The organism is Blastococcus sp. SYSU DS0552 (assembly GCF_054050815.1).
The window spans coordinates 224,480-281,716 of the sequence record NZ_JBJHAB010000001.1 but is presented as its reverse complement, the minus strand read 5'-3'; the positions used below and the strand labels follow the sequence as shown (position 1 = coordinate 281,716).

The 57,237-nt window shown below is 72.9% G+C and carries 47 protein-coding genes, 1 tRNA gene and 2 pseudogenes (2 of these 50 only partly in view); 24 read left to right on the top strand and 26 right to left on the bottom strand.

The window, feature by feature from the left end:
* Both ACI8AG_RS01340 and ACI8AG_RS01335 read right to left on the bottom strand, forming a co-directional pair.
* Positions 1-413 carry the 5' portion of an SDR family oxidoreductase gene (locus ACI8AG_RS01340; protein ID WP_456595624.1) on the bottom strand. 391 nt of this gene lie to the left of the window's left edge, so 413 of the gene's 804 nt are visible here — the first part of the coding sequence; the start codon lies at positions 411-413; its stop codon lies beyond the left edge, outside the window.
* A gap of 12 nt (positions 414-425) precedes the next feature.
* Positions 426-1,751 carry a M20/M25/M40 family metallo-hydrolase gene (locus ACI8AG_RS01335; RefSeq protein WP_456595623.1) on the bottom strand — a complete coding sequence of 442 codons (1,326 nt, stop codon included), beginning with the start codon at positions 1,749-1,751 and terminating at the stop codon, positions 426-428.
* A 96-nt stretch (positions 1,752-1,847) separates the two neighbouring features.
* Between ACI8AG_RS01335 and ACI8AG_RS01330 the strand changes: the two genes are divergently transcribed.
* The 6 genes from ACI8AG_RS01330 (at position 1,848) to ACI8AG_RS01305 (ending at position 9,403) form a co-directional block, all read left to right on the top strand.
* A complete protein-coding gene (locus ACI8AG_RS01330) occupies positions 1,848-2,876 on the top strand; it encodes a diguanylate cyclase (RefSeq protein WP_456595727.1) in 1,029 nt (342 codons plus the stop codon).
* A gap of 68 nt (positions 2,877-2,944) precedes the next feature.
* A tRNA-Leu gene (locus ACI8AG_RS01325) sits at positions 2,945-3,029 on the top strand.
* A gap of 218 nt (positions 3,030-3,247) precedes the next feature.
* A complete protein-coding gene (locus ACI8AG_RS01320; protein ID WP_456595622.1) occupies positions 3,248-4,054 on the top strand; it encodes a hypothetical protein in 807 nt (268 codons plus the stop codon).
* 61 nt (positions 4,055-4,115) lie between these two features.
* Positions 4,116-7,010, top strand: a complete 2,895-nt coding sequence (locus ACI8AG_RS01315; RefSeq protein ID WP_456595621.1) for a SpoIIE family protein phosphatase — start codon at positions 4,116-4,118, stop codon at positions 7,008-7,010.
* Positions 7,011-7,878: 868 nt separating this feature from the next.
* Entirely contained in the window at positions 7,879-8,490 is a 612-nt protein-coding gene (locus tag ACI8AG_RS01310) for a Rho termination factor N-terminal domain-containing protein (protein ID WP_456595620.1), read from the top strand.
* Positions 8,491-8,497: 7 nt separating this feature from the next.
* Entirely contained in the window at positions 8,498-9,403 is a 906-nt protein-coding gene (locus tag ACI8AG_RS01305; protein ID WP_456595619.1) for a glycosyltransferase family 2 protein, read from the top strand.
* Positions 9,404-9,517: 114 nt separating this feature from the next.
* Here ACI8AG_RS01305 and ACI8AG_RS01300 read toward each other — a convergent pair whose 3' ends face one another.
* The 3 genes from ACI8AG_RS01300 to ACI8AG_RS01290 form a co-directional block, all read right to left on the bottom strand.
* On the bottom strand, positions 9,518-9,769 hold the full coding sequence (locus ACI8AG_RS01300) for a hypothetical protein (RefSeq protein WP_456595618.1): 252 nt from the start codon (positions 9,767-9,769) through the stop codon (positions 9,518-9,520).
* Between the two features lie 253 nt (positions 9,770-10,022).
* On the bottom strand, positions 10,023-11,036 hold the full coding sequence (ku, locus tag ACI8AG_RS01295) for a non-homologous end joining protein Ku (RefSeq protein WP_456595617.1): 1,014 nt from the start codon (positions 11,034-11,036) through the stop codon (positions 10,023-10,025).
* A 96-nt stretch (positions 11,037-11,132) separates the two neighbouring features.
* Complete coding sequence (locus tag ACI8AG_RS01290) at positions 11,133-12,065, bottom strand: hypothetical protein (RefSeq protein WP_456595616.1); 933 nt, start codon at positions 12,063-12,065, stop codon at positions 11,133-11,135.
* Between the two features lie 300 nt (positions 12,066-12,365).
* Between ACI8AG_RS01290 and ACI8AG_RS01285 the strand changes: the two genes are divergently transcribed.
* Positions 12,366-13,199 (top strand): glycosyltransferase family 2 protein, encoded by an 834-nt coding sequence (locus ACI8AG_RS01285; RefSeq protein ID WP_456595615.1) that lies wholly within the window; start codon positions 12,366-12,368, stop codon positions 13,197-13,199.
* A gap of 29 nt (positions 13,200-13,228) precedes the next feature.
* Here the strand turns inward: ACI8AG_RS01285 and ACI8AG_RS01280 are convergent, their stop codons facing one another.
* The 3 genes and pseudogenes from ACI8AG_RS01280 to ACI8AG_RS01270 form a co-directional block, all read right to left on the bottom strand.
* Positions 13,229-13,429, bottom strand: a complete 201-nt coding sequence (locus ACI8AG_RS01280) for a hypothetical protein (RefSeq protein WP_456595614.1) — start codon at positions 13,427-13,429, stop codon at positions 13,229-13,231.
* 229 nt (positions 13,430-13,658) lie between these two features.
* Positions 13,659-14,368 (bottom strand): annotated as a pseudogene (locus tag ACI8AG_RS01275) (TIGR02587 family membrane protein).
* A 381-nt stretch (positions 14,369-14,749) separates the two neighbouring features.
* Complete coding sequence (locus ACI8AG_RS01270) at positions 14,750-14,986, bottom strand: hypothetical protein (protein ID WP_456595733.1); 237 nt, start codon at positions 14,984-14,986, stop codon at positions 14,750-14,752.
* Positions 14,987-15,582: 596 nt separating this feature from the next.
* Between ACI8AG_RS01270 and ACI8AG_RS01265 the strand changes: the two genes are divergently transcribed.
* The 3 genes from ACI8AG_RS01265 to ACI8AG_RS01255 are packed head-to-tail and all read left to right on the top strand — an operon-like array spanning position 15,583 to position 19,069.
* On the top strand, positions 15,583-17,925 hold the full coding sequence (locus ACI8AG_RS01265) for a molybdopterin oxidoreductase family protein (RefSeq protein ID WP_456595613.1): 2,343 nt from the start codon (positions 15,583-15,585) through the stop codon (positions 17,923-17,925).
* A complete protein-coding gene (locus ACI8AG_RS01260) occupies positions 17,922-18,404 on the top strand; it encodes a hypothetical protein (protein ID WP_456595612.1) in 483 nt (160 codons plus the stop codon). Before ACI8AG_RS01265 ends, ACI8AG_RS01260 begins: the two co-directional genes overlap by 4 nt.
* On the top strand, positions 18,404-19,069 hold the full coding sequence (locus tag ACI8AG_RS01255) for a hypothetical protein (protein ID WP_456595611.1): 666 nt from the start codon (positions 18,404-18,406) through the stop codon (positions 19,067-19,069). The genes ACI8AG_RS01260 and ACI8AG_RS01255 overlap by 1 nt, the downstream gene beginning before the upstream one ends.
* 349 nt (positions 19,070-19,418) lie before the next feature.
* On the opposite strand, the gene ACI8AG_RS01250 is transcribed toward ACI8AG_RS01255, so the two are convergent.
* Positions 19,419-20,141 carry a GAF and ANTAR domain-containing protein gene (locus ACI8AG_RS01250; RefSeq protein ID WP_456595610.1) on the bottom strand — a complete coding sequence of 241 codons (723 nt, stop codon included), beginning with the start codon at positions 20,139-20,141 and terminating at the stop codon, positions 19,419-19,421.
* A 225-nt stretch (positions 20,142-20,366) separates the two neighbouring features.
* Here ACI8AG_RS01250 and ACI8AG_RS01245 point away from each other — a divergent pair, with 225 nt between their 5' ends.
* Entirely contained in the window at positions 20,367-20,555 is a 189-nt protein-coding gene (locus ACI8AG_RS01245) for a hypothetical protein (RefSeq protein ID WP_456595609.1), read from the top strand.
* 54 nt (positions 20,556-20,609) lie between these two features.
* Here ACI8AG_RS01245 and ACI8AG_RS01240 read toward each other — a convergent pair whose 3' ends face one another.
* Positions 20,610-20,987 carry an STAS domain-containing protein gene (locus ACI8AG_RS01240; RefSeq protein ID WP_456595608.1) on the bottom strand — a complete coding sequence of 126 codons (378 nt, stop codon included), beginning with the start codon at positions 20,985-20,987 and terminating at the stop codon, positions 20,610-20,612.
* A gap of 275 nt (positions 20,988-21,262) precedes the next feature.
* Between ACI8AG_RS01240 and ACI8AG_RS01235 the strand changes: the two genes are divergently transcribed.
* The 3 genes and pseudogenes from ACI8AG_RS01235 to ACI8AG_RS01225 form a co-directional block, all read left to right on the top strand.
* The gene (locus tag ACI8AG_RS01235) at positions 21,263-22,192 is read left to right on the top strand and encodes a DUF389 domain-containing protein (RefSeq protein WP_456595607.1); all 930 of its coding nucleotides are present in this window, start codon (positions 21,263-21,265) and stop codon (positions 22,190-22,192) included.
* A 173-nt stretch (positions 22,193-22,365) separates the two neighbouring features.
* Positions 22,366-24,009, top strand: a complete 1,644-nt coding sequence (locus tag ACI8AG_RS01230; protein WP_456595606.1) for a RecQ family ATP-dependent DNA helicase — start codon at positions 22,366-22,368, stop codon at positions 24,007-24,009.
* A 220-nt stretch (positions 24,010-24,229) separates the two neighbouring features.
* Positions 24,230-24,703 (top strand): annotated as a pseudogene (locus ACI8AG_RS01225) (hypothetical protein); the annotation flags it as partial.
* Between the two features lie 78 nt (positions 24,704-24,781).
* Here the strand turns inward: ACI8AG_RS01225 and ACI8AG_RS01220 are convergent.
* Complete coding sequence (locus ACI8AG_RS01220; protein WP_456595605.1) at positions 24,782-25,573, bottom strand: MFS transporter; 792 nt, start codon at positions 25,571-25,573, stop codon at positions 24,782-24,784.
* Between the two features lie 718 nt (positions 25,574-26,291).
* Between ACI8AG_RS01220 and ACI8AG_RS01215 the strand changes: the two genes are divergently transcribed.
* Positions 26,292-26,954 carry a maleylpyruvate isomerase family mycothiol-dependent enzyme gene (locus ACI8AG_RS01215; RefSeq protein WP_456595604.1) on the top strand — a complete coding sequence of 221 codons (663 nt, stop codon included), beginning with the start codon at positions 26,292-26,294 and terminating at the stop codon, positions 26,952-26,954.
* Between the two features lie 1,210 nt (positions 26,955-28,164).
* Entirely contained in the window at positions 28,165-29,460 is a 1,296-nt protein-coding gene (locus ACI8AG_RS01210; RefSeq protein ID WP_456595603.1) for an acyl-CoA dehydrogenase family protein, read from the top strand.
* Positions 29,461-29,544: 84 nt separating this feature from the next.
* On the opposite strand, the gene ACI8AG_RS01205 is transcribed toward ACI8AG_RS01210, so the two are convergent.
* The 5 genes from ACI8AG_RS01205 to ACI8AG_RS01185 form a co-directional block, all read right to left on the bottom strand.
* Positions 29,545-29,859, bottom strand: a complete 315-nt coding sequence (locus tag ACI8AG_RS01205; RefSeq protein WP_456587909.1) for an MGMT family protein — start codon at positions 29,857-29,859, stop codon at positions 29,545-29,547.
* A gap of 113 nt (positions 29,860-29,972) precedes the next feature.
* Positions 29,973-31,124 carry a hypothetical protein gene (locus tag ACI8AG_RS01200; protein WP_456595602.1) on the bottom strand — a complete coding sequence of 384 codons (1,152 nt, stop codon included), beginning with the start codon at positions 31,122-31,124 and terminating at the stop codon, positions 29,973-29,975.
* Positions 31,125-31,327: 203 nt separating this feature from the next.
* On the bottom strand, positions 31,328-32,302 hold the full coding sequence (locus ACI8AG_RS01195; protein ID WP_456595601.1) for an oxidoreductase: 975 nt from the start codon (positions 32,300-32,302) through the stop codon (positions 31,328-31,330).
* Between the two features lie 85 nt (positions 32,303-32,387).
* On the bottom strand, positions 32,388-33,137 hold the full coding sequence (locus ACI8AG_RS01190) for an alpha/beta fold hydrolase (RefSeq protein ID WP_456595600.1): 750 nt from the start codon (positions 33,135-33,137) through the stop codon (positions 32,388-32,390).
* 118 nt (positions 33,138-33,255) lie between these two features.
* Positions 33,256-34,218, bottom strand: a complete 963-nt coding sequence (locus tag ACI8AG_RS01185; RefSeq protein ID WP_456595599.1) for an alpha/beta hydrolase — start codon at positions 34,216-34,218, stop codon at positions 33,256-33,258.
* Positions 34,219-34,447: 229 nt separating this feature from the next.
* On the opposite strand from ACI8AG_RS01185, the gene ACI8AG_RS01180 reads away from it, so the two are divergent.
* On the top strand, positions 34,448-37,207 hold the full coding sequence (locus ACI8AG_RS01180; protein ID WP_456595598.1) for a LuxR C-terminal-related transcriptional regulator: 2,760 nt from the start codon (positions 34,448-34,450) through the stop codon (positions 37,205-37,207).
* On the opposite strand, the gene ACI8AG_RS01175 is transcribed toward ACI8AG_RS01180, so the two are convergent.
* From ACI8AG_RS01175 to ACI8AG_RS01135, 9 genes are all read right to left on the bottom strand, one after another.
* On the bottom strand, positions 37,200-37,919 hold the full coding sequence (locus ACI8AG_RS01175) for a hypothetical protein (protein ID WP_456595597.1): 720 nt from the start codon (positions 37,917-37,919) through the stop codon (positions 37,200-37,202). The genes ACI8AG_RS01180 and ACI8AG_RS01175 overlap by 8 nt on opposite strands.
* A 264-nt stretch (positions 37,920-38,183) precedes the next feature.
* The gene (locus ACI8AG_RS01170) at positions 38,184-40,940 is read right to left on the bottom strand and encodes a helix-turn-helix transcriptional regulator (protein ID WP_456595596.1); all 2,757 of its coding nucleotides are present in this window, start codon (positions 40,938-40,940) and stop codon (positions 38,184-38,186) included.
* A 206-nt stretch (positions 40,941-41,146) separates the two neighbouring features.
* Complete coding sequence (locus ACI8AG_RS01165; RefSeq protein ID WP_456595595.1) at positions 41,147-41,500, bottom strand: nuclear transport factor 2 family protein; 354 nt, start codon at positions 41,498-41,500, stop codon at positions 41,147-41,149.
* 350 nt (positions 41,501-41,850) lie between these two features.
* Positions 41,851-42,810 carry a VanZ family protein gene (locus ACI8AG_RS01160; RefSeq protein ID WP_456595726.1) on the bottom strand — a complete coding sequence of 320 codons (960 nt, stop codon included), beginning with the start codon at positions 42,808-42,810 and terminating at the stop codon, positions 41,851-41,853.
* A gap of 488 nt (positions 42,811-43,298) precedes the next feature.
* Entirely contained in the window at positions 43,299-43,949 is a 651-nt protein-coding gene (locus tag ACI8AG_RS01155; protein ID WP_456595594.1) for a trimeric intracellular cation channel family protein, read from the bottom strand.
* Positions 43,950-44,054: 105 nt separating this feature from the next.
* The gene (locus ACI8AG_RS01150; RefSeq protein ID WP_456595593.1) at positions 44,055-44,804 is read right to left on the bottom strand and encodes an alpha/beta fold hydrolase; all 750 of its coding nucleotides are present in this window, start codon (positions 44,802-44,804) and stop codon (positions 44,055-44,057) included.
* Positions 44,801-45,124: an ATP-binding protein gene (locus ACI8AG_RS01145; protein WP_456595725.1), complete on the bottom strand. Its 324-nt coding sequence runs from the start codon at positions 45,122-45,124 to the stop codon at positions 44,801-44,803. Before ACI8AG_RS01145 ends, ACI8AG_RS01150 begins: the two co-directional genes overlap by 4 nt.
* A gap of 151 nt (positions 45,125-45,275) precedes the next feature.
* A complete protein-coding gene (locus ACI8AG_RS01140; RefSeq protein ID WP_456595592.1) occupies positions 45,276-45,464 on the bottom strand; it encodes a hypothetical protein in 189 nt (62 codons plus the stop codon).
* A 412-nt stretch (positions 45,465-45,876) separates the two neighbouring features.
* Positions 45,877-46,230 (bottom strand): nuclear transport factor 2 family protein, encoded by a 354-nt coding sequence (locus ACI8AG_RS01135; RefSeq protein ID WP_456595591.1) that lies wholly within the window; start codon positions 46,228-46,230, stop codon positions 45,877-45,879.
* 78 nt (positions 46,231-46,308) lie between these two features.
* Here ACI8AG_RS01135 and ACI8AG_RS01130 point away from each other — a divergent pair, with 78 nt between their 5' ends.
* Together ACI8AG_RS01130 and ACI8AG_RS01125 are read left to right on the top strand one after the other, a co-directional pair.
* Entirely contained in the window at positions 46,309-47,106 is a 798-nt protein-coding gene (locus ACI8AG_RS01130; RefSeq protein WP_456595590.1) for a MerR family transcriptional regulator, read from the top strand.
* 88 nt (positions 47,107-47,194) lie between these two features.
* Entirely contained in the window at positions 47,195-49,762 is a 2,568-nt protein-coding gene (locus tag ACI8AG_RS01125; RefSeq protein ID WP_456595589.1) for an ATP-binding protein, read from the top strand.
* A 132-nt stretch (positions 49,763-49,894) separates the two neighbouring features.
* On the opposite strand, the gene ACI8AG_RS01120 is transcribed toward ACI8AG_RS01125, so the two are convergent.
* Positions 49,895-50,419: a hypothetical protein gene (locus tag ACI8AG_RS01120; protein ID WP_456595588.1), complete on the bottom strand. Its 525-nt coding sequence runs from the start codon at positions 50,417-50,419 to the stop codon at positions 49,895-49,897.
* A gap of 170 nt (positions 50,420-50,589) precedes the next feature.
* Here ACI8AG_RS01120 and ACI8AG_RS01115 point away from each other — a divergent pair, with 170 nt between their 5' ends.
* The 5 genes from ACI8AG_RS01115 to ACI8AG_RS01095 all read left to right on the top strand — a co-directional run.
* Complete coding sequence (locus tag ACI8AG_RS01115; protein ID WP_456595587.1) at positions 50,590-51,195, top strand: TetR/AcrR family transcriptional regulator; 606 nt, start codon at positions 50,590-50,592, stop codon at positions 51,193-51,195.
* Positions 51,196-51,200: 5 nt separating this feature from the next.
* Positions 51,201-53,396, top strand: a complete 2,196-nt coding sequence (locus tag ACI8AG_RS01110) for an MMPL family transporter (protein ID WP_456595586.1) — start codon at positions 51,201-51,203, stop codon at positions 53,394-53,396.
* 447 nt (positions 53,397-53,843) lie between these two features.
* Entirely contained in the window at positions 53,844-54,962 is a 1,119-nt protein-coding gene (locus tag ACI8AG_RS01105) for a ScyD/ScyE family protein (protein ID WP_456595585.1), read from the top strand.
* A 388-nt stretch (positions 54,963-55,350) separates the two neighbouring features.
* On the top strand, positions 55,351-56,418 hold the full coding sequence (locus ACI8AG_RS01100; RefSeq protein WP_456595584.1) for a 3-oxoacyl-ACP synthase III: 1,068 nt from the start codon (positions 55,351-55,353) through the stop codon (positions 56,416-56,418).
* On the top strand, positions 56,415-57,237 hold the 5' portion of the coding sequence (locus ACI8AG_RS01095) for an alpha/beta fold hydrolase (RefSeq protein WP_456595583.1). Its footprint extends 1,787 nt past the window's final position; the window shows 823 of its 2,610 coding nt (coding positions 1-823); its start codon is at positions 56,415-56,417; its stop codon lies beyond the right edge, outside the window. The genes ACI8AG_RS01100 and ACI8AG_RS01095 overlap by 4 nt, the downstream gene beginning before the upstream one ends.

The window sequence follows — 57,237 nt, the reverse complement described above, 5'->3', positions numbered from 1 at the left end:
GTGACCACCATGGCGCCGCCCCCGGCGCGCTTGATCGCCGGGCGGGCCGCGGCCACGCCGTAGACGACGCCGAACAGGTCGACGTCGACCACCCGCATGAACTCGTCGAGGTCGAGGACGTCGTCGCTCTTGGCCGCGGAGATGCCGGCGTTGAGGTAGGCGGCGTCCAGCCGGCCGTGGTCGGCCTCGATCCGGGCGACGAGCTCCTCGTTGGCCGCGCGGTCGGTGACGTCGAGGACGGCGAACTCGCACCCGAGGTCGGCCGCGACCTGGCGGTTGCGCTCGCTGCCGAGGTCGGCGAGGACGACGGTGACCTCGCGCTCGCGCAGCTTGGTGGCGAGGGCGCGGCCGAAGCCGCCGGTCCCTCCGGTGATGAGGGCGACGGAACCGGGGCGGGGTGTGGGAGAGGTCACCCCCGCATCACATCATGCGTTGCGCAGGAAGCGGTCGAGCACCCGGACGCCGAACCGGAGGGACTCGACCGGCACCCGCTCGTCGATGCCGTGGAACAGCGAGGCGAAGTCCAGGTCGGCCGGCAGCCGCAGCGGGGAGAACCCGAAGCAGCGCATGCCCAGGCGCTGGAAGCTCTTGGCGTCGGTGCCGCCGCTCATGGTGAACGGCACCGGCCGGGCGCCGTCGTCCTCCGCCTTGAGCGCCGCGATCATCTGGTCGACCAGCGGGCCGTCGAACGTCGTCTCCACCGCCTGGTCGTGCACCAGCCACTCGCGCTGCACCCCTTCACCGATCAGCGCGGCGAGCTGGCGCTCGAACTCCTCCTCCTGCCCGTAGAGGAAGCGGCCGTCCACGGTGGCGCTCGCCGTCCCGGGGATGACGTTGGCCTTGTAGCCGGCGTCGAGCATCGTGGGGTTGGCGGTGTTGCGCAGCGCGGCGCCGATCATCCGGCTGATGCTGCCGAGCCGGGCCAGCGCGAGCTTGGGCTCGGCGAGGTCGACCTCGATGCCGTAGGCGTCCTCGACCGCGGCGATGAACTGGCGCATCGGCGGGGTGAGGGTGATCGGGAACCGGTGGGCGCCGACGCGGGCGACCGCCTCGCACAGCCGGGTGACGGCGTTGTCCTCGTGCAGCATCGAGCCGTGGCCTGGCTTCCCCGCGGCGGTCAGCCGCATCCACGCCAGGCCCTTCTCGGCGGTCTGCACCAGGTAGAGGCGCAGGTCGTCGTGGACGGTGATGCTGAAGCCGCCGACCTCGCTGATCGCCTCGGTGCACCCCTCGAACAGGTCGGGGTGCTCGTCGACCAGGAAGTGCGCGCCGAGCTTCCCGCCGGCCTCCTCGTCGGCGACGAAGGCGAGCACGATGTCGCGCGGCGGCTGGACGCCGGTGCGCGCCCAGTCACGCACCAGCGCCAGCACCATGGCGTCCATGTCCTTCATGTCGACCGCGCCGCGGCCCCAGATGTAGCCGTCCCGCTCCTCGCCGGAGAACGGGTGCACGCTCCACTCGGCGGGGTCGGCGGGCACGACGTCGAGGTGGCCGTGCACGAGCAGGGCCGGGCGGCTGCGGTCGGCGCCCGGGATGCGGGCGACCAGGCTGGCCCGGCCCCGCTCGGACTCGTGGATGACGCTGCTGATCCCGACCTCGTCGAGCTTGCCGGCGACCCACTCGGCGGCGGTCCGCTCCCCCGCGCTGGTCGACGTGCTGCCGGTGTTGGTGGTGTCGATCCGGATAAGGTCGCTGAGCAGCTCGGCCACCTCGGCCTGGGCGCCGGCCAGCGGGGCGGGGGTGTCGGCCATGGCCGCGATCGTGCCACCTCGACGGTGCTCACCCGAGCGAGTGATGCGGTACTCCACCGTCCGAATCCCCGGGTCGATGGATCGGCCGTGAGGACGATGCGCCCTTTCGGCGCCCGTGAACCCCGAGCCGCCGCCGCCAACGGCTCGGTCCTGCTGGTGGTCAGCGCGGCGGTCCTGTTCGTCCTGCCGGTGTTGTACGAATCGGACGGCGGCGCCGCGGCGCAGGTCGTGCACTGGGTGGGCCTGGCCGCATTGCTGGGCGCGGCGGCGGCGTGCCGGGCGCTGCCGCCGGAGCGCATCGACCGGGCGAACGGCTTCCTCGCGCTGGCCCTGGCCGGCGTGGCGCTCACCGGCTCGCTGAACCTGCTGACGTCGGACACGACAGCCGGCGCCCAGGCGTTCTACGCGTTCCCGGTGCTCTGGACGGCCGTCCACCTGCGGACCCCGGCGGTGGTGCTGGTGACCGCGAGCGCGCTGGCCGCCGAGCTGCTCACCCTGCTGGTGCTGCTGTCCCCCGCTGCCGCGCTGGCCGACTTCTTCTTCTTCGGCGCCCTGCTGGTCGCCATGGCCACGCTCCTCGTGCGGGCCAACCGCACCCAGGAAGTGCTGGTCGACGCCCTGCAGCGCCAGCTCACCGTCGACGCCCTGACCGGGCTGGCGACCCGGCGCGCCTTCGACGAGGCGCTCGAGCGGTCGCTCAGCCGGTCGGTGCCCCGGGGGACGGCCCTGGTGCTGATCGACGTCGACTGCTTCAAGGCGATCAACGACAACCACGGCCACCCGGTCGGCGACGACGTCCTGGTGCACCTCGCCGCTGTGCTGCGCGGTCACATCCGCATCCACGACGCCGTGCTGTCCCGGCTGGGCGGGGACGAGCTCGCCGTCCTGCTCCCGGGCTGCGATCGCGCCGTCGCCGCGCGGCGCGCCCAGGAGCTGCTGCACGCAGTCCGGTCCGAGCCGCTGGTGCTCACCGACGGCACCGAGCTGCCGCTGTCGATCAGCCTCGGGGTGGCCCACGTGCCGCAGCACTCCCGGGACCGACGGGGGCTCTACACCGCGGCCGACGCGGCCCTCTACGACGCGAAGCGGGCCGGACGCGACCGGGTTGCGCTGGCCGCCGTCTGAACCGCGACCGGGCCGCCGGGGGGTGCGTGATCCGGTCCCTGCGGTCAGGTAGTCTTCTCCACGCACTCGTCCGGGTGGCGGAATGGCAGACGCGCTAGCTTGAGGTGCTAGTGCCCTTTATCGGGCGTGGGGGTTCAAGTCCCCCCTCGGACACTCAGAAGTGGGCTGCTGCCCACCTTCCGGGCCTGAATCAGGTCCCTCTCGATCCACACACGGCCACCGTCCCGGGCGACCCGGGCACGGCGACCATCCCGCCGGACCCGGCCGAGCGCCGTTCCGATCCCCCGGCCGACCGCGTCACCGACGCCGCCGTCGTCCGGCAGCTGCTGGCCGCTACTGCCCAAGCCGGGTCACCCCGGACGGGTCGGTCCATGCCGAACCCCGCTCCCCCGGCCCACCCGGCCGCCCGCCGGCGCGCCGCCGAGACCTTCCCCCGTCCTGGCACCCGCTCCGCCCCGCGCCCCGGGACCGGTGGTGGCACGAGCACGAGCACGTCGCCGGTCGCCGGGCGGCAGCCCTCCCCCGCCCTGACCGGTGTGCCGTCCTCGTGGACGGGCCTCGGGCCGCTGCTTGAACGCGTGGGCGAGCGGGCACCCGCCGATGCACTCACCCTGGCCGCCGTCACCTCCGGCACCGGCCGGGCCGACGGCCGTCCCCAGGTCGACCTGTCGGGCATCTGGGCTCAGGCGGCCGACATGGCCACCGCCCGTAGCACCAGCGTGACGCGCACCCTGGACGTCAAGGGTCGGCTGCAGCTGCCGGTCGACGCCGATGCCCCCACCAGGCTCCCCGCCGGGCGTGACGGCGCACTGGTCACCGTGTACCTGCCCGGCAGCACCGAGCAGCCGCGTCCCAACTACGCCACCAACGCCCTCCCCCTAGACGCTCGCGGCCGGCTCACCGTCACCGCCGGCGAGCGCCGGGAGGCCGGCATCCCCGATGGCGCCGACGTCCTCGCGGTCCTCGATCCCGACCGCCGCACCGTCACCCTCACCGCGGCCAGCCGCGTCGACGCGGGCGTCACCGACCTGCTCGACGGTCTCCGGCGCCCCGCCGCGGCCGCCTTCGGTGACACCGCCCGCCCCGAAGACGAGGCCGTCATCCCGCAGGCGAGCAAGGCGGATGCCGGCACCGGCACCGGCACCGGCACCGGCGGGCGACTGCGCATCGTCGGCTGACCGGCACCTTCCCGGGTGCCCGCGGCCCGACCGGTGCCGCCGCAACGGATGGATACCTCCGATGACCACCGTCCCCGCCGCGCACGACGGCGAGCCGACCGACGACCCCGCCAACCGGCCGGAGGCGGACCGGCAGCCCAAAGGCAGCAAGAAGGCCAAGAAGACCAAGGTCGTCGACGCGGCCACCGCCACCCGCGAGGCGATGCGCCTCAGCCTCATCGGGGAGGGCTTCGACCCCGACATCGTCGAGGCCATGCTCCCGCCGGCGGACGTGTCGAAGAAGGCCTACACCGTCCGGCAGGCCGTCGCCGACGCCGTGACGGCCATGCGCCAAGACATGCCGCGTAGCAAGAAGACCTGGGCGCCCTATCTGCAGCTGCTCGTCGACAGGCTGCCCGGCATGTGCCCCTGCCCGTGCCCGGGCCGCGGTGCTCGCCGACGCACGCGAAGAGTCGCCGTAAAGCGTGGCGGCACGACCGCTGGCGCAGGTTCGCGATCCGCTGCACGGCGGCCTCGTGGCGGCGGCCCTGCACCCGCGCCCTGTGCTTGCCCCGAGTCACCGGAGATCTCCAGCCGGCGGTTGTTGCATCTCGCCCAGCCGGACCGAATGCCCGCTATCCTGGTGCAACTCATTCCCCGGGACGTCGGCGCCATGTCCCTGCCGCCGGGGGGACACGTGACTGGCTCGCTGCCTCCGGGCACGGCGCTGCCACCGCGCTCGGATCCGGCGTTCGAGCGGTTCGCCCGCCTGGTCCGCCGGCAGCTGACCGCCCCGGTCGCGCTGGTCACGCTGGTGTCGGCCGACGAGCAGGTGTTCCCCGGCGCGGTGGGGCTGCCCGAGCCGTGGCGGTCGACCCGCAGGACGCCGCTTAGTCACTCGTTCTGCCAGCACGTGGTGCGGTCGGCGGCTCCGCTGGTCATCACCGATGCCCGCACCGACCCGCTGGTCGCCGACAACCTGGCTATCCCGGATCTGCACGTCGTCGCCTACGCCGGCGTTCCGCTCACCGACGGCGACGGCGTCGTGGTCGGCTCGCTGTGCGCCATCGACAGCCGGCCGCGGACCTGGTCGGACGATGACCTGGCGGTGCTGACCGATCTGGCCGGAGCCTGCAGCTCGGAGCTGTGGCTACGGGCGGCCCAGCAGCGCGCCGATGACGCCGTCGCCCAGGCGCAGGAGTCCGCGAAGCGGGCTCAGCGGCTAGTGGTGCAGCAGGCGATCGACCGCTCCCGGTGGGCGCTGGCGCTGGACGCGGGAAAGGTCGGCACCTTCGACCTGGACCTGGCCACCGGCGCGCTGACCGTCGACGACCGCCTGCTGGAGCTGTCGGGGATGGACCGGGACACCTTCACCGGCCGCCCGGAGGACGTCTACGTCCACATGCACCCCGACGACGTCGCCGATGTCCGCGCTCGCGTCCAACACGCCGTCGACACCGGTGGGATCTACGACGCCGAGTACCGCATCGTGCTCGCCGACGGCTCCCACCGGTGGGTCGCCGCCCGCGGGCAGGTGCTCGGTGGCGCCGACGGCGCCACCGGACACCTCGTCGGCGTGGTGCACGACACCACCGACCGCGCCCTGACGCAGCAGCAGACCCAGCGCGCCGCCGCCCGGGAGCGGCTGCTCAGCCGGATCACCGAGGAGCTCAGCGGCACCCTGGACGCCGACGAGGCCGCCCACCGCCTGGCCCGGCTGATGCTGCCCGCGGTCGCCGACTGGTGCATCGTCACCCTCGTCGACGACGACCAGGCCACCGGCTCCCACCGCGGCCTGCGCCCGGCCGCCGCGGAGCACGTCGACCCGGCGATGCGGCCGGTCCTCGACGGCTACGCGCAGGCGGGGCTGGGCGCGCTGGGCGACGAGGCGATCGTCGTCCGGGCCATGCGTACCGGGCGGCTGCAGTTGGTCGGTGCCGACGCCACCGCGCACGCGCTGACGATGCTGACACCTGGCCCGACGCACGAGGCCATCCGGGCGCTGGCACCCGAAGCCATGACCGTCCTTCCGCTGCCCGGGCGCACCGGCCCGGTCGGGCTGATGACCCTGGCCGACGGTGCCGACCGTGGCCGGTTCACTCCCGAGGACCTCAACACCGCCCGGCACATCGCCGGCCGCGCCGGCCTGGTCCTGGACAACGCCCGACTGTTCCGGCATCAGCGCGACCTGGCCGAAGGCTTCCAGAGGTCCTTGCTGACCCCGCCGCCGGAACCGGATCACCTGCAGATCGTGGTCCGGTACGTGCCCGCGGCGCAGGCCGCGCAGGTCGGCGGGGACTGGTACGACGCGTTCATGCAGCCCAGCGGCGCGACGCTGCTGGTCATCGGTGACGTCGTCGGCCACGACGTGCAGGCCGCCGCGGCGATGGGACAGATCCGCAGCATCGTGCGCACCCTCGGCGCGCTGGACCACGACGGGCCGGCCGCGGTGCTGAGGCAGGTGGAGCAGGTGATGGAGACCCTGCAGACGCCGATCCTGGCGACCACGGTCGTCGCCCGGCTGGAGCAGACCGACGAAGAACGCGCCGACGGGCTGACCCGGCTCCGCTGGTCGAACGCCGGGCACCCGCCGCCAATGGCGGTCACCATCGACGGCTCGATCACTGCACTCACCACCGCCCACACCGATCTGCTGCTCGGGGTGGATGCCACAGCCACGCGCCGCGAGTCCCAGGTGCACCTGAGCCGCGACACGGTCGTGGTCTTCTACACCGACGGGCTGGTCGAGCGCCGCGGCTCCGACCTCGATGCCGGCACGGCCCGGCTGCAGGACACCTTGGCCGAGCTCGCCGGCCGGGACCTGGACCAGTTGTGCGACGAACTGCTGGACCGGATGCTGCCCGACGCGCCCGACGACGACGTCGCTCTGGTCGCCGTGCGGTTGCACCCGCAGGACCGGCCGCGCCCGGCGGAGGCCGGTCCCGAGCGGGTGCCACCGAACGTGCCAGCCGACTGACCCCTGGCGTCCCTGCCGCGGAAAGGCCGAAGGGAACTGGTGCGTCGTGCGCAGGTGGCCCGTTCACCGGCGGCTCCCCTCGCCGGCGAACCGGCCGTTCCAAGGACGCCGTCTCAGCTGGTCGCTTTCACCGGCGAGCCGGTCACAACGTCGCCGGGAGCAGGTGACGCTCCAGTGGCCGAGCTGGCGATCGCACCCGCCCGGAGACATCAGTGCCGTACCCACCCCGCCCGCAGCTGCACCCGCTGCCCGAGTTCGCCGGCACCGCGAACCCCGACCGGACCCGTCGGTGCAGGCGCGGGTCGAAGGTTCATCGTCGAGCACTATCTGGACCCCGCGGAGAACGTGGCGGTGGTGCAGGTCGCCGACCAGGTCACCAGGGACGCCGAGTTCGGCGGCGCGCGCGAGCCGGGGGGTCGCGCCCGATCGTTGGTGGGGTGCCGGTCGAGGCCCCGGGCGCCGGTCGCCCCGCGGGCTTGGCAGCGCGACCCGGATCGGCCGCCTGCCCGTTGGGCCGCGCATCCAACGGCGGCACCGGCTCAGGGCAGTGTTCGCCGTTCGGCGCCGGTGAGCCACTCGAGCACGACGATGCTGGCGTCATCCTGCAGCTGGTCGGCCTGGCGGTCCAGCACGCCGACTCCGCGTACTCGCTGACCGGCAGCTCCGCACGTGCTGGCGCATCGCCGGGGCCCCGACGGCGCTACAGCCACCCGGCGCCAACCGTGCGTGGGCTCGCTGGCGAGGGGTACGGCGACCCCTAGCCCGACGACCGATCTGGTGGCACCTGCGTTGGCTGCAGTCGAAAGACCGAAGCCGAACGACGAAACGGGCCGATCACCGAGCATGCGATTCGGATGAGGAGAAAACCGTGACCAACGAGACGCCGAACACTCCCGGGCTCAGTGAGACCGAACTGCGCGAGATGAAGGTCGGTGACTTGCGCGAGAAGGCCAAAGACGCCGAGGTCGAGGGGACCTCCTCGATGAAGAAGGAAGAACTGGTCAGTGCCATCTCGGATGCCTACCGCACAAGGATGAGTGTGGAAGGCGGCGCCAAGGATGACAGCGGGCAGAGTCACGCAGGCGAGCCGGGTGACCGCGGGCCCGAGGGCGGCCACCTGCGCATCGGCGACCAGACGTCACGCTCGCTGCAGTACTCGCAGGAGGTCACCTCGCTGGACGAGGACCCCGAGCGCGCGGGGCGCAGCTTGGCCACAACGAGCCACGAAGTGATCCGGAAGTGGGCCGAGAGCCGCGGCGGTGTCCCGGCCACCGTCGAGGGCACCGAGCACGGCGACCATCTCGGCGTCCTGCGCTTCGACTTCGGCGGCGACTCGGACAACCTGCGCCACGTGAGCTGGGACGAGTGGTTCGACACCTTCGACGCCCGCAAGCTGAACTTCCTGTACCAGGAGGAGCGCAAGGACGGGAACCAGAGCAACTTCTTCCGGCTGGAGAGCCCGGACCGCGAGGACGCCTGAGCCCCGGGTGAGCTCCTCCGCTAACGGCCCGTCCGGCATCAGCGTCGTCATTGCCACCCGTGACCGGCGGGAGTCGCTGCTGCGGACCCTCGCCTGGCTGGACTCCCCGGGCAGTCCACCGATCACTGTGGTGGACAACGGGTCGACCGATGGCTCACCGGCTGCGGTGCGGACCGCCCACCCTCGAGTGACGGTCCGTCGACTCGGCGAGAACCGGGGGGCCGTGGCAAGGAACGTGGGGATTGCCGCGGCCGCCACCCCCTACGTCGTGTTCAGCGACGACGACTCCTGGTGGGCCCCGGGTGCCCTAGAACGCGCCGCCGAAGTTCCCGACGCCCACCCGGGAGTGGCGGTGCTCGTCGGGCGGGTGCGGCTGGCCGCCGACGGCTCCGACGACGCGGTGTCGTCGAAGATGGCGCGCGCACCGATCGGGCACCGGTTGCGAGCGCCCGGCCCGGACGTGCTGGGGTTCTCCGCCTGTGCCGCCGTCGTCCGACGGGACGCCTTCCTCGCCGTCGGCGGTTCTCCCCGCTTCTCTTCTTCGGCGGGGAGGAGACGCTGCTCGCTCTCGGCCTCGCCGCCGCGGGCTGGGATCAGGTCAACTCCGGGAAGTCGTCGCGTGCCACGACCCGACCGGTCCAGCCACGGTGTCCCCCGGCCGGTGGGCGCTCCAGACCCGCAACGACCTGCTCGTCGACTGGCAACGTCGATGGCTCCGCACCGCCGCCGCGGGCACCGCCCGGCTCCCGCTGCGGGCACTGTGCGATCCGTCGGCGCGGTCGGCCCTCGCGGGCCTCGTGCGCCGGTTGCCGGCGGCGTTGTGGGGTCGGCGTCCGGTGCCCCGGGAGGTGGCGGACCGGTTCGCGGCCGCGCACCGTCCCCTCCCCGGCTCAGCTCCTCAACTGCTGGGTGAACCAGTCTCGAGCCGCTGCGTCGCCCGCCCTCCCGAGCGAGGCGGCGGCGGACACCGCGCCGGACAGCTCTCCGGACAGGCACCGGCCCAGGGCGGCGTCCAGCGCGGCGGCGCTCAGCTCCTCCCCCGGGAGGACGACCGGCCAGCCCAGTGCCCGGGCCTGGGCCGCTCCCGGTCGGACGCCGCCGTGCCCTCGATGGCGAAGTCCGTCCGGGCGACGTCCGGAGCGTCCCGCTCCCAGACCTGGTGAAAAAGGCCACGGCCGATCTCGTCGACGACGGAGACGTTGACCGCCCACCGCACCGAACCCTCGAAAGCCGTGCACAGCTCGTGCAGCAGGGGCTCGTCGCTGATCGGGCCGCTCACGAACACGGGGTGCGTGTAGTCGGTGGGGTCGGCCTCCCGTCAGTCCACCCCGCTGCCCAGGTAGGGCGCCTCCGCGACGTCGAACGGAACGCCAAGGTCGGTCAGTCAGCCGACGACGGTGTCGGCACCCAGCTCGTCGCCGATGGTGGCGACGACCTCGTCGAAGCTGAACCATCCGGCTACGAGGACACGCATGCGCCCCACCCTCGCAGGCGGACGCGTCGACGGCAGACGGAGGGGCGGCCGGCACAGGTCAGGAAGCCTTCTTCCCGGACTCCCGAGCCTCCTGCACGGCGTCGGCGAGTTCGTCTCGGGTCATCTTCGACCGGCCGGCGACATCCAGCTCCTGGGCCATGTCGTAGAGGTCCTTCTTCGACATGGCCGCCAGGCTCTCGTCCGGACGCCCCCCGGCCTTGTCGCCGCCGGACCCCCGGCGTGCCCGGCGCGTGGTCAGCTTCCCCGCGTCCGTGGCGTTCCCCGGCCGGTGGTCCTTGGCCTTCGCCACGCTGGCCCGCAGGGCCTCCATCAGATCGAGGACGTCCGCCTCGGTCTCGGGCTCCCCTTCCGTGACCACCTCGTCGCCTCGGCGCTTGGCCTCGATCAGCTCGTTCACGCGGTCCCGGTAGGTGTCCCGGTAGTTGCGCGGATCCCACTCGCTGGTCATCGAATCGATCAGCGACACCGCCATCTCGAGGTCGTGCGACTTGAAGGAGTGGTGGACCGGTAGCTGCTCGATCTCCTCCACCGGGTCGCGGACCTCGTCGGCGAAGAACATCGTCTCCAGGGTGAGCACCTCGCCCTGGGGCCGGATGGCGGCCAGGTACTGCTTGGACCGCATGACGAACGTGGCGACCCCCACCCGCCCGGCCCGCTCCATCGCTTGCAGGAGGAGCGCGTAGGCCCGCTGGGCCTGGTCGTCCTGCGGAGCCAGGTAGTACGTCTTCTGGTAGTAGATCGGGTCGATCTCGGCGACGTCCACGAAGTCGGAGATGTCGATCACCCGGGACCTCCCCGGCTCTATCTCCTCCAGCTCCTCCGGGGTGACGATGACGTACCGGCCGTCGCCGATGTCCTCGCCTTTGACGATGTCGTCGTAGTCGACCTCTTCGCCGGTGTCCTCGTTGATCCGCCGGTAGCGGATCCGGGACGACGTCCCCCGCTCGAACTGGTTGAAGTGGACGGTCTTGTCCTCGGTGGCGGAGTACAGGCCCACCGGCACGTTGACCAGACCGAAGGTCAGGGCTCCTGTCCAGATGGCTCGCGCCACTGCTACCGCCTCCTCGATCGGCCTGCAGCCGCCCTACCCGCGCGCCCCTGCGTCATGCCCGTCGGGTGGTCACGGACCGCGGCTGGGGCGAGCAGGTCACCCCTTGCCGCCCCCGGTCGAGGCCTTCTCCAGTCGATCCACACGTGCGCGGGCACGATCGCGCACCTCGCCCGCGCGGTGGGCGCTGCGCTCGGCGGCATCCCGCCGCCGCTGACCCTTGCGCAGCTCCGCGGTCAACTCACCGGATTCCTTCTCGGCCCGGCGCAGCTCTTCCTCGAGGTCACCGATCCGTGCACGCAGCTCGTCCCGCCGGGTACCGAGGCGGTCCAGCGCGCCCCGCTCCCTCTCGGCGTCGGACTCGGCTTCCGCCGCGGCGGTCTCGGCGTCCGCCAGCTCGTCCCGGGCACCGGCCAACTGCTGCTGCGCAGCCCGTCGCCGCTGGTCGTACCTCGAAGTCCGGCCATCGGTGGTTGGCTCGTCCCCGGCGACCGTAGCGTCATCTTCTCCCGACGGGACGGTGGCGACCGACCCGCGCACGTCCGTCATGCCGACCCCGGAGTACGACAGCGGCGAGGTCAGCCAACCCGACAACGTCGCCCGACCGGCGCTCTCGTCAGCGACCGCCGCTCGGAGCGTGTCTTGGATCTGACCGGCCACCGCGTCGCTCACCGGCCGACCCAGCTCCTGCGCCAGGGAGCGGGCCTGCCTGGTCAGGGCCATCACCACTTGCCGGCGTTGCCGGGTCAGCTCCTTCAGCTGCTCACCTTCCAGATCTCGTTGCGCCTCACGGAGGCCGGACCCCAGGGCCACGAGCTGGCGGAGCTCGTCGGGCTGCTGACGCACCAGCATGTTCACCACCCACGCTGCGGTCGACGGCTTCCGCAGCTTGCCGATGGCCTTCGCCAGTTCCCGCGCCCCATCGGCGCGAGCCTCTTTCCGGCGTGCGTCGCGAGCGGCGATGAACTCATCAGGCGGCAACCCGTACAGCTCGTCCGCGACGTCCGAGAGCCTCACCGTGCCCCGCAGCATCCGGTCGAAGCTGGGACTCCGGCCTCGCTGGGGCGGGGCGGGGGCGCATCGGTCTGGTGCGGCTTCTGCATTTCTCGGTCCTCCCGCCACGGGTTCTGAGCGCGCTCCGCCAGGCAGCCGTGGGAAGGGCGGCCCCTGTCGCGGTGAGGCGGGCCACCATGGCTGCCACCGCAGTATGGAGGGGCTGCCATGGAAACCGTCTGACCTGGCACTACTGACGTCCACCCGGTGAAGTAGGACAAGATCGCTCCCGTGATCTCGCCACCAACGTCGGATCGGCCATCCCAAACCGAGGGCGAGGTGACGGTCGTCGTCATCACGCGGAATCGACGTGCCGATGTGCTGGCGACACTGTCACGTCACGAAGCGCCGGTGATCCTGGTGGACAACGCGTCGACCGACGGCACGGTCGAGGCGGTGAGGGCCGCGCACCCCGAGGTCTCCGTGCTGCCGCTGGATCGGAACGAGGGCGCTCGAGCACGAACCTTGGGCGCCGCACATGCCGACACGCCCTTCGTCGCATTCGCCGACGACGATTCCTGGTGGGCCCCCGGTGACCTGGCCCGCGCGGTCATGATCATGCGGGCGCACCCGCGGCTCGCCCTGCTGAACGCGCGCATCGCCGTCGGTCCGCAGGAGCGGCTCGACACCGTCTGCGACGAGATGTCGGCCAGCCCTCTCGGCACGCTGCCGGACCTACCCGGACCCTCCCTGCTCGGTTTCGTCGCCTGCGCAGCACTGGTCCGAACCGAGGCGTTCGAGGCTGTGGGTGGCTTCGACCCCGTCATCCGGTTCCCCGGCGAGGAGGAGCGGGTCGCACTGGACCTGGCTGCCGCCGGCTGGGGCATGTCCTACGTCGACGAGGTCACCGTCCACCACCACCCCTCACCACGCCGCGAAACGCCAAAGCGGAGGCAGGCGGGCATCTGGCGCAGCCGGTTGCTCACCGCACTCATGCGGCTCCCGGTGGCCGATGTCGCCCGACTGGCGCTCCGCGCTACGCGGGCCGGCCGGCCCGGGCAGGAAGGCCTGATCCGTGCGCTGCCGCGGGTCCCGGCTGCGCTGTTGCGCCGGCGACCACTCCCATCCAGCGTGCTCGCGGACCTGCGGCTACTCCTCCGCGATGGCGCATAGCCACGGGCCCTGCAGCTTCGGCGACTGCTTCAGGCGACCTCGTAGCCCTCGGGACCGACCGTGAGCTCGCCATCGCGTGGGTCGTTCGAAAAGACGAGCACCGCCTCCCGTCGGCTCTCCGGCGGGACGTACGCGATCGTTGCCGAGGCTTGCTCGACCTGACGCCCGTCCCGGCTCAGCTGACCGCCGAGTTGCACCGTCTCTGCCGTGGTCCGGCCGTCGTTGCGCACCCGGAGGTGCACCTCGTAGCCGGAACCTGCCTGCTCGACCGTGGTGATGTCGACGGCCAGCTCGGGGCGCCGCTCTCTCGGACGGCGACGGCCTGGTAGCCCAAGAAGGCGATCAGCAGCACGACCAGCAGTCCACCCAGCCCGCCCATGGCGTACCCGGCCGCTGACGTGCCACCGGAGCCCTGGCCCTGGGAGTTCTCGTCGGATCCGGACACGGGGGTTCCTCTCATCACAGGATGAGCCGGGCCGCCGCGGCGCCCAGGCTCGCGGGGAGGGCCAGGACCACCGTCTCAGTGACCACCATCAGCAGCCCGGTGTCCTCGAAGCGGCCCAGCGTCCACAGAAGGTAGGCCGAGACGCAGTGCGCCAGCGCGTACCCGACGGTCGTGAAGGTGGCGAAGGCCTTGATCGGCCCTTCGTCCTCCTCCTGCCCGCCGAAGCCGACCCCGTAGACGAACGCGTGCATCAGCGCCAGGCTGATGGCGACGAGGACCAGCGTGTGCCAAGAGGGCATCTTCGCCGCGAGCAGCACGGTCTCCTCCGTCGGGCCAGGTTCACGGCGAAGACCACCGCCCCGGCCACCATCAGGAACAGCTCGCGGCCGTACCCGGGCTTGCTCGGGGAGGCGCTGCTCTTCCCGAGTTGGGCGCGGGCGTAGGAGGCACCGACCGCGCCCGGCAGCAGTGCCAGTCCGAGGATCGACGTCGCGTCGCGCCAATTCCGCAGCCAGTCCAGCACGTCGAGGGCTGTGAGGATGACCGCAGCAGCGACGGCGGCAGCCAGGAAGGCCACCCCCGCGTCCACCAGGCCAGGGCGCCACCCGGACGCCCCCGAACCTCCCAGGTGGCGGGAGAGGCCGATGACCAGCAGGACGGTCCCGACCGCGAGTGCGGCCAGGCGGTAGCGGTCGACAGCCAGACCCAGCCGCCACACCTCCATCGTCATGAGGACCGGCATGGCGAACAGCAGCGCCCCGCCGACGGCCCGGCCGAACCCCTTGATCAGTTGGCGCGCTTCGACTGCTGCGGCATCGCGCTCCAGTCACGTCAGGTCACGCAGGGTCCGCACGGGTGAGGAAGTTGGTCGGTTTGACAAGTCCTCCGACCAGCGTCCAGACACCCCTGGCAGGAGCGAGACGCTACCGAGAGGTCCGGGATCCGGTTGGGGACGCCCGCCGGGCAGGTCGGAAGAGGGGCAGTCGCGCCCGATCAGCCGCTGCAGTCCTGACGGACCAGAGGCGAGCGACCGGCGTCGCTCAATGGGGCGGGGACACAGAAGCGAGCCGGTGGGCCGAGAATCCACGGACGTCTGCCGCAGAGCTCAGTGGGATTCGGGTGAGGGTCGGCGTCCGGCCAGGCCGACAGCCTGCCACCCGCGCAGCGGCCCGCCGACAGCTTCCGCGGCCCACTCGTGCAACCGATGAGTGAGCGGGCGTGACCGCCACTGCCCGAGGTCGACCCTCTCGCTGCTGGTGACGTCCTCGTCGAACTGGTCGTCCAGCACATGCACGACGGCCGGGTCTGCGATCACGAGAGATACCCGCTCGTCCAGCGCCATCGACCGAACATCGAGGTTGGCGTTCCGCCCCTGGCAACAGCGCCGTCAACGGTGATGACGTTCGAGTGCATGAAGCTGGATTGGTACTGCCAGATCTCGGTGCCCGCGGCCGGAACGCATCGTAGTCCCGCTCGCCAACAGTGCTCTCCGGCTCCGACCTGACGGCTCCGGCTCCGATGCGGCCTCGTCTGGGGCCTCCACATCGAGGGCGCAGTAGCGCCGAGATGGCGTCATGGAGCAGGTGCGGCTGCGCGGTCCAACCGTCCGACCAACTTCGATCGACCGGGGACGAGGTACGTATGCGGGAGGGCGTTGGCCCGGGACGGACGGCGGGGGTGGATCGCGGGACGGCTGGCGCCGGGGCTGCCCCGTCATCCCTGTGGGGCCCCTCCCACCGAGAAAGCCTTGCTCCGCCTGCGGGCCGCCCCAGGGACAGCAACACTCGGCAGGCATCCATCCCCGTCTCCAGGAGGACTGCCGTGCCGAGGGTCGACCGCATTGCCGAACCGTGGGGCAGCCGCACCCCGTATGGCCCAGGGGAGACCTGGCCGACCCGCGTGGACTCGTACCTGGCCGACGGGCTCACAGAGGCAGACGTGGACCGCTGGGTGCAGTCGGCGACGATCCGGCACTCCAACGGCGACGGCCTCGACATCGCCGTCAAGGACGAGCGGATCGTGGGTGTCCGTGGCCGTGAGGTCGACCGCGTCAATCACGGCCGGCTCGGCCCCAAGGACCTCTTCGGCTGGCAGGCGAACAACTCGCCCGATCGGCTCACGAAGCCGCTGATCCGCAAGCGGGGCAAACTCGTCGAGACCGACTGGGACACCGCGATGAACGCGGTGGTCGGTCGCGCCAAGGAGCTGCTCGAGGAGCAGGGACCCAGCGCGATCAGCTTCTACACCACCGGGCAGCTGTTCCTCGAGGAGTACTACACCCTCGGGCTGATCGCCCACGGCGGCATCGGCACCAACCACGTCGACGGCAACACCCGCCTGTGCACCGCCACCGCCGCGGCAGCGCTGAAGGAAACCTTCGCCTGCGACGGCCAGCCGGGCAGCTACACCGACATCGATCACGCCGACGTCATCGCGCTCTACGGCCACAACATGGCCGAGACCCAGACCGTGCTCTGGAGCCGCGTCCTCGACCGGCTGGCCGGGCCGAACCCGCCGAAGGTCATCTGCGTCGACCCGCGGGAAACGCCGGTCGCCCGCGCGGCCACCGTGCACCTGGCGCCCCGGCCGGGCACCAACGTGATGCTGATGAACGCGCTGATCCACGAGCTCATCGCGAACGACTGGATCGACCGGGCGTACATCGAGGCGCACAGCGTCGGCTTCCCGGAGCTGGAGAAGCAAACCGCGAGCTACACGCCCGAGGTGGCGGCGGAGGTGTGCGACGTCCCCGCGGAGCAGATCCGGGAGGCCGCCCGCATCATCGGCACCGCGGAGCAGCTGATGTCGTCGGTGCTCCAGGGCTTCTACCAGGCCCACCAGGCCACCGCGGCGGCCGTGTGCGTCAACAACATCCACGTGATCCGGGGCATGCTCGGCAAGCCCGGCTGCGGCGTCCTGCAGATGAACGGCCAGCCCACGGCGCAGAACACCCGAGAGTGCGGTGCCGACGGCGACCTGCCGGCGTTCCGCAACTGGTCGAACGACGCGCACATCCAGGACCTGGCGAAGGTGTGGAACGTCGACCCGATGCAGATCCCGCACTACTCGCCGCCGACGCACATCATGCAGCAGCTGCGCTACATGGAAGAGGGCTCGATCCGCTTCCTCTACGTGACCGCCACCAACCCCGCGGTCTCCCTGCCGGAGCTGCGACGGATCCGGGAGATTCTCTCCCAGCAGCGCCTGTTCCTGGTCGTGCAGGACATCTTCCTGTCCGAGACCGCGCAGCTGGCCGACGTCGTGCTGCCCGCGGCCACGTGGGGCGAGAAGACCGGCACCTTCACCAACGTCGACCGCACCGTGCACCTGTCGGAGAAGGCGGTCGAGCCGCCCGGTGACGCCAAGTCAGACCTCGACATCCTCATCGACTTCGCCGCCCGTATGGGCCTGAAGGACAAGGACGGCGCCCCGCTGGTGAAGTGGTCGACGCCCGAGGAGGCGTTCGAGGGCTGGAAGGAGTGTTCCCGCGGCCGGCCCTGCGACTACACCGGCATGAGCTACGACAAGCTCCGCGGCGGCAGCGGCATCCAGTGGCCGTGCAACGACGAGCACCCCGACGGCACCGAGCACATCTACGTCGACGGGCAGTTCTGGGCCCAGCCCGACTACTGCGAGAGCTACGGCCGCGACATGGTCACCGGGGCTCCGGTCGAGGCGACCGAGTACAAGGCGCTGAACCCCACCGGCAAGGCGGTGCTGAAGGCCGCGGAGTACGTGGCGCCCCACGAGGTCCCCGGCCAGGACTTCCCGTTCCAGCTGATCACCGGACGCACTCTGTACCACTTCCACACCCGGACGAAGACCGGGCGGGCGCCGCAGCTCCAGGCGGCCGCGCCGGATGTATGGGTGGAGATGTCGGCGAGCGACGCCACCGACCGCGGTTGGACCGAGGGCGACGTCCTGGAGGTGACCACCCCTCGCGGCCTGGTCCGCGCGCGGCTGCGCATCAGCGGCATCCGTCCCGGGGTCCTCTTCCTGCCGTTCCACTACGGCTACTGGGACACCCCCGACGGCGCCGCGCCGAAGAAGGAGCGCGACGGCCGGGCGGCCAACGAGCTCACCCTGACCGACTGGGACCCGGTGTCCAAGCAACCCATCTTCAAGACGGCGGCGGCCACGGTGCGACGGGTGTCGGCCGCGAAGGGGCGCCCGTCGCTCGCGCCGACTACGACCGGGTCGGCGCCGGTCACCGGGTCGGTGCCGCCGACCACCGGCGGCGACACCGCCCACGCCGAGGAGCTCGTGGAGGGACGGCGATGAAGCTCGACATGGCGATCGAGGAGCTGCACCGCTCCGAGAACCACCTGGTCACCGTGCTGACGTCCATGTCCGACAAGCACAAGACCGACCACGAGGTCTTCTACGTCACCCGCGACATGGCGAAGTGGTCACGGCAGCACGTGGCCGACCTAGCCCACATCGGCACCGACTTCGGCCTGGCGCTGGACCCGGAGGCGTCCGAGGACCCCGGCCTCCTGGCGACCATGAAGCAGCGGGCCGCGCAGCTCATGGGGCGACGGTCGGCACCGGGTCTGCTGCTGCTCGCCGACCTCCGGCACCTCTACCGCGAGGCCGCCGGCACCTCGGTGGACTGGGAACTCCTCGCCCAAAGCGCGCAGGGCGCCAAGGAGAAGGAACTGCTCGACCTCGCCGAACGCTGCCACCCCGAGACGCTGCGGATCACCCGCTGGGCGAACGCCTACCTCAAGGTCACGTCGCCGCAGGTGCTCGCCAGCTGATGACCGCGCCCCCCGCCGCCCGCGTCGTCCTCCGACCGCTCGCGACGCCCCTGCCGCTCGGCTTCCTGGCCCTGGCCCTGGCGACCGCCGTGTTCAGTGCAGTCCAGCTCGGCTGGATAGCGCCGGACCAAGGGCGGGTGGCCGGCTACACGGCACTGTTCGCGACCGTGCCGCTGCAGCTGCTGGCCTCCGTCTTCGGGTTTCTCAGCCGGGACCCCGTCGCGGCCACGGGCATGGGCGTGCTCAGCGGGACATGGGCGGTCGTCGCGCTCACCACCCTGACCAGCCCACCCGGTGCGGCCAGCGCGGGCCTGGGGGTCCTGCTCCTCGCGGCCGGGGCCGCCATGTGGGTCCCGGCCGTGGTGGCAGCTGCGAGCAAGCTCGTACCCGCGGCCGTGATGGCGGTGGCCGGGACGCGGTTCGTCGTGACGGGGATCTACGAGATCACCGGATCGACAGCGTGGAAGAGCGCGGCGGGGTGGGTGGGCCTCGCTCTCGCCGCCGTCGCGTTCTACGCTGCGCTGGCGCTGGAGCTGGAGGGCGCGCGGGAGCGCACCGTCCTGCCGGTCGGCCGACGGGGCGCCGGCGCGGCCGCCATGGCAGGACACGGGCCGCTGGACCCGGCCGACCTCGTCAGGGAGGCGGGGGTCCGGCCTCAGCTCTGAAGGGGGCAGGACCGCCGGAGCTTCCGCCGTCGGGCACCTGGGCCCGCGGCTTGGGCAGCGCAGTGCTGCCGGACCGGCGTCGACGACCAGCCGGGGTCATGAGCGGCGCGTCAGGGAGCGGGCTGCTAGCCGATGCGCCGCCATCAGCGCCCGGTCCGCAGTCGTCTCCCCCGCCAGCTCCCGGACTGTCCTGAGTCGCGGTGGGCCGCTGTCCGTCCGACGGGCCGTCAGGACCGCTTAGGACCGCTCAGCAGAATGGGGACTGCCCGACGACGCCCGTATCGTGGGGATCTCGCCGGGCGCCAGGCCCGACCCCGGCCCCACTCGCCGGGTTCACGAACGGCGAGCCCTACTCCTTCACGCCGTCGACGATGGCCTTGGCGATGTCGCGGAGCTTGCGGTTGGAGCGCTGCGACGCCCCGGACAGGATGGCGAAGGCTTCCGCTGCGTCGCAGCGACGCTGCGCCATCAGGATGCCCTTGGCCTGCTCGATCACCGCCCGCGACTGCATGGCGACGTGGAGGTTCTCGGCGAGCTCGCGGGTGCTCTCGTAGAGGTGCATGTTGTGGACCGCGACAGCGGCGTACGTGGCGAACTCGCGGGCCAGCTCCCTGGCGCCGTCGTCGAACGCACGTGGTTCGACCGCGTAGAGGTTCAGTGCACCATGGAGGGTCTCCTGGACCGGGACAGCCACTGACAGGGAGCTCAGCGAACCCCGCTCGGCACAGAGCTGTGGGTAGTCACCCCAGCGGCTTTCCGCCCGGGCATCGGGAATCTCCTGCACGTCCCCGCCGACGGCGGCTTCCAGACAGGGCCCGTAGCCGCGGCCGTACTGGCTCTCATCGAGATCACGGGCCAGCTGCCCGGTGAAGGCCGCCGTCTCGGCCTTGTCGCTGACGACCAGCGTCACGGATGCTTCGGCGACCCCGGGGATCGTCTGCTTGGCGAGTCCGGCGACCCGGTCCAGCACTGAGTCCATCGACTCGTTGTCCAGGGTCATGCGCGCCAGCTGGGCGAACGCGTCCCGCGGGTCGACGGGTCGAGGGGTGGCGTGGGTGTCCGTCGCGCTCATGGGGCCGGTCGACCTTCTGCGAGGCCAGGTCGACGAGAGGGGAGTCTCGAACCTGGGGGCTCCCCATCGCACATGAGGACCCGACGTCCGCGGGGCCGCGTCATGACCTCACAGTGGACGCTGGAGGCGCCGTGTCAGCGAGACTACCCGCAGCGGTGCTCTCCCGGTCCGACTTGACCGCTCCGGCTGCGAAATGGTTGCCCCTGAGTCCCCCACACCGACGGCGTGACCGAGACGCGGCACGGCATCCAGTCCGGTGAGGAAGTGCCGCTCGCGCTGTTCAGCCCCCGGGCCCGGACGTCACCGCCTACATACCGGGACCATCGCGATGACGGTCACCGCGCGGGGTGGCATGCATGCTCGCGGTACGAGACCGACGACCTCGCCGTCCTGATGATCACCGTCCCGAGCTGACGCGCCGTCACCCCGTCACCCCATCTCGCCGGTCCGGGCGTGCGCGACGCCGGGTCAGTTCGGTATGACGGCGCCCGCGCCTGGGTGGTGCGCGCTGCCGCCGAGTTGCAGCGCCGCACGCTGCAGGGTGGGTGATGCGCCCCGGAGGGTGAGCTGCCGGTGGTGCCGGGTGGCCCGGCGGTACGCGGCGGCGATGGCGCGGAGACCGTGGTGGTCGCCCACCGTCACTCCGCTCAGGTCGAGGGTCCACTGCCCGCACGGGGTGAGTAGGAGTGCCGAGATGGCGTCGTGGAGCAGGTGCGCGGTTGCGTGGTCCAACCGTCCGACCAGCTCCAGGCGGCCGGTCACGAGGTCCAGGCGCGCGAGAAGCCGTGAGACGTCGTCGTAGTGGGGATCGGTCGGAGAAGCGGATGGCAGGGCCACTGCGGTCACCTCGAGAACGAGGAGGAGTCGCCGGTGGCGGAAGGGAACGACCGGCACCCGCACCGGTGCGGGCAGAGGCCGCGTTTTCGACCCATTGAGACGCTAACCCGCCCGCGGCGCAGAAGCCACCGGCGCAGCCGTCACCGCGTGGCCAGCCCGGCAAGCTGCGGCACGCGGCCGGTGTGTGCTGCAGCAGGCCCTCCCCCGCAACGCCGTCCGTACCTTTCGGGTACGTCGGTACGCGACGACGGTTGCCGCCCTGGGATCCGGGAAGGGGCACCCGCATGCCGAGGACCGTGGAGATCACCCTTCCCCCCGATCTGGTCGATGCCGCGGTGGAGGAGTTGCGCGGTCTCGAGCCGCTGTCGCTGCGTGTGCTGCGTGGCGTGTCGCTGCAGCCGCCGGGCGACGTGATCAGCGTGGAGGTGACCAACCGCCGGCTCGCCGCGGTGATGCGCCTGGCCGACCGGTGCGGCGTCGGTCAGGAGTCCTCGGTCTCGCTGTCCACGAGCAGGCCGGCCAGCGTCATCTCCGCCGGCCGGCAGGACGACGTGCTCCGGGACATCACCAGTGGGACGGCCGAGGAGATCGAGCTCGAGATCGGCCGGGAGAGCACCATGACCGCCGGCAAGCTCGGCGTTATGGCCACCGCCGGCCTCCTGGCGGGGCTCGGCCTGGCCAGCGGCACCCTGCACCTGATCATCGGCGCCATGGTCATCGCACCGGGCTTCGAGCCGTTCAGCCGCCTCGCCCTGGGGCTGATCGAGCGCAGCCGCGCCTGGCAGCGCGGCCTCGTCGACATCGCCAGGGGGTACGCCGCCCTGGCCGCCGGCGCCGCCCTCAGTGCCGCCGCCTGCGCCGCCTTCGGCGCCGGCGCGCTGGCGGCGGGGACCAGCAGCTACCTGCCGTCGTCGACCCTGATCGACTACTTCTCCACCACGTCCTGGACCAGCTGGGCGGTGGCCGTGGTGGCCGGGCTGGGCGGAGCGCTCCTCCTGGTGATCAACCGGCGCGTCCTGACCGCCGGGGTGATGATCGCGCTCGGCCTCATCCCCGCCCTGACCCTGGCGGCCATGGCCCTGGTCGCCGGCGACGTCGAGCTGGCCCTGCGCAGCCTGGGCCGGTGGAGCGTGGACGCAACCGTGGTGACGGCGACGTCGGCGGCGGTCTTCTTCGGGCACCGCAGGCACGACGGCCGAGCCGCCACCGGTTGACCGGCACAGGGACTCCGTCGAGGGGCCTCCGGCAGTGACACCCAGCAGGCCGGCGCACCGCCTCGCTGAAAGTCTTGGCGACGAGGACAGATGTCCACGGTCACCGATCGGGCACGCGGCCCCGGTTGACACGCCCCGGTTGGGACGGCCCTGGGGCCGGGTACCCGCCAGCAGTGCCAGACACCAGAGATTCCCTACAGCGCGTCGCCGCCGACACGTTCGGCTGGCCGGAGCTGCACCCAGAACAGCTCGAGGCGATGGAGCAGGTGATGGCCGGCCGGGACGCCCTCGCCGTCCTGCCCACCGGCGCCGGGAAGTCCGCCATCTACCAGGTGCCCGCACTTCTGCTGGACGGCCCCACGTTGGTCGTGTCACCGCTGCTGGCGCTGCAGCGCGACCAGATGGAGGGCATCGACGACACGGCCGCCCCCGAGGCCGTGGCGGTCAACTCGGCCCAGCGGGCCGGGGAGACCCGGCACGCCTGGGACGCGGTCCGGGAGGGCGACGCCGAGTACCTGTTCCTCTCCCCCGAGCAGCTGGCCAAGGACGACGTCCTCGACGAGCTCGCCGGGCTCGGCATCAGCCTCTTCGTCGTCGACGAGGCGCACTGCGTCTCCGCCTGGGGCCACGACTTCCGCCCTGACTACCTGCGACTGGGGACAGCGATCGAGCGGCTCGGGCACCCGCCGGTCCTCGCCCTGACCGCGACCGCGGCGCTGCCGGTGCGCCGGGACATCGTGGAGCGGCTCGGCCTGCGCGACGCGGCCGAGGTCGTCGCTAGCTTCGACCGGCCCAACCTGCGGCTGGCCGTGGAACGCCAGAGCGACGACCGGCGGAAACGGTCCGCCGTCGTCGTCCGGGTGAGCGCGCTGATGTCCGACCCGGCCACCCGTGGCGGGCTGGTCTACGTCGCCAGCCGCAAGGACGCCGAGTACTACGCCGACGAGCTCGCCCAGCTGGGCCACCATGTCGCGGCCTACCACGCGGGCATGAAGGCGGCCGACCGCACCAAGGTGCACGAGCAGTTCCTCGACGGTGAGGTGGACGTGGTGGTGGCCACCTCCGCCTTCGGCATGGGCATCGACAAGCCGGACGTCCGCTTCGTCGTGCACGCCTCGGCGCCGGAGTCGCTGGACTCCTACTACCAGCAGATCGGCCGCGCCGGACGCGACGACGAGCCGGCGGAGATCTATCTCTTCTACCGGGCCGAGGACCTGCACCTGCAGACGTTCCTCACCGCCAGCCACGCCCCGCACGAGGCCCTCGAGGACGTCGCGGCGGCGCTCGAGGAGCACGACGAGCCGGTACGGGCGCGTGAGCTCGCCGAGGAGGTCGACGTGTCCCCCGCCAAGCGCACCCGTGCGGTCAACCTCCTCGAGCAGGCGGGGGCGGTGGGCACCACCGAGGACGGCCGCCTGGAGCTCCTGGACCCGGACGTCTCCCCCGAGGAGGCGGTGCACCAGGCGGTCGAGGTCTCCGAGAACCACCAACGGCTCATCCGCTCGCGGATCGAGATGATGCGCGGCTACGCCGAGACCACCGGCTGCCGGCGCCAGTTCCTCCTCGGCTACTTCGGCGAGCAACTCCCCCACCCCTGCGGCAACTGCGACACCTGCGAGGCCGGCACCGCCCGGGAGCACGCGGTCGGCGACGCCCCGTTCCCGGTCAACAGCGCCGTCCGGCACGCCGAGTGGGGGCACGGTGTCGTCATGTCCGTCGAGCCCGACCGGCTCACCGTCTTGTTCGACCAGGAGGGCTACAAGACCCTCGCCACCGCCGCCGTGGAGTCCCACCACCTACTCGAGGCGGCCGGCTGAGGAGTGCTTTCCCGCCGCGCTACAAAATCGCCGTCGTCTGGTCGTCCCGCCGCCTCTAGCCTGGAGCCTCGGATGGCGCGGCCGGCAAGGGCGGCCTCTGCACGGATACAGTCGCGGTGTCCACCCGGCCGAGGCAAGTGTCCATCGGCGGCAACGCGCTCGGGCACTGTCAGGTGGTCGACCCAGGGCGGTGAACCAGCCTCGATAAGGGTCCGGCGACTACGCGGTCGCGTCCCTCGACAGCCGGCGGGTCACGGTGGCCATCAGTGGCTCCGGCAACGCCTACATCCGCGCCACCGAGACCCTCACCGCAGTCGTCTCCGGCAGCGAGGACATGGGCTACGCCGGGGGCTCATGGGTCAGCAGCACTGTCCATGGCTCCGGCAACGTGCGCACCGGGCGAGAAATAGGGGCGCGGGCTCGGCAGCGCGCTCGTCGTCCTAAAGCGCCACCGCCGGCGGCCGCCGACCCGGCTGGCCGACCGCCAAGGACCCTTGGGGAATCTCTCCCCCTCAGCCGCCACCGACTCGTACCGGCAAGGCCCAAAGTCGCTACTCCTCGATACCTCCGACACCGCCGTCAGCGTTTCCGCCATCGAGGACGCGGTGTCGGCGGCGAGGACCAACCCGACGGTCCTCAAGAGCTGAGCGGACACCCGTGGGTGCCGATACAGCCTCGGCACCACGCCTGGTGACGCCGTCCCCACGCCCGCGAGCTGATCCGACGAGCGCCCGAAAAGTCGACGGTCGTCGCCCGGGGCGTCCAGTCCTCCTCAGATGACCGGCCTGCGATCGGGCAGTGGCCACGGGACGGCCATGGTGCCGGCGAGGGCGATCCAGATGTCGGCCAAACCGTCGGGGCGCCGCACGATGCCGAGCGCGATGGACGGCCCGCTCGGCTGTTCGTGTGTGCGCATCAACGGCATCGAGAGCGCGTACTCGCTCACCGGTACGCCCGCGCGTGAGGTTGCGTCACGAGCGGCCCGGAGGTCGTGCCGGATGAGGTCTGCGCAGGGCGTCTCCGGGATCGCCCGGAGGTCAAGGCACGCGGCGAGGTAGGCGTGCTTCAAGGCGGCGAGCTTGTACCGGTTGCGGTCCGGTGGCGTGAACAGCAGCAGCGAGACGGCCGGGGGCACCGACCCGCGGGGAACCAGCTCGGCGAGGAAGGCCATCCGGGCGGGGCCGAACAAGGCGAACCCCACGGCTTGGAGCACACTCGCGCCGAGCAGCATCCAGTAGGCGATGACGTCGAAGACGACTGCCAGCCCGATCCAGGCGCTCGACACCGCCAGCAGGAGCACCGAGAGCTGCAGCACCAGCCGTTTGGGCAGCCGGTCGGCGGCCACGCCACCCCACGGGGTGGCCAGCAGCAGGGCCACTCCGAAAGCCAGCAGGATCCCGCCCGACGCAGCGTTCGACCCGGTCAGCTCGAACGCCAGCCAGCCGCGGGCGATCGCCTGGGCCATGACGCCCAGGAAGACCGCGGCGGCGTTGAGGTAGAGGATCAGGAAGCCGCCGATGCGCAGGATCGCCATCGCGCCGAGCGGCGGGGTCTCCGGCGGCACCGGGAGGACGGCTTCCCCTGGGACCGGGACCGCCGGTACCGGCACCTCCGGTGCTGGAGCCGGCTCTGATGCGGCGGGTGTCCATCCAGATTCACCGCGCTGTGCGTCGATGGGCCGGATGGCTTTCCCGCTCATGCCTCTCCTCGTCCGGCGCCGATACGGGGCACCTGACCGTTCAGTCACCACCTCCCTAGCGAACGGGCGCACCCTCGACCTTGCCACACCAGGCGCTCGTCGATGGGCGATGTCTCGGGCACGGGCATGCACGAGGAATCGTCCCGCGAGGGGCCCACCGCAGGAACCGGCAGCGCCGCCGATGAGCACCGGACAGCCAGGGCAGTGACGACGGCGCCGTCCGTACATCGCCGGTTCAGCCCATCGCCGGTGACATGCCGCCTGTACTGCCGGCGTCGGGAGGTCCCTGACCACCCGGGGCACCGGACCCGGCCGGCCTCGCACGGAGGGTCGTGCGGTCGGAGACGAGCGCGTATGTGGCGTGTCGCCCCTCGGACACCGAGTTGACCCCCGCGACTCTTGGCCGGCAGTGCTTCTCCTGTTCTCAGCGTCGGCACGTCTACCCGATCTCTGTACGACCTGCATCGGCTGGCTACGGTCTCCGGACGCCGATCGGTTGCCCGTCCACCGGGGGCCGACTGAACCCGGCCCCCTCCGATGACTTCGGAGGATCGGCCACGTCCAAGAGGCGACAGTGCACCGATTGGACTGGAGACCCCGTGCCCGACACGACAACCCGCAAAGCCTCTGGGCGGCCGCCCACGCCGAGCGCGCCGCCCTGGCCGACGACCTGGCCGCGCTGGACGAGGCCCAGTGGGCCCAGCCCTCGCTGTGCGGGCGATGGAGCATCGAGGAGGTCGTCGCCCACCTGAGCGCTGCAGCCAGCACCGGGCGGGCGCGCTGGCTGGTCAGCATGATCCGAGCTCGGTTCGACGCCGACGTGCACAACGCTCGCCGCGTGACCGAGCACCGCGGCCGCACCCCCGCCGAGACCCTGCGGCGGTTCCGCGCGGTCGTTGACAGCACCACCGCTCCCACCGGGCACACCGCCGCCTGGCTCGGCGAGGTCGTCGTGCACGCCCAGGACATCCGGCGCCCGCTCGGTCTGCCTGGTCGACCCCCGGTGCCCGTGGTCACCGCGGTCGCTCGCTTCTACGCCGCCCGAAACTTCGCTGTGAACAGCCACACCGCCGCCAGGGGCCTGCGCCTGGAAGCCAGCGACGGCCCCTTCGCCGCGGGCGAGGGCCCGCTGGTGAGCGGCACGACCCTGGCGCTGACGATGGCCATGGCCGGACGCGCGGTCTTCTGCGACGAGCTCGCCGGTCCCGGCGTGCCAGTGCTGCGACAACGCTGCTCACGCCCCTGAGCCACCAGCGTTGCCACAGCACCACTCGTCCGCCGCAGCAAGCCGACGGGGAGCCCACCCGAGGGGGCAGCCAACAGCCGCGGGAAGCGGACCGCTGGCGACTCGACCGCTCGGCGCGCCGCGTCGCCCACCGTCCCCGACCGGTGCACGGCGGTCAGGGCGACGCCGACAGCGCGGTCAGCGGGCGACCGCCAGCCGTGTGCGAATGTAGCGTGTCGCCCCTCGGACACAGCGAGAACCTGGCGCGGCCAACGCCCGTGGGGCTCTGCCGTTCCTGACCGCGGGCAGACCGGCGTCAGGGCCACGCCGTCGAGTAGGAACGACGCGAACCGGCTCGTGCACTACCGCGCGGCTGCTGGTCCCCTGACGTCGCTGCTGGGGCCTGCGATCGGGTCCTGCCTGCCCCTGGCAGCCCACGGTCGGGTCCATGCCCGGCGGCGGCTCAGGGCCCCTACCCATCAGTCCAGCAGCCGTGCGCGTACGTACCGTGTCGCACGCCGACACCCACACTGCGGAGCCGGGCAGCGGCCGGCCCCGGCACGGCTGGTGTTCGCGCCCGACCGCGAGCCCACCGGGCCGGTGCCCCCCTCGATACCCGCACGAGACGCGTCCGCCCGGATGCGATCATCCACCAGGAACCGAGCGTGGGAACGCAAGTGCCCGATCGCGATCACGCCGAGCGACGGCCGATCGCCGCCGGAGTTCCTCGTTGCTGATTGCGGCAGATCAGTCCCTCGGTTCGCGGACGTCCTTCCCCTGTTCGGCGAACGCCTTGAAATCCTCCATGTGCTGTCGCGACTGCTGGACTGAGGATGGACACGCTCCGGGGGGGGGGGGGCGCCTGACCGGGGCGCAGGGTCGGGGGCTGACCGACGTGCTGGGGCAGTCCGTGGCGACCACGGCGGATCCGTCAGCGGGCGCCTCGCAGACGTGTGCGTATGTACCGCGTCGCCCCTCGGACACCGAACGGAGGCCCCACGATTCACCTCGTGGGGCTTCGTCGTTCCAGGGAGCAGCAACCGCGGCGTATCCGGCGGCGCGCAGTCCTCGGGGCATCAGAACCTGTTTCGCGGGAAGAGTCCGAGCGGCCGACTACCCCGCTATGCCACCCTCGAGGCTTCGTCCTACCGGGACCAGGTCGTTGCTGCGCTTCTCGCTGCGCTCCCGGTGGGCCCCCGCCGCCGCACGGACCAGCTGAGAGGGACACCTGATGCAGACCGCTGAGCCAACGGAGCTGTTCGACCTGCGCATGAGCGAGGAGGCCCGGCCGCTCTTCGACCGAGTCGTCCGATTTCTCGAGGACGTGGTCGCGCCGATGCAGGAGGAGTACTTCCGGCTCGGCGAAGGGCGCGCCGACCGTTGGTCGTACGCGCCGGGTCAGCTCGAGGCGCTCGAGGGGGCCAAGGCCAAGGCCAAGGAGGCCGGCCTGTGGAACTTCTTCCTCCCCGACTCCGAGGTCGGCGGCCTGACCAACCTCGACTACGCCTACATCGCCGTCGAGCTCGGCAAGTACCCGCTCGGCTCCGAGTCGCTCAACTGCTCGGCCCCCGACACCGGCAACATGGAGGTGCTCGAGCGCGTCGGGACGCCCGAGCAGAAGGCCCAGTGGCTCGAGCCGCTCCTCAACGGCGAGATCCGCTCCGCCTACGCCATGACCGAGCCCGACGTCGGCAGCTCCGACGCCAAGAACATCCGGCTCCGGGCGGTGCGCGACGGCGACGAGTACGTCCTCGACGGCGACAAGTACTACATCTCCGGCGCCGGCGATCCCCGCTGCAAGATCATGATCGTCATGTGCCAGACGAACCCCGACGCGCCGGCGCACGCGCAGCAGTCGCAGATCCTCGTGCCGATGGACACCCCCGGCGTCGAAGTGCTCGGCCCGATGCAGGTGTTCGGCCGCGACGACGCCCCCCACGGCCACATGCACATCCGGTTCACCGACGTGCGCGTGCCCGCCTCCAACATGCTGCTCGGCGAGGGCCGTGGCTTCGAGATCAGCCAGGTGCGCCTGGGGCCCGGGCGCATCCACCACTGCATGCGTGCGATCGGCCAGGGCGAGAAGGCGCTGGAGTTGATGATCCGCCGGGGCAAGTTCCGGGAGGCGTTCGGCAAGCCGATCCTGAACCTCGGCAAGAACATGGAGACGGTGTCGCGGGCGCGCATCGAGCTCGATGCCTGCCGGCTCATGGTGCTGAAGGCCGCCAAGGCGATGGACGTGCTCGGCAACTCCCAGGCCCGCGTCTACGTCTCGGCGGTGAAGGCGATGGTGCCGGAGAAGGTGTGCCAGATCATCGACCAGGCCATCCAGATCCACGGCGCCACCGGGGTGTCGCAGTGGACGCCGCTGGCCGACATGTACACCAGCCAGCGCACCCTCCGCCTGGCCGACGGGCCCGACGAGGTGCACCACTTCGTCGTCGCCCGCCACGAGGCCGGTCGCTACACCGAACCGGCCCCCGGTCGCACCGAGGCCCTCGGCGACGGCGTCTTCGCCGGGCCCTGAGCCAGCGGCTGCCCAAGACCGGATGCTCCCGGGCGATCCACCCGGCATCGTGGTGGCCAACCGCCAGCACAGCAGGCCCCGGGGTCACGTATCGCGCACGGCATCGTGGATGCTCCACGATGCCTGCGCGAGATCCACTCGCACGTCGTGGCCACGGTGCAGCAAAGGGGTGGATTCGTCGAGGAACTGAGCGAGCGCCTCGTGGGCCGCGCCTTGGACCGGCCGCCCCTTGGCATCGACCACCCGCCACCACGGCACGTCGTGACCGCCGTTGCGCAGGATCCGGCCCACGGCACGCGCGCCCGTGCCGGCCACCTCGGCGACCTCGCCATAGGTCATCACCTGCCCCCTGGGGATCGACGACACGGTGCTCAGGACCCGCTCGGCCACTTCGCTCATGATCTCGCCCTCACTGCCTTCGTCGATCGGTGTGCCGTGGAGTTCTCGCCGACCGTTCCGACCGACGCAGGTTGACGTCCGCAGGCTCGGCGGCCGCTCCCAGCTTCTGGACCTCAGGCGCCTCGCTGCCCTTGACGCGCGCCATCACGACCGTTCTCGTCCTCGTCCGCCCTTACCAGGACGAACTCCTCGGGTGGAGAGAGGACCCCGTTCGCCTGCACGGTGACGTGGTGCGGCCCCGGGTAGTACGTCCGGGTGGTGATGGGCCGGAAGGAGTGGGTCTTCGTGACGACGGTGCTTCCGCCGGCGGCGATGCGTCGTGACCCGAGCTTGAAGGTCTTCCCGCTGACGGACCCGTTGGCACGTCGGAATCCGATGGAGTAGTCGATCGCCACGGTGGCGTCCGTCTCCCCCTCGTTGGTGACGACGGTCGTGAACGTGAGTTCCCCTCCCCAGGGAACGACCTCACCGGAGATGCGCGGCCGGGCCACGCGGAGGCTCTTCCCGGTGAAGCCCAGGAGCGCCAGCGCGGTGGGATCGGCCCGCTTGATCAGCGTCCTCAGGCCGTGCCGGAGCACCCAGGGAGTGCTGGCGTCCGGGTCGCCGGCCCACGCGGCGGCGGTGTCCGTGACGACGGAGGGATCGACGCGACTGAGGTCGTTGAGATGGTTGGCGACCGAGCGCCGCACGTACTCGGCCGGGTCCCGGTAGGTGGCGTCCAGGATGCCTCGTGTCGCACGAGGATGGGCAAGCAGCCACGGCACCCGCTTCGCCCAGGGCAGGTAGGCGCGAGAGCCCTCCGTGGCGAGTCGCCGCACGTGCTCGCTGTCATGCCCCGTCCAGGTCTGCATGATGCAAAGGGCGCGCTCGGGTCGCGCGTTCAGGAGCTCGCGAACGGCGAACTCGCCCGTCAGCCCGACGGTGAGCCGGGCGAGGAGTGCCATGGCGGCGTCGAAGTTCCGCGTCGAGCCGGATTCGAGTGCTCTCGACGCGACGAACTCGGTGGTGGGCCAGATCATCCACCCGTCGAGACGCGGCTCCTCCAGCACGTCGAGCACCACGCGCTCGGCGGCGGGGAAGCCCCCCGGGACGTCGCTGAGGAGAGCATCGCGGACGATGTCCACCCGCTCCCTGAGGCGGACGCCCCGTACGGCACCTTCCGCCTGGACCAGAGCGGAGAAGTCGCTGGTGGGCGCAACCGCTTCGAGCGCAGCCCGTAGCCGTGCAACGACGGCTGGACTGATCAGTTCGTCCATGGCGCCCACGGCGACTCCTTTCCGACAGGGCACGTCTTCTGCGTGCGGGCGCGCCCTGGACGGGTTGGCGCCCCCGTCCTCGTCACAACCCGGACCACGCCTCGCGGCTGCTGAAGCTCTGTCCGGGTGGTGGAAGAGCGGCGGCAGCCACCCAGGCGGGGATCGCTCGTGTCGCCACACGGCTGCTCGCGCCGGCTCCGATGCCCATCGGTCTAGACCGTCGGGACGGTACCGCCGTCGATGACGTACTCCGCACCGACGATCGCCGACGCCTGGTCGGACACCAGGAAGCCCACGAGATCGGCGACCTCCTCCGTTCTCGCGAAACGGCCGAGAGGGACTCCGCCGAGGGAGTCGAGGATCCTCTGCTTCGCTCCCTCCCGGCTCAGGCCATTCCCTTCCGCGATCCGATCCACGAACCTCTCATAGGCCTCGGTCTCGATCCCCCCGGGACTGATCGCATTGACCCGCACACCGTGCGGCGCGAGCTCGTTCGCCAGGCCTTTGCTGTACGTGCGCAACGCGGCTTTTGCGGCCGCGTACGCGAGAGTTGCGTCGTACTGCGGCATCTGCCGCTGGATGGACGTGAAGTGGAGCACCACGCCGTGCCCGGACCGGACCATCGACGGCAGAAGCGCTCGATCGAGCCGCACGGCGCCGAGGAGATTGAGGTTCAACTCGATCATCCACTGCTCATCCGCGATCGCCGCGAACCCGCCGGATGGCGTGGACGCACCTCCTACGACGTGCACGAGGATGTCGACACCACCGGTCTCCTCGATACGCGCCCCGACGAGCGCCGTGCCCTCGACGGTCGAGGTGTCGGCCGCGATGAAGCGGTCCGGGAACTCGTACCCGTCGGGCATCGTCCGGGCCGTTGCATACACGTCGGCGCCGAGCGCGCGAAGCCGTTCGGCCACGGCTGCACCCGATCCCTTCGACCCGCCGGTGACGAGCGCTCGACGCCCATCCAGGCGCCCGCGATCCGCACTTCCCATCTCTGCTCCTCCGTTGTCGTCCAGGACGGTGCGCTCGGCCGAGATCTCGTCGGGCGAGCGACGATCGTCGGCGTGTTCACCGCGCCGAACCTCGGGGCGTTGCCGCAGCAACCGCCGACCGCCCGGCCCTCGACTCGACCCCGATCGCCCGGTTCCGCACGAGATGCCGATCAGGTCGAACGCGTGCATCTCCGGCACCCGATCCTGCGGGGGCCCGCCCCGCCCTCTCCCGTCTCGACGACGGGGCGGGCCCGGTGTCACAGGCGCCGTCCGGTCAGCCGGCCGTGGCGCGGGCGGCCTCGTCGATCAGCCGGGCAACAGCGCCGGGCTGGGAGACCGTCACGGCGTGGGAGGCGTCGATCTCGACGTTCGTCGCCTGGGCACGCTCGCCCATGAACTGCTGCGACTCGGCCGGGACGGCGAGGTCCTGGCGCGTGATCAGGTTCCAGGAGGGGATGGTCTTCCACGCGGCCTTCGTCGCCTTCCCCTCGAGCGCGTCGGCGACGATGGGACGCTGGGTGACCGCCATCAGCGCGGCGACGTCCTCCGGCACGTCCGCGGCGAAGACCGCCCGGAACTTCTCCTGCTCGATGTAGAGGTCGTCCACCGGCTGCCCGTCGGGACCGGTGACGGACACCGGGCGCAGGGCCGGCCCGAGCTCGTTGCCGGGGAACTTCCCGGCCAGCTCACCGGTGCTCTCGCCCTCCTCCAGGAGGAAGCTGGCGACGAACACCAGCGCCTTCACCTTCGGATTGCCGTCGGCCGCCTCGCTCATCACGCTGCCGCCGTAGGAGTGGCCCGCGAGGACGATCGGCCCGTCCACGTCGTCGAGGACGCTGCGCAGGAACTCGGCGTCGCGGTGCAGGTCTCGGAGCGGGTTGGCCACCCCGAGCACGGGATAGCCGTCGGCCCTGAGCTGGGTGATCACGCCGTTCCAGCTGGACGAGTCGGCGAAGGCCCCGTGGACGAGCACCACGGTGGGCTTGGTCGGGTCCGTGCGGACCTCGAGGGTGCTGGTGGTCATCGGTTCTCTTCCTCTCGGTGGACAGCGCCCCCGGTGCGTCGGATCCGACGTCGCGGCGCTGGTGGAGCGAACGTAGGAAGCGCGGCGGCTGCTTCGCGTACGTCGATCGACTGTTCGTTCACTTGCCGAAGGCCGCCCGGAGCATCGCGATCGACTGCCCGATGGCGGCGCGTGCGCCGAGGGTCTGGCTGACCGGGTCGAGCATCATGAAGTCGTGGTGCACCCCGTCGTAGCGGACCGTGGTCACCGGGACGCCGGCCGAGCGCAGCGCGGCGGCGTAGGCCTCGCCCTCGTCGCGCAGGACGTCGGCCTCGGCCACCAGGAGGAACGCCGGCGGAAGACCCGCGAGCTGCTCCGGGGTGGCCCGCAGTGGCGACGCGGTGACCTGGGCCCGCTGGGCGGGGTCGGTGGTGTAGGCGTCCCAGAACCACTCCATGGCCTTCGCCCTCAGGAACGGCCCCTCGGCGAACCGGACGTAGGAGGGGGTGTCCATCGCGGCGTCGGTGACCGGGTAGTACAGCGACTGGTGCACGAAGGAGACGTCACCGCGGTCCTTGGCCATCAGGGTGAGGGCCGCGGTCATGTTGCCGCCCACCGAATCGCCGGCGACGGCCAGCCGGGTGGCGTCCAGACCGTGCTCGGCGCCCTGCTCGGTTATCCACCGAGCCGTGGCGTAGCCCTGCTCGATGGCCACCGGGTACCTCGCCTCCGGTGACCGGCTGTACTCGACGAACACCACGGCGGCGTCGGCGCCGACGGCCAGCTCTCGGACCAGCCTGTCGTGCGTTCCCGCATTGCCGAGAACCCATCCGCCGCCGTGCATGTAGAGGAGCACGGGGAGCTGCCCGGACGCTCCGGCGGGCCGCACGATCCGGACCGGCACGTCGCCGACGTCGGCCGGGACGGTGATCCAGTGCTCGTCCACCGGGAGCTTCTCGACGGCGCCGGACTGGATGTCGTCGAGGACCTTCCGAGCCGACTCGGGGCCGAGGTCGTACAGGTAGGGCGGGTTGGCGGTGGCGTCGGCGAGCTGCTGGAACTCCGGCTCGAGGACGACGGGCGGAGTCTGCTGAGTGGTCATGGATCGGTCCTTCCGGTCGGGACGGCGCGTGCTGCGCCGTCGGACGGCCAGACGCTGGCACCTCTCCCCCGCCCCCCGGCATCCGTCGATCGACTGCGTTTCCGGACTGCCCCGCCACGTCCCCGGAGCGGTCCGGTAGCCCGGCCGGCCCCACCGGGCCCGAACCTGGACTACCGTGCACCCGCCGGGGCCGACGGCGTGGCCGTGCTCGGAGCAGGAGGGACCGGCGGTGCTGATCGGGCGGGAGTCGGAGCTCGCCGTGCTGCGCGAGGCGGTCCGCATGGCGACCACCACGGGTCTCGCGCTGGTCGTCGAGGGCGACGCCGGCCTGGGCAAGACGGCGCTGGCCGCGGCCGCGACCGAGATGGCCCGGTCGGCCGGCTTCCGGGAGCTCCGGTGCTCGGGTGTCCTGGGCGAGGCATCCCTGGGGTTCGCCGCCCTGCACGAGCTGCTCCACCCGGCGCTGCACCGGGTCGGCGCCCTGCCCGCGCGCCAGCGGGCCGCGCTGCTGACGGCGTTCGGGCTGGAGGAAGGACCGGCGCCCGACCCCCTCCTCCTCTCCCTCGCCGTGCTCCGCCTGATGGAGGAGGTGGTCGCCACCGGGCCCGCCCTCGTCGTGGTCGAGGACCTGCACCACGTCGACCAGTCCAGCATCGACGTGCTCGTCTTCCTCGCCCGCAGGCTGGCCGACCTGCCGCTGCTGCTCCTCGCAACGGTGCGGAGCCGCCCCGATGCGCCGGTCCCCCCGGCGGATTTCCCGGGCCGTCGGCTCACCCTGGCTCCGCTCACCGAGGCGGAGTCCCAACGGCTGCTCGAGGCCGTCGCCCCGCAGTTGGCCCCGGGCATGCGCGAGGCGGTCGTCGCAGTGGCCGGCGGGAACCCGCTCGCGCTCACCGAGCTGGCGAGCGCGCCCGGCGCCGTCCGGCCGGCCGCGGCGCCCGCGCTGCCCGATCAGCTGCCGACCACGGCACGGATGAAGCAGGCGTTCCTCGAGTCCTTCGACCAGCTGCCGGCCGCCAGCCGGCAGTTCCTGCTCGTGGCAGCGGCGGACGGCGGGAACGTGCCGCTGTTCCGCGTCGTGGCCGCCGCGGGCGGCTTCGACGAGGCGGTCGCGCTGCTCCGGCCGGTCGAGAGCGCGGGCCTGGGGGCGGTGACCGGCGGTCACTTCTCCTTCCGGCACCCCCTCATCGGCTCGGCCGTCTACGGTGCCGCGACGTCGGCGGAGCGCGCCGCGGCGCACCACCTGCTGGCCGGGCTGGCGGACGACCCCGAGCGCGTCGCGTGGCACCGCGCGGAGGCCAGCTACGGCCCGGACGAGTCGGTCGCGGCAGGACTGGAGGCCGCGGCGGCACGCGCACTCCAGCGCGGTGCCCGGTGGGAGGCGTTCGCCGCCCAGCGCCGGGCCGCCGCCCTCTCCCCCGCTCTCGAGAACCGGGTCCGCCGGCTCGTCTCCGCCGCGGAGTCGGCCCGGCGTGCGGGCCTGACCCGGGAGTCGGTCGATGCCCTGCGGGAAGCCATGCCGCTCGCCGACGAGGGGAACGCCGTCCGGGAGCTCGCCTTGGCCGAGTGGACACTCAGCAGCGGGACCGACCTGGTGGTCGGCCGGTCCCCGGAGGAGCTGGTGGCGGTGGCCGGACGCCTGGGCGGGCCGTCGGGCCGTGACCATCCCGAGGCCCGTGTCCAGCTCCTCGCCGCGGCAGCCACGCGAACCTGGGAGCTGGCGGCGCCCGAGACCACCCGCGCGGCGGTCCGCGGAGGGCTGGAGACCCTGGACGACACTCCGCACCCCCTGAAGACGGTCGGCCTTGCGCTGCTCGATCCGTCCACCCGCGCCGCGGAGTCCCGATCCGCCCCGCTGGAGCTGCTGGACGTCGTCCGGACCCGGTACCCGTGGGCGCTCGCGAGCCTCGCAGCGATGGCGGAGGCGCTGCACGACGTGCCGGCGGCCCAGGCGGTCTGGGACGACGGCTGCCGACTGCACACCCCGGCGGAGGCGCCGGGGGACGCGGCATCGTTCCTGTGCGGCCGGGCAGCGATCCGGGTGCTGAGCGGGCAGTTGGTCGACGCGCTGGCCGACGCCGAACCGGCAGCCCGGACGGCGCTGGACTCCGAGCTGCCGTTGCTGGCCGCCGCCGCCGAGGTCGTGGCCGCACGGGTCCACGCCTGGCGCGGTGCGGACGCCGCAGCGCAGGCGGCCCTGCGCCGGCACCGGGAGCTGGCCGGATCGCACCGCACCGCCGTGGTGAGCGCCCGGGCGCACTGGGCCGCCGGGCTCGTGGCGATGAACCAGCGCCGTTACCGGGCCGCGCAGCAGGAGTTCGCGCTCGTCGGGCAGCACCCCACGACCGCCGCGTGGGCGGTGGCGGACCTGGCAGAGGCAGCCGTGCGTGCCGGCCGCGGTGACTCGGCGGCCGCCGTGGTCGCCGACACCGAGCGCCGGGCCCGCTCCGTCGACTCCCCGTACCTGTGGTCCCTCGTGCACCGGGCGAGGGCATTGCTCTCCGTCGGCGAGGAGGCCGGGGAGGCCTACGCGGTCGCGGTGGCGGCCGGGCTCGGCAGTGGCGCGCCGCTGGAACTGGCCCGCACCCGGCTGGTCTACGGCGAGTGGTTGCGCCGTCAACGGCGGATCGCGGCCGCGCGGGAGCAGCTCGCCGCCGCACTGGAGACGCTGACCGCCGCCGGCGCCAGCCCCTGGGCCGACGCCGCCGCGGCCGAGCTGCGGGCTGCCGGCGGCACCCCCGACGCGGCGCCGCGCCGAGGGGCACCCCTGACCGGGCTCACCACGCAGGAGCGGCGGATCGCCGAGCTGGCTGCCGAAGGCCTGACCAACCGCGAGATCGCCGCGCGCACAGCCCTCTCCCCCCGCACCGTGGCGACCCACCTGGCCCGCGTGTTCCCGAAGCTGGACATCGCCCACCGGGCCCAGCTCCGCGACGCCCTGCGGACGCAGCCGGGCGGTCGAGGGCCGGCGGCGCCGCCGGTCAGGTGACGGTGACCTCGGCCAGGTCCACCGAGACGAGGACCGGACCGGGCACCGCGCGGTCCGCGGCGTCCCTGCCGTGCACGACCCGCCGGGTCGGGACGACCAGCCCGGAGTACTCGCGGTGCTCGCTCACCACGTCGGCCCCGGGCAGGCCGCCGGCCACGTCGATGCTGTAGTCCCGGCGGCGGATCAGCCCGTCGCCGTCGACGTGCAGCACCTGCTCGCGGCTGTGCGTGGCCATGGTGACCGGATAGGTGACCAGCAACCGGCGCAGCCGCCGGCCGCCCTCGGTCCACGGATCGATCTCCACCGTGCGCACCCCGGGGAAGGTCAGGTGCCACGGCTCGGTGAGCCAGGTCCACATCGCGTACCCGCCGACGTAGGCCTGCTGCAACGCCGTCCACGGCGTCGTGAACCCGTGGCCGGTGAACGACGCCCGCGGGTCCGGCAGGGACCCGAGGGTCCGGCCGCCCTCGCTCTCGACGTGGACCCGGCCCGGGGTGACGACCGTGCGCTGCCCCGGCTCGGGGAACCGGGCGTACGAGGCGCGCTCCCGGTGCAGGTCCACGGACACCTCGACGTCGGCCAGCGCGTCGGGCTGCCCCTTGACGGCGCCGAGCCGTCCGCCGGTGCGCTGCCGCCCGGTGATGCGCTGCGCCGCCCGCCAGCGGTCCAGTCCGCCGTGCGCTGCGAGGAGCAGCTCGAGGAGGTCACTCATGGTCGTCGTCGTCCGGGGACGGGGCCGGCCGGCTCGCGGCGGGGCGGTTCCTCGCGGCGCCGAGGCCGACCCGGGCTCGGACGCCGTCCCCGCGGCGCTGCCTGGCCTCGGTGGCCAGCTGGCGCATCGCGACCACCCAGGCGGGCTCACGATCGTCTACGGCGCCCTCCCCCCGCGGTCTCGACGGATGCGGCACCGACGCTAGGGAGCACCGGCCGGGTGCCACATCCGTACGATGACCGCTCCCGCCGGCCGGTGGCGGGATCAGTCCCCGACCGGACCCAGGACGTCGCGGAGCTGGGCCCGGCTGGTGATCCCCACCTTCGGGTAGATGCGGTAGAGGTGCGCCCCGATCGTCCGGTGCGAGAGGTAGACCCGGTCGGCGATCCCCTTGTTGGTCAGACCGCTGGCGGCCAGGCGGGCGATCTGTAGTTCCTGCGGCGTGAGCACCTGGGCCGGGTCGATCCTGGCCGAGGGCATGCTGCGGCTGGGGACCACCCCCGCCGCGCGCAGCTCCGCGGCCGCCAGCTCCGCCCAGGGCGCCGCGCCCTCGGTGTCGAACACGTGCAGCGCCTCCGCGAGGTGGCCACGAGCCGCCACCACCTGACCGTGCCGGCGGAGCCACTCGCCCCACGCCAGCCGGCTGCGGGCGAGTTCCAGCGGCGAGCCCGCCCGCTGGCCGGTCTCGACCGCGGCCTCGAAGCGCTCCGCAGCCTCCGCGCCGGGAGCCAGGAGCGCACGGCTGCGGTGCACCAGGGCCTGGAGGTGCGTCGAGCGCAGCGCCGCGGCCACGCGCTCGGCCTCGGCGACGACCGGTTCGATCGTGGAGGCGGCACCGGAACGGACGGCGGCCTCGGTCAGGTCCCCCAAGGCCAGCAGCGCGGTGCTGGGGTGGACCGACACGTCGCGCAGCGCCGGCAGCGCCTCCTCGTACCGGCGGCGACCGGAAGCTCCCAGCCCGGCCGCCCAGGCGACCAGCGCGCGGACCAGCGCCGAGGGCTGCTCGCCCGAGAGCTCTAGGGCGCGGGCGCGGGCGCGGGCCGCTGCCTCGTCCGCGCCCGACCAGGCATGCCCCCGCGCGGCGGCGGCCGCCGCGAGGCCGGCCAGGACCGGCAGGTCGAGTTCCCCGGCCAGCTGTTCTCCGTGCGCCGAGTCGGCGAGCCCTTCGGCGAGTCGGCCGCTCGCCAGCCGCAGAGCACCGCGCCCGGTGAAGACCTGCGCCTCGTCGCTGAGCACACCCGTGCCGCCGCGGAAGAACATGGCGCCGAGGTCCCACAGGCTGGACGCCGCCGCGAAGTCCTGGATCGCCTCGGCCATGCGCGCGGCCGCGAGCACCAGTTCGCTGCTGCCGGGGTGGTTCTCGGTGCGGTCGGTGTAGGCGTAGTCGGAGACGAAGCCGGTGAGTCCGGGCAGCGCCGCACGGGCGCGGGCCGCGTGGGCGGCGGGGTCCACGAGGGCCAGCCCGATGGCGACCATGGGGTCCCGACCTCCCGGGTCGACCGCGCTCAGGGCGTCGGCGAGCCGGTTTCTCGCCGGCTCGTCCACCCCCTGGATCCAAGCCAACGCCGCGGCCCCGACCAGCACCTGCGCTCGCTGCCTCGGGTGCTCGTCGCCCCTGCTGCCCGCCAGCCCCTCCGCCAGCGCGACAGCTTCCCCGGCCGTGCGGACGGGCGTGCCCGCCGTGACGCCGAGCATGACCTCGGTGGAGGCGACCGTGGCGACGACGTCCGCGCCGGTCGCGAGGGGCAGCGCCTCCTCCAGCAGCTGGACGGCGTCGCACGCCCGGCCGCCCTGGCGGGCGGCGACGGCCGCCGCGATCAGCCGACGCGCCCGGGCCTCGGTCTCCGCCGAGAGCGCCGCGGCGCGGCGCAGCGTGACGACGGCGTCGGGCCGTGCCCCCCGCTGCAGGGACTGCCGAGCCGCCGCCTCCAGCTCGGCGGCGATCGTCTCGTCCGGCGCGAAGGCGAGCGCCGCGCGGTGCCAGGCCGCGGCGCCCGGGTCCGGCGTCGCCGCCGCCAGCGCTGCGTGGGCCGCCGCGCGGTCGGACCAGGTTGCCGCTCCACGGACGGCCGAGCGGAGCAGCGGATGGCGGAAGCGCACGCGGTCCCCTACCAGGGTGACAGCGCCGGCCTCCTCGGCCGGTGCCAGGTCCTCGGGCGTCAGGTCGAGCAGGCGCCCGGCGGCGATGAGCTCGGGCAGCGTCTCGACGTCCGCGACCGCGGCGAGGAGCACGAACCGACGGCTGGCCTCGGGCAGGGCGTCGACCCCGGCGAGGAGGGCCCGCTCGAGGCGTGCGGTGGTCGGCAGCGGGCCCGCCGGGGCCGGACCGCCGTCCCGGGCGCTCACGGCGGCGGCGAACTCGCGCACGGCCAGAGGGTTCCCGGCGGCCTCCGCGAGGATCTGCCGCCGGTCGTGCTCGCCGAGCCGGTGCGGGAGACCGTCCAGCAACAGGGCGGCCTCCTCCTCGTCGAGGGGGCCCAGGTGCAGCCGCGCGATCTGGGTGGAGGGCAGCGGGGTGGGGTCGCCGGACCCGGCGCGAACCGTCGCCACCATCAGGATCGGGGCGTTGCTGAGCCGGCGGGCGACGAACTCGAGGGCCTCGGCGCTGGACCTGTCCAGCCACTGCAGGTCCTCCACCACCACGAGCAGCCGCTGCCGGTGCGCGACCTCCTCCAGCAGCCCCAGGACGGCGAGGTGGATGAGCAGTCGGTCCGCGGGTCCGTCGGACTCCCCGAAGGCGGAGCGCAGGGCGGCCCGCTGGCGCGCCGGCAGTGCCGCGGCGTCGTCGAGCACCGGGCGGAGCAGTTCGTGCAGGCCGGCGAACCCGGCCGTCGCCTCGCTCTGCACCCCGGTGCAGCGCAGCTCGCGGAAGCCGGCGTGGCGGGCCTGCGCCGACAGCGCCGCCACGAGGGTGGTCTTGCCGATACCGGCCTCGCCCGAGACGACGGCGGCCCGGCCTCCGGCGGCCACCGAGTCCAGCATCGCCGTCAGCACGGCCAGCTGCTCGGTCCGTCCGATCACGATCCGCTCACCCCCGTGCACTCCCGGGCCTGCACATGCGATCTACGCACGCCGTGCCGTGGGCCGGCAATGCCGGTCTCCGCCCTCCTCCGCTCACGCGGTGTGGACCGCCCAGGCCGCAGAGGGCTCCGCCCGTGCCATTCCCGCCGCGGCCCCGTCGCGGCCGCGGCCTCCTCCGCGACGGTAGGGCAGGCCGGAGCCGGTCGTCAGGGTGCTATCACGAGCTCCGTGATGAGGTCGCCGTCCAGGACGAAGCGGTAGCGGAGGTCGACGACGCCACCGGGGAAGTCGCCCTCCAGGTGCTTGGTGGCGACCCAGTGCCCGTCGTCGGCGCGCTCCGCCCCGACGAGGGTGGTCGTGTACGTGAACTCGGCTCCGGCCCTGGACAGGAAGCCGCGGATCTCCTCCGTCCCACGGTAGGTCGTGCCGTCGTCGACGACCACGGCGGTGGGCGTGAAGGCGCGCAGCGCGCTGTCCACGTCGCGGGCGTCGTGCGCGGCGAGGTAACCGCGGATCGTGGCCGGGAGCTGATCGGGCTGGGTGCGGTTCGGATTGGCCATGCACCGACGGTGCGGTCTCCCGGCGCGGGATGGTCAAGACTCGAAGTCTCCCCGGGGGAGAGGGTGCACGCGTGCCAGCTGTACCGCCCGGACAGGTTGGTCGGCAGGTCACGGTGGGTGGCTTCCGATCGCGGTGTGGGGTCGCGGCGTTCTCGTCCCACGCCCGCTCCAGCAGCGACTCGGCGCTGACCCCCCGCCCCGCGGATGAGGGTCCTGCTCCGGTGGCCGTCGGCGACGATCCGCCGGGCGATGTCGTCCCCAGAGGTGACGTGCGGCGGCGATCAGGCGCCTCGGCGGCGAGCTGCCGGGCCGCGACCACGCGGGCCGGCTCGCGGGCGGGCGGCACCCGATCAGCCGCCGCTGGCGTCGGGTGCTGGCGCGGGGCACTCGCCGCCGCGCTCGACGGTGAGCTCGAAGTGCCACATCTCGTTGGCGTACGTCTGGCAGAGGCCGTAGTCCGCCCCGTGCTGAGCCAGCCAGCTCATCGCGTCCGTCGGGCCGATGTCGACCGCCCGGCCCGAAACGTGCTCGGACTCATCCGGGCCCAGGACGTACGCCCTGGCCGCCTCCGGGCTGCCGTACCGGGCGACCGCCGCCTCGAAGAGCGACTGCTGGTGGGCAGCGCTGCGCCATCCACTGGACACGTGGAGGTCCACCCCGTCGGCGGCCGCGTCCCGGGCGGCGTCCTGGAGGGCCGTGCGCAGCTCGCTGTCCAGGCCGGTGATGGCCGGGACGTCGGCGAACGGGGAGAGCTCCTCACCCTCGGGGACCAGCCCGTCGGCGACGGTCGGGGCTCCCCCGCCCGGTGCCGGCGCGTCGGCGGACCCGTCCGGTGCGGCTGCCGAGCACCCGGTGGTCCATGCCACGAGCATGGCAACGCAGACCAGCGCAGCGCGCGGCCCGCACCGTCGCCGTCGCCGCGCACGTCGCGACCGGGCCGCCAGGTGCACCCGGACGAGCGCGATGCCGAGCACCGTGCCGACTGCGTTGGCGGCGACGTCGACCACGTCGGGGATGCGTCCGGGCAGTGCGACCTGCGCCAGCTCGATGAGCGCCGACGCCGCAGCCCCGAGGGCCAGCGGCAGCAGCGGCCCCCGGCGCCGGAGGACCCATGCGGCGAGCGCACCCACCGGGACGAACAGCAGCACGTTCGCCAGCACCTCGACCGGGCGCCGGGGAACGGAGTCCAGCCAGGGCGCGAACAGTGCCTCGACGCCGGCCAGCACGGTCCGGCGGGCACCAGCGACGGCCTCGGCCGGACCGAGCGTGATGCCCGCGACGGCGAGCACCACGGCGGCGGCCACGAGCACCAGCAAGCCTGGATGGCGCCCCCTCGGTCGGCCCGGAACCGGGGCCCGGGGCGTCGCGCCCGCTTCGCCGGCAGGTGGACGGTGGTGGCTGGTCGTCATGGTCGTACTCCTCTCCGCCGGGCTGGCCGGCGCGGGCTCGGTGCGGGTGGACGGACCCCAGTGCAGTCGGCCGGTTGTTGCCACGACGTCTTCGATTCGGCATACGCCCGCGATATGCGCGCGGCAGCTGTCGCCGACGTGTCGATGCCTGCGAACGCGCGCGCAACCGGTCTCGGTCATCGAGCGCCGGCGGGAGACAGGTCCGCGCCGTGCCCTGGGCGCCACCCGGCAGCACGTCACGGCCCGGTTCCTCGGCGGGGCGCTGCTGCCGGCGCCGGGCGGGGACCTCCGGGCCCGGGACCGGCAGCGCGGTGACCGCCCGGTGGGGGCTTGGCCAACGGGCGGGTCCCCGTCGTACCGCTCGGCATCGCGGTAGTGCCCTCGTTGCGTCACGGAAGTGGCGGTCCGCCCACCGGGGGCGAGCCGACCGGGGACCGCCGCCCGCGCGCCCGCGGACCGCGCCAGTGGCGCTGCAGGGCGAGCACGCGGACGACGAAGATCGCGGCGGCGACCCCCGCGCCCAGCGCCGGGCCGTCGGCGTCGAACGTCGAGGCGACGCCGACGACGAGCGCCCCGACCACCGCCGGCACCGCGTAGAGCTCGGAGTCCGCCCGGAACAGCGCCGGGGTCTCACGGGAGAGGACGTCGCGGAGCACGCCGCCGCCCACGGCGGTCGTGACCCCGAGCAGGGCGGCCGCCACGGGCGCGAGGCCGTGGTCGAGCGCCTTCTCGGTCCCCGCGACGCAGAAGAGCCCCAGGCCCGCCGCGTCGAAGACGAGCAGCGGCCTGCTCAGCCGCGCGAGCCAGGGGTGGGCGACGGAGGTGACCGCAGCCGCCGCCAGGGCCACGACCAGGTACTGCCACCTGCTGAACGCCGGAGGCGGCGTGTCGCCGAGCACGAGGTCCCGGACGATCCCGCCGCCCAGTGCGGTGACCACCGCCAGGATCGCGATGCCCACGACGTCGTAGTCGCGGCCGATCGCCATCAGGGCGCCGGAGACCGCGAAGGCGAAGACGCCGATCAGGTCGAGGATCTGCATGTCGTCACCGACCTCCTGGCGGCTGGGTGGCGCCGGCGCCGACCGTCCCGAGCCCGCTCCGTCAGCTGGACCCCGGAGCGGTCGGGACGGTCGTGGTCCGGCGTCTCAGCCGGCCGTCGCGCGGGCGGCCTCGACGATCAGGTCGGCGACCGCACCGGGCCGGGACACGGCGACGGCGTGGGAGGCGTCGACCTCGACCGTCGTGGACCGCGCGCGCTGCGCCATGAAGAGCTGCGCCTCGGCCGGGACCGCGAGGTCCTGCCGGGTGATCAGGGTCCAGGACGGGATCGTCCGCCAGGCCGCCGCCGTTGCCTTCTCCTCGAGCGCCTCGCTGGTGATGGGCCGCTGCGTCGCGATCATCAGCTCGGCCACCTCCGGGGGGACGTCCGCGGCGAACACCTGGCGGAACTTGTCCGGCTGGATGTACAGGTCGGTCACCGTGCCGCCGCGCCCGTCGGGGACGGGGACGGAGTCCAGCGCCGAGCCCAGCTCGTTGCCGGGGAACTTCCCGGCCAGCTCCCCGGTGCTCTCCCCTTCCTCCAGCAGGAAGCTGCCCACGTAGACGAGCGCCCGGACGCCGGGGTGCCCGGCGGCAGCCACGCTCATCACCGAGCCGCCGTAGGAGTGGCCGGCCACCACGATCGGGCCGCGCACCTGGTCGAGGATGCTGCGCAGCTGGTCGGCGTCGTCGCGCAGGCCTCGGAGCGGGTTGGCCGCGGCGATGACCGGATAGCCGTCGCTCCTGAGCTGCTCGATCACCCCGTTCCAGCTCGCGGACTCCGCGAAGGCGCCGTGCACGAGCACCACGGTGGGCTTCTCCTGGGCCGGCCGGTGCTCGTCGGTGTCGATGGTCATCGTCGTTCCTCTCGATCCGCAGCGACCGGAACGGCCCGGGGTGGCCGCCTCAGCGCTGATGCATCGACCGTAGGAAGCGGTGCCCCCTCGTCGCGTACGTCAGATGACCGTCGCACCGACGGTGGACCGGACCGATCGCGGCCCGCAGCACCCGGCCGGCGCTGGGCCGCGGCCTCGCACACGTGGTGCAGGAGGGCGGACTTGCCGATCCCGGGTGCCCCACGGACGAGGACGGCGGCGCCGCGGTGCCGCACGTCGCGGAGCAGCCGATCGAGCGCCTCGATCTCCACGTCCCGGCCCACCAGGCCGGCCGTCGTCATGTCCGCGCCCATCAGCGTCCACCACCGTCCGGCTGCCGTGCGATCACCTCGACGACGGCAGGTCGTTGCGCGTGGGGGCATTCGGGTAGAGGTCGGATCCGGAAATCTCCGGCTCGGATGTGGGGGCGCCCGCGGCCGCACATCCGGTGGGTCACCGCCCCGTCTCGTCCCGCCCGACGGGGTGCCGCCGTCGGGCGGCCCGGATGCGGGCGGCCGAGTGGAGGCGGTCGTCGCCGTTGCGGAGCTGCCGTCGCTCCGCGGCCAGCTGGCGGACTGCGATGAGCGAGGCCGGCTCCCTGCTCTGCGAGGTCGTGGTCGGGTCGTCCCGGTCCGAGGTCATGTCGGGAACGCTCGCCGCGCGCCGGGGCACGCACATCCGTCAGATGACCGATCGTCGGCCTGCGCACCCGGCCCGCGAGGCGAGGGCGGCCCCAGCACACGCCTTCGCCGTGGCTGGTCCAGCCGCGCGCTCGTCACCGGCGGCCGCGTCGAGAGCCCGCGTCGGGATCGCGACGAGGCCACGGCCCAGCCGGCCGACCGAGAACCGCACAGAGCCCGGTCACATGACGGATGCGGAGCCGGCCCGCCCCCGAGGAGCGTCGACTCCCTCACCACGTCCGACGGAGCCATCCCCTCCGCGGACCCCGACGGAGACGGAGAGGCCCCGCCATGGGCACGACCACCACCGACGACGACATCGAGACATGCTACGGGGACCGGGGCGCCGAGGCGTGACTGCCCGGACCCGGTCGTCACGGCGCGATGACGAGTTCGGCGATGCGGTCGCCGTCCATCGTGAAGCGGTAGCCGAGATCGACGACGCCACCCGGGAAGTCGCCCTCCAGGTGGTTGACGGCGATCCAGTGCGCGCTGTCGACGCGCTGCGCACCGACGAGCGCGGTGGTGTACGTGAACTCGGCTCCGGCCCTGGAGAGGAAGCGCTGGATCTCCTCGGTCCCGCGGTAGGTCGTGCCGTCGTCGACGACCACCGCGGTGGGCGTGAAGGCGCGCAGCGCGGCATCCGCGTCGTGGGCCTCGTGCGCAGCAAGGTAGCCGCGGATCGGAGCGGGGAGCTGGTCGGGCCGGATGCTGGTCGTCTCGGTCATGCCTCGACCGTGCGGCCTCCCGGCACGGGCGGGTCCAGCGCTGGACTCTCCCCCCGGGAGAGGGCGCAGAGTGCACCCGTGCTGGCGATCGGCGAGTTCTCCCGGCTGACCCACCTGAGCGTGCGCACCCTGCGCCGGTACCACGACGCAGGCCTGCTGGAGCCGGCGACGGTGGACCCCGCGAGCGGCTACCGGTACTACACCGCGGACCAGATCCCGACCGCACAGGTCATCCACCGCCTGCGCGAGCTCGACGTCCCCCTGACCGACGTCCAGCGGATCCTGCTCTCCCCCGATCCGCGCACCCGCGCCCGCTTGATCGCCGACCACCTGGAGCGACTCGAGTCCGAGCTCGACCGGACCCGGGCCGCGGTGGCGTCGCTGCGCCGGCTGCTGCGTCCGGCGCCGGCCCCGCTGCAGGTGGAGTTGCGCTCGGTCGCGGCCACGACGGTGGCCGCCGTGGAGGACGAGGTGGCGCACGACGAGGTCCTCGCCTGGTACGCCGGGGCCATGGCCGAGCTGGACGCAGCGGTCGAGGGGCCGACCGGTGCCCCGGGCACCCTGAGCGACAACGCCCTGTTCGAGAGCGGCCGCGGCCACGTGCTCGTGTACCTGCCGACCCCTCACCCCCCGCACCGGGGCCGGGTGCACCCGGTAACCCTGCCGGCCGTCGAGCTCGCCGTGACCACCCACGTCGGCCCGCACGACGACATCGACGTCACCTACGGCGAACTGGGCGCCTGGGTGGTGGCCAACGCTCTGGCGGTGGCCGGGCCGGTGCGGGAGAGCTACCTGGTCGGCCCGCGCGACACGGCCGACCCGTCCGCGTGGCAGACGGAGATCGGCTGGCCGGTCTTCCGCGTGGCGCCGCGCTGATGGTCGCTGCCCATCCCTGATCCACGTTCCACGAGAGGCCTGCCCCATGCCGGGCATCCGGACACCAGACCAGCGGCTCCGCGTCTTCGTGAGCTCGACCCTGGGCGAGCTGGCGGCCGAGCGCCGAGCCGTCTCCCGCGCCATCGCCGCGCTGCGGCTCACCTCCGTGATGTTCGAGGCGGGCGCGCACGCGCGCCCGCCCGGCGAGGTGTACCGGGCCTACCTGGCGCAGAGCGACGTCTTCCTCGGCATCTACTGGGAGCGGTACGGCCAGCTCGTCCCGGGCCTGGACGTCTCCGGTCTGGAGGAGGAGTTCGAGCTCTCCCGTGGGATGCCGCGGCTGCTGTACCTGAAGGCACCCGCTCCCGACCGCGATCCGCGCCTGGCACAGCTGGTCCGCCGGATCCAGCAGGAGGCGACCTACCGTCCGTTCCGGACCCCCGCCGAACTGGGCCGGCTGGTCCGTGACGACCTCGCCCAGCTGCTGAGCGAGCGGTTCACCGCCGCGGCGACGTCACCGGCTGCTCCGGTGCCGCCGGCCACGCGGTCAGGAGGCGCCGTCCCCCGGTCCCTCCTGACCCCCGACCCCCTCCCGGTCAGCACGACGTCGCTCGTCGGCCGGCAGCAGGCCGTCGAGGAGGTCGCGGACCTGCTCTCCCGTCCCGGCCGACGGTGGGTCACCCTCACCGGCCCGGGCGGGATCGGCAAGACCCGCCTGGCGCTGGCCACCGCCGAGCAGCTGCGCGACCGGTTCGACGCCGGCACCGTCTTCGTCCCGCTCGCCGAGCTGACCGACCCAGCCGCCGTCGTGGGGCGCATCGGCTGGGCCCTGGGCGCCGATCTCGCCGGCGCGACGTCGCCGGTGCCCGCCCTGGCCGACCTCCTCGGGGGCGACCGGTGGCTGCTCGTCCTCGACAACCTCGAGCGCCTGGTCGCAGCCGGCCCGGAGCTGGCCGAGCTGCTGACCCGGTGCCCCGGCCTCGCGGTGCTCGCGACCAGCCGGACCGTGCTGGGGGTGCAGGCCGAGCAGGCGTACCCGGTTCCCCCGCTGCCGGTCCCGGAGACGGCGGACCTGCCGGACGTGGCGGAGAACCCGGCGGTGCGGCTGTTCCTGGAGCGCGCCCGGGCGGTTCGCCCGGACTTCGAGCTGACCGCGGAAGGCGCCCCGGCCGTCGTGGAGATCTGCCGCCGCCTGGAGGGCCTGCCGCTGGCCATCGAACTGGCCGCCGCCCGCGTGCAGCTCCTCGACCCGGTCACCGTGCTGAGCCGGCTCTCCCGTTCCCTCGACACGCTGGGCACGGGCACGGCCGATCTCCCGGAGCGGCAGCGGACCCTCCGCGCAGCGGTGGAGTGGAGCATCGGCATGCTCGACGATGCCGAGCGGTCCCTGCTCGAGGTGCTGGCGGTCTTCGCCGACGGCTGGACCCTCGCGGCCGCCGCCCGCGTCGCCGACCTCGACGAGGACCGGGCGCTGGACCTGACCGAGAGCCTGGCCCGCCACAGTCTCATCCACGTGGCCGCGAGGCCCACGGGGCCGCGACCCCGGATGCTGCACCCCGTGCGCGCCTTCGTCGCCGAACGGCTGGCGGCGCGTCCCGACGTCGACGAGGTGCGTCGCCGCCACGCCGAGCACTACCGGGAGCTCGCCGAGAGCGCCGATCGGCCGCTGCGCGGCTTCCGCCAGCGGGCGTGCGCCGAGATCCTCGTCCGGGAGAGCGACAACATCGTGACCGCGGTGCGCTGGCACCTGGCCCACCATCCGGCACCGCTCCCCCGCCTGTTCCGGGAGCTGTCGCCGTTCCGGGTCCTCTGGCCGTTCCTGGGCCTCGGGGACATGATCATCGGTGAGGCGCGCTCCTGGGTGGCCGAGCTGCTGCCGACCGAGGACGCCCTGCCGGCAGTGTCGCGCGCGGAGCTGCTGAGCACGGCCCTGCTCTCCGCCCTGGAGGTCGGAGACACGTCGGCCGTCCGGGCGACCAGCGAGCGGCTGGCCACGCTGCTCGGCGAGCTCGAGGACCCGTACCTGTCCGCCGTGTCGCCCCTGCTCCTCTCCTGGGCCGCGACGCTCGTCCGCGACCTGGACGGCGCCCGGCGGGGGTTGCGCACCGCCCTCGACCGGCTGCGCGCTCTCGACGAGCCGATGTGGACAGGGTTGGCGCTCGTGACCGCCGGATCCGTGGAGGCCGCCCTCGGCGATGCCGACGGCGCCCAGGAGCTCGTCGCCGAGGCGCACGACCTGGCGGGTCGCTTCGACACCCCGTGGCTGGCTGCCGTCTCGCGGGTGGTCCTGGCCGGGCTCGCGACGGGCCGGGGCCACCTCGAGGAGGCCCGCGCCCTTCTGTCCGACGCGCTCGACCTCAGCGTGTCCGGGCAGAGCACGCACTGCCTCTGCCTGGCGCTTGCGGGTGCTTCCGCGTTGTCCCTCGCCGACGGGGACACCGAGCGGGCCGGGCTGCTCGCCGGTGCGACCGACGGCCTGCGCCGTCGGGCAGGGCTGCGGGTGTACGCGTCGATGCGCGGGGACGGCGACCTGGCGGACGCCGTGCGCGCGGCAGCCGGATCTGCGCGGTTCGACGAGCTGTTCGCCGCGGGCGGCCGACTGGCCCTGGCGGAGGTGCTGGACCTCGCCCGCGACTACCTGCGTCCGGGCGGGTGACGCTCAGCCAACGAGTCGGAGCCGTTGGTGGATGTAGCACGTCGCCCCTCGGAACAGGACCACTGGTTCGCGCCAGCGCCGAACGTACCGAGCGCGCACGTCCTGGGCGCCCTGCCTCGTCCTGTGCGGTGGTCACCGCTGGTCAGGACGTAGCCGTGTGACGGAGCTGGGAGAGCCCCAGCGGCATCCCCTCGCTCCAAGGGCCGTACGCGTGTCCGCCAGCACCCAGCGGCGCCCGAGGACGAAGCGCCCCGCTCGCCAGACCTCCAGGTCGAGTGGTCGGCTGAGCTGCTGCGCGAGCCAGGTGACGGCCCGCGTCGCTGCCTCCGCATCCGTCATGGTGGCGCCGGACACGACGAGCGCCTCTTCGTCGCGCTCGTCGAAGTCGTCCCACACGTGAGAACACCCCCAGTAGCCACCCAGGAGCTGGCCGCCCCACCGCACGTAGACGTGGTTGTTGATGACCGGGACCTCGCCGTCGGGGACGTCGGGGACGTCGACGGCGAGCAAGGGGCCGATGGGCTCAGCCATCCCCCAGGTGTCGACCGGTCGGACGAGCTGGTCGAGCTGAGAAGGGGCGACGCGCCTGGCTTGCTCGAGGAACGGCGTCGTCGACTCGCTGGGAAACCACTCACCGCCGTTCTGAGAGGCGCTCATGGCAGCAGTCTGACGGCCGAAACCCGAACCCATCCCATGTCGGGATCGCAGCGCAGGCATGGGCGACCGCCTCGTGCATCACGTCGCAGCCACCCAGCGGCACCGACCGATTTGGTCGATTTTCGACCGAGTCGGTTGATTCGCCGACCGACTCGGTCGAGAATCCTCCCATGAGTGTTCGCCCGTCCCGAGCCCAGATCGACACCCAGATCGTCGACCGCGCCGCAGGACTGGTCGCCCGACACGGGGTCGCCGGGACCTCCCTGCAGGCCATCGCCCTGGCCGTCGGCTACTCCAAGGCCGGGTTGCTGCACCACTTCCCGAGCAAGGAAGCGCTGATCGATGCGGTCCTCGCCACCGCCGACGCGCGGACCCGCGAGGCGCTCGACGTCGTCGGGGACATGCCACTGGGGGCCGAGCGTGACCGGCGGGCGGTGGAGGTGCTGGTCGACATGGCCATGGAGAGCCCCGGCATCGTGAGCCTCGGCCTCAGTGGCATCGCGAGCCAGGTCAACGACCTCCCGGCCACCGCACCGGAGAGCCCCCCGCCGACCACGTTGTCGATCTTCGGCATCGACAGCGTGCCGGAGGACCGGGAGCGCCTGGCGCGGGTCATGACGGCGCTCGGCGGCCTCCTGGTGGCCACGCTCGCCGCCCAAGAACTCGACGAGGCAGCCACCTGGCGTGCTCACGTCATCGACGCCACCTACGACGCGCTCGGTCACCGCAGCCCTGGCGCCCCTACTCCCTCTGCGCTCGACCAGACGGAGGCCTGACCGGCATGGCTCTTCTGTTGTCCCGTCTCGGCGGGTTCCTTCACCGTCGTCGGCTCGCGGTGCTCGGGGTCTGGCTGGTGGTGCTGGTCGGCGGCGGTGCCGCCGCCGCCGCCGTCTCCGGGGAAACGACCAACACCTTCTCGATCCCCGGCCAGGAGTCGACAGTTGCCCAGGAGAAGGTCCGCGAGAGCTTCGGGGCGGCGGCCGACCGCGCCACCGCTCGTGTGGTCATCGCAGCCCCGCAGGGCGAGACCCTCACCACAGCGGAGAACACCGCCGCGCTGCAGGAGCTGACCGCCGAGCTCAGGCGGCTACCGGGGGTCGCCGCGGCCGGCGATCCTCTGGACGAGGCCGTACCGGCGATGAGCGCGGACGGGACTATCGCCTTCAGCACGGTGACCTATGAGGTCCCGGAGGGCCAGATCACCGCTGAGCAGCTGGACCCCCTGCTCGAGGCCATCGACGACGCCCGTGCCTCCGGGCTCGCCGTCGAGATCGACGGAGAGGAGTTCACCGAGGAATCACAGGGCGGTGGCATCGGGGAGCTGGTGGGTGCCCTGGCCGCCCTGGTCGTCCTGACCATCACCTACGGCTCCCTCGCCCTGGCTGGCATGAACCTGCTCACCGCCGGCGTCGGCGTCGGCGCTGCCCTGGTGGGCCTGGCGATCGTCAGCGGGTTCCTCGAGTTGACCTCCACCACGTCGGGCCTGGCGACCATGCTCGGCCTGGCCGTGGGCATCGACTACGCGTTGCTCGTCATCAGCCGGTATCGCCAGGAGCTACGACGCGGCCTCGAGCCCGGTGCGGCGATCGCTACCGCCGTGGGCACCGCCGGGTCGGCGGTGGTCACCGCCGCCTGCACCGTGGTGAGCGCGCTCCTCGGCCTGTCCGTGGTGGGCATCCCGTTCCTGACCGAGATGGGCGTCGCAGGAGCCGGAACCGTGGCCATCGCCGCCCTGGTCGCCCTCACCCTCGTGCCCGCCGTGCTCGGGTTCTTCGGCTGGCGTGCCCTGCCCAGGAGGCAGCGGCAGGCCGCGCAGGCAACCGACGGCCGGCCGGTCCCGGACCGCGGGCGGGGTTTCCTGGCCGGCTGGGTCGGCACGGTCACCCGGCACCGGGTCGCCTCGCTGCTGCTGGCGGTGGCTGCCCTCGGCGCAGTCGCGATCCCGCTGCCCTCGCTGCAGACGACGCTGCTGGAGCGACCGGCGGAGAACAGCACCCAGGCCCGCGCCGACCAGTTGCTCGCCGAGGGGTTCGGCGAAGGCTTCAACGGCCCGCTGACCATCCTGTTCGAAGGCGACGACGCTGCCGGCGCCGCCACCCGGGCCGGCAGCAGCATCGCCGGGCTCGACGACGTGGCCGGTGTCTCCACGCCGGTACCGAACGCCGACGGCACCGCCGCCCTGCTCACCGTCATCTCCGAGTCCAGCCCGACCAGCCAGGCCACCGAGCAGCTCGTCGCCGACCTGCGCGACGAGCTGGACGGGCTGGCCGACGCGCAGGCCTACGTCACCGGCGCAACGGCGGTCAGCGTCGACGTCGCCGACGCCCTCGACGCCGCCCTGCCTGTCTACCTGGCGTTGGCGGTGGGCCTCGACCTCCTGCTGCTCGTCCTGGTGTTCCGCTCGCTGCTGGTCCCGCTGGTCGGCGTGCTGGGTTTCGTGCTCACCGTCGGCGCCTCGCTGGGGGCCTCGGTCGCGGTGTTCCTGTGGGGCTGGTTCGCCGGCATCCTCGGCACGCCCGGCCCCGGTCCGCTGATGAGCCTCGTTCCGATCATGGCGATCGGCATCCTGTTCGGGCTGGCGATGGACTACCAGATCTTCCTCGTCTCCCGAATGCACGAGGCGCACAGCCGCGGGGCCCGGGCGGTCGACGCGATCAGGACCGGGTTCCGGCAAGCGGCCCCGGTCGTGGTGGCCGCCGCTCTCATCATGTTCGCGGTCTTCGCCGGCTTCTTCACCGACATCGACGCGACCATCAAGCAGCTCGCTTTCACCCTGGCGGTCGGCATCGCCGTCGACGCCTTCGCGGTCCGGATGGTGCTGGTGCCGGCCGCCCTGGCGGCGCTGGGCGAGCTGGCCTGGTGGCTGCCGAGCTGGCTGCGCTGGCTGCCCCGGCTGGACGTCGAGGGGAGCGCGCTGGAGAGGGCTGCCCTGCCGGGGCAAGAGGAGCCACGGCAGGTAGCCCTCGGAAGCGGCTGATCGAGCGGTGCCGGCCCGACGCCCGAGCGAGGATCTCGCCCCTGGCGCACTCCACTGCTCCTGTGTCACGTGGACGAAGATCTGGCGTGCGGTGCGCTCACCGCATCCTCCGGGTCGGAGGCGGCGAGATCTCGTGGTCGGACTTCCGCTGGGAGGACGGCCTCCGAGACCTTAGGCCGGTGGACCACCGCTCGACCAAGCGATCACGTTCGACCGCAGCCGGCTCGAGGCCGCCTTCGTCGATCGACGTCCGCCTGCACGGCGATCAGGACGGGCCGCCACGACCAGCAGCCACACGGCGTTCTGCGGAACGGCACTCTGGCCAGCCAGTTCTTCCCGAGCGCATGACGCAGCTACTGGTTGACGGCCCCGGGGCGCCCTGCCAAGTTCGGCGCCACTCGCCGGGTCGTACCGGCGGCCGTGGTCATCGACTCGCTAGGGGAAAAGATGAAACGTCTCGCGTGTGCAGCGGTCACCGCCGGTCTGGCGACCACGACGCTGATGATCAGTCCCGCCGCTGCCGCTCCGCCGGGCACGGCGCCGGTTCCGGTGGCGCGGCACCTGGACAACCCCCGACAGCTGGACATGACGGAGAACGGGATCCTCGTCATCGCGGAGTCCGGAACCGGGGGCGACGACTGTGCCGTCGTGGACGGGGACGAGGTGTGCGTCGGCACCACCGGGGCGGTCAGCATCGTGCGGCATCCGGGCAAGGCCGTCGGGGTCACCGCGGAGCGTGTGGTGACCGGGCTGCTGTCCGAGGCCGGTCCGTCCGGGATCGCCGCGACCGGTAACGACGCAGCGAGCGCGCGCTCCCTCGGTCAGATCTACATCGCCAAGGACGTCGACGTCCCGGACGGCATCACCGGGCTGCCGGAGGAGCAGGAGGGCAAGCTGCTGCGCGCGACGGCGGGCCGGCCGGCCTCGGTCGTCGCCGACATCCGTGCCTTCGAGGCGGCGCACGACCCGGACGGCCAGGGGGTCGAGTCGAACCCGTACGCGGTGCTCGACATCGGCGACCGGGTGCTGGTGGCCGACGCCGCCGGCAACGACATCCTCGCCGTGGACAGGCGCGGCAGGATCAGCGTGTTCGCCGTCCTGCCCACCATCACCGGTGGCGCCTGTGACACCCGGCCCAACCAGGACGGCAGCTTCTCCTGCGACCCGGTTCCGACATCGCTCACCTTCAGCCGGGACGGGGACATCATCGTGGGGGGCCTCGGGTCGCTGGTTCCGGAGGCCGGCCGGGTCTGGGAGCTGGACCGGCGCACCGGGTCGATCCAGCAGACCTGGACCGGCTTCACCGGCGTCACCGGTGCCGCACAGGACCCGGCAGGCAACCTGTACGTCAGCGAGCTGCGCGGCGGCGATGCCGGGACCGGCCAGGTGGTCCTGGTGCCGAGGAACGGCGCACGGGCCACGCTGCCCGCGCCTTCGCCGGCGGGCGTGGTCGCCGACCGGCTCGGGAACGTGTTCGTGGCGGTGAACTCGCTCTCCCCCGGCACGGGAACCGGTGCCCCGGACAGCGACGGGCAGGTCTGGCGGCTGACCAAGCGGTCGTTCTAGCGAACCCGGCCGGAGACGTCGATCCAGGCGTGTGACGGCACGGATCGACTGATCCTGTTCGGTGAGGACCTCCGGACGTGGACCGGAGCCGGCGACGGCATCCACCCACGACCGGAGGTCCTCGTGTCCCACGCCACCGACCGAGACGCGGCTGGGCGCTCGTCGACGTCGTCGGCCCGGACCGGCACGGCCACCTGCTCGCGGCCCTCTGCCTCGCCGATCGGCCCCCCTCGTCCGCAGGCCGGCACGCCAGCCCACGAGCGAGCACGGCGGTTGCGTCGGTGACCGCCCCCTCCCCCCGGCCCGGTCCGGCTGCGATGCTGGTGCCGACGGCCCGGCCGGTGTACCTGTCGCCCCGACGGGTAAGCGCGCCGGACGAGGGTGGCGCATGAGGACGGCGGCCGCCCGCCGCACCTCACGAGTGGACCTGATGAACGGCAACGCCACACACCGATTCAGCAACACCGCGATCCTCACCGTGCAGACGGTGGACGCGACCCAGATCGTCACGTCGGCCGAGTTCGACGAACGGCTGGGTGACACCTACCGGCGCGTCGGGCTGCGCCCCGGGCTGTTGCAGCGGCTCGCGGGCATCGAGGAGCGCCGCTGGTGGGCCGACGGGGTGTCGTTCGTCGACGGCGCCGCCACCGCGGGCGCCAAGGCGATCAGCGAGAGCGGGGTCGACCCCGCGCACATCGGCTTGATGGTCAACACGTCGGTCAGCCGCAAGCACCTCGAGCCGTCGACGGCCGTCGCCGTGCACGACGCCCTCGGGCTGCCGAGCTCCTGCCAGAACTTCGACGTCACCAACGCCTGCCTGGGCTTCATCAACGGCATGGAGCTGGCCGCGGCGATGATCGACGTCGGGATGGTCGAGTACGCGCTCGTCGTCAACGGCGAGGACGCGCGACCCGTGCAGGAGCGCACCATCGACCTGCTCAACCGGCCGGACACCGTGGCCAAGGACGTGATGGGCCACTTCGCGACCCTCACCCTCGGCTCCGGCGCCGTGGCCATGGTGCTCGGCCGGGCCGACCGGCACCCCGAGGGCCACCGGCTCGTCGGTTCGGTGAGCCGGGCCGGGACCGAGCACCACCAGCTGTGCACCGGCGACAACGACGGCATGCAGACCGACCTCAAGGGCCTCCTCGCCGCCGGCCTCGAACTCTCCGGTGAGCTGTGGGCGGACGCGGCGGACGAGTTCGACTGGGCCCGGGGCATGGACCGCTACGTCATCCACCAGGTCTCCAAGGTGCACACCGGGGCCCTGTGCGACCGGTTCGGCATCGACCGGGCACGGGTGCCCACGACCTTCCCCACCCGCGGCAACCTGGGCCCCGCGTCGGTGCCGTTCACGCTGGCGGGGCAGGCCGACACCCTGGCCGACGGCGACCGCGTGCTGCTGATGGGGATCGGCTCGGGCCTGAACGCCTGCTGCCTGGAGATCGCCTGGTGACAGCCGGTGCGACGGTCCAGCTGCCGGGCCTGGACCCGTCCTGGTCGCGGTGGGTCGCCGTTCCCGGTGCGGACGGCGAGAAGCACCTGTGGCACGTGCTCGACAACGGTGTGCCCGACCCGGTCGGCACCCTGCTCTGCGTGCACGGCAACCCCACCTGGTCCTACCTCTGGCGCCGGATGGTCGCCGCCGCTCCGCCGGGGTGGCGAGTCGTGGCCCCCGACCAGCTGGGCATGGGCTGGTCCGAGCGGCCGGCCGCGCCGCGGACCCTGACCCAGCGGGTGGCCGATCTCGGGGACCTCACCGCCGCGCTGGGCGTCACCGGCCCGGTCGTCACGGTGGCCCACGACTGGGGCGGCATCATCTCCCTCGGCTGGGCGCTCGAGCACCGGCAGGACGTGCGCGGCGTGGTCCTCACCAACACCGCCGTCGCCATGCCGGAGGGCGACCTGGGGCCCGCGCTGATCCGGCTGGCGCACGCGCCGGGCCTGCGCGCCGCCGTCACCGTCGGCAGCTCGGTGTTCGTCCGCGGGGCGACGGCGCTGTCGTGGCCGCCGCTGCCCCGGGAGATCCGCCGGGCCTACGCGCAGCCCTACCCGACGGCCGCGCGGCGCCGGGCCGTGGGCGAGTTCGTCGCCGACATCCCCTTCCGGCCGGGCCACCCCTCCCGTGCGGCGCAGGAGGCGATCGCCGTGGGCATCCGCACCCTCGACGTCCCCGCGCTCCTCCTGTGGGGTCCTCGTGACCCGGTCTTCGGCGAGAAGTACCTGGCCGACCTGCGCGAGCGCCTGCCCCGGGCGGCGGTGCACCGCTACGAGG

What these genes read in the sequence shown, in the direction of transcription:
- ACI8AG_RS01195 (WP_456595601.1), bottom strand. Translation starts at nt 32,302, where the DNA reads ATGCACGCGTTCGACCTGATCGGCATCTCGTGCGGAACCGGGCGATCG.
- ACI8AG_RS01315 (WP_456595621.1), top strand. Translation starts at nt 4,116, where the DNA reads ATGACCACCGTCCCCGCCGCGCACGACGGCGAGCCGACCGACGACCCC.
- ACI8AG_RS01255 (WP_456595611.1), top strand. Translation starts at nt 18,404, where the DNA reads ATGACCGCGCCCCCCGCCGCCCGCGTCGTCCTCCGACCGCTCGCGACG.
- ACI8AG_RS01140 (WP_456595592.1), bottom strand. Translation starts at nt 45,464, where the DNA reads ATGACCTCGGACCGGGACGACCCGACCACGACCTCGCAGAGCAGGGAG.
- ACI8AG_RS01290 (WP_456595616.1), bottom strand. Translation starts at nt 12,065, where the DNA reads ATGCTGCGGGGCACGGTGAGGCTCTCGGACGTCGCGGACGAGCTGTAC.
- ACI8AG_RS01115 (WP_456595587.1), top strand. Translation starts at nt 50,590, where the DNA reads ATGAGTGTTCGCCCGTCCCGAGCCCAGATCGACACCCAGATCGTCGAC.
- ACI8AG_RS01165 (WP_456595595.1), bottom strand. Translation starts at nt 41,500, where the DNA reads ATGGCCAATCCGAACCGCACCCAGCCCGATCAGCTCCCGGCCACGATC.
- ACI8AG_RS01100 (WP_456595584.1), top strand. Translation starts at nt 55,351, where the DNA reads ATGAGGACGGCGGCCGCCCGCCGCACCTCACGAGTGGACCTGATGAAC.
- ACI8AG_RS01235 (WP_456595607.1), top strand. Translation starts at nt 21,263, where the DNA reads ATGCCGAGGACCGTGGAGATCACCCTTCCCCCCGATCTGGTCGATGCC.
- ACI8AG_RS01155 (WP_456595594.1), bottom strand. Translation starts at nt 43,949, where the DNA reads ATGCAGATCCTCGACCTGATCGGCGTCTTCGCCTTCGCGGTCTCCGGC.
- ACI8AG_RS01210 (WP_456595603.1), top strand. Translation starts at nt 28,165, where the DNA reads ATGCAGACCGCTGAGCCAACGGAGCTGTTCGACCTGCGCATGAGCGAG.
- ACI8AG_RS01145 (WP_456595725.1), bottom strand. Translation starts at nt 45,124, where the DNA reads ATGACGACGGCCGGCCTGGTGGGCCGGGACGTGGAGATCGAGGCGCTC.
- ACI8AG_RS01175 (WP_456595597.1), bottom strand. Translation starts at nt 37,919, where the DNA reads ATGAGTGACCTCCTCGAGCTGCTCCTCGCAGCGCACGGCGGACTGGAC.
- ACI8AG_RS01150 (WP_456595593.1), bottom strand. Translation starts at nt 44,804, where the DNA reads ATGACCATCGACACCGACGAGCACCGGCCGGCCCAGGAGAAGCCCACC.
- ACI8AG_RS01335 (WP_456595623.1), bottom strand. Translation starts at nt 1,751, where the DNA reads ATGGCCGACACCCCCGCCCCGCTGGCCGGCGCCCAGGCCGAGGTGGCC.
- ACI8AG_RS01320 (WP_456595622.1), top strand. Translation starts at nt 3,248, where the DNA reads ATGCCGAACCCCGCTCCCCCGGCCCACCCGGCCGCCCGCCGGCGCGCC.
- ACI8AG_RS01330 (WP_456595727.1), top strand. Translation starts at nt 1,848, where the DNA reads ATGCGCCCTTTCGGCGCCCGTGAACCCCGAGCCGCCGCCGCCAACGGC.
- ACI8AG_RS01185 (WP_456595599.1), bottom strand. Translation starts at nt 34,218, where the DNA reads ATGACCACTCAGCAGACTCCGCCCGTCGTCCTCGAGCCGGAGTTCCAG.
- ACI8AG_RS01260 (WP_456595612.1), top strand. Translation starts at nt 17,922, where the DNA reads ATGAAGCTCGACATGGCGATCGAGGAGCTGCACCGCTCCGAGAACCAC.
- ACI8AG_RS01135 (WP_456595591.1), bottom strand. Translation starts at nt 46,230, where the DNA reads ATGACCGAGACGACCAGCATCCGGCCCGACCAGCTCCCCGCTCCGATC.
- ACI8AG_RS01270 (WP_456595733.1), bottom strand. Translation starts at nt 14,986, where the DNA reads ATGGCGCTGGACGAGCGGGTATCTCTCGTGATCGCAGACCCGGCCGTC.
- ACI8AG_RS01105 (WP_456595585.1), top strand. Translation starts at nt 53,844, where the DNA reads ATGAAACGTCTCGCGTGTGCAGCGGTCACCGCCGGTCTGGCGACCACG.
- ACI8AG_RS01110 (WP_456595586.1), top strand. Translation starts at nt 51,201, where the DNA reads ATGGCTCTTCTGTTGTCCCGTCTCGGCGGGTTCCTTCACCGTCGTCGG.
- ACI8AG_RS01190 (WP_456595600.1), bottom strand. Translation starts at nt 33,137, where the DNA reads ATGACCACCAGCACCCTCGAGGTCCGCACGGACCCGACCAAGCCCACC.
- ACI8AG_RS01250 (WP_456595610.1), bottom strand. Translation starts at nt 20,141, where the DNA reads ATGAGCGCGACGGACACCCACGCCACCCCTCGACCCGTCGACCCGCGG.
- ACI8AG_RS01120 (WP_456595588.1), bottom strand. Translation starts at nt 50,419, where the DNA reads ATGAGCGCCTCTCAGAACGGCGGTGAGTGGTTTCCCAGCGAGTCGACG.
- ACI8AG_RS01205 (WP_456587909.1), bottom strand. Translation starts at nt 29,859, where the DNA reads ATGAGCGAAGTGGCCGAGCGGGTCCTGAGCACCGTGTCGTCGATCCCC.